Raw genomic sequence first — 57,671 nt, 5'->3', positions numbered from 1 at the left:
GGGTTATAGTGGCGTGGGTGATCGTCATTATGATATATTCTGGGGCCTTTGGTCGCTTGAGTATAATCTAAAAAGTGATAAATATGCAGATCGTTTTATTCAAGCTTACGGAGGACAAAATGTCGATCAAGAACGGCTTCGACTTTGCGGGTTGCTATCTGTTTTTAACGGTTATAGAGGGCAAGATTTTTATGAATAAATTTGTTCCTCCCAAACAACAATTGTGAATTGTTAAGTAATTGTTTTACCTGCAATGCATATGCTAAAATGGCATTAGAAAGACCGAGTGCTGCAAACACTCGGCCTATACAATTGGCTTGGATGGGATGCCCCTTCAAGTTAAGCGACAAAAACCCACCTTCGGCGGCTAACCTTGGGGTGGGTTTTTACTTTCTCTTGTTGTTATTTCCGATGTAAGTAAGAAGAGCAACGATAAATGAGCTGAAAAGAATCATGATTGTAATCGCGTCCTCAACTTTCATGGCTTGGAGGATAATCTAAGCAACTGACGAATGACTAATTAAGGAATGTCATTTTGGTGATGGAGCGATAAAACGGATGCTGAAAATTCTGCAAGCTAAAAGTATTTTAATCCTGCCGTTGGTTATATCAATAATGTTAATGTCTTTGACTTCGGTATCCGCTGCGACAAAGCCGATCGTGAAGCCGATACGCGTTTACGTTCAGGACAAAGAAATCCGGCCGGCCGCCGCTCCTGTCATTCAAGGTGGAAGAGTGTACGTCGAGTTTCGCAGCGTCGTCCAGGCATTGGGTTATAAGTTCAAGTACGACACCGTCAAAAAGGTCATCACAGCCGATTCGGAAGACGCCTCATTTAAGATTGATCTGAAGACGGGTGCGACGTACGTAAACGGAATGAGATTTTTGTACGATCCGAAAGCGCCGATGATCATTGCTTCGGGAGCCAATACATTAGTCTTAAACCATTTGTTTCATGCAACTAGTTATTTAAATGCGGATTATTATTCGGATAAGAAGATACTTAAAGTATATGAGGATCCGTGGGGAAAGCCGAAGAAAGCGGATCTAAGGGCCATCCGTGCTGTTATTGACACGCACTATCAAACGGCCGGCGGCGTTTCGTCGATAACGGGCTTCGAATTGCGATCGTGGGGAACGTACGCAACAGTGTCGGCGGACGTGACAATTCGGAAAAGCGGGGACGAGCTGCTGGATCGCATCGAACATGCGACGATTGAAATGGAACGCGGAAATGGCAATCGCTGGACAATCCACGACATTCAATCCGAAACAGAATATCTCGATTTCAAATCCCTTTTGCAAAAGGAAGCGGTTGTGCCTGAGACCGATAAGTCAGCCATCGTTGCCCTGATGGAGGCTAGTGTAAAGGCGCTGAACGAAGAAAATGCCAAAGAGCTAGTCGCGATCCTAAATCCCGATGCGCCGCTTGGTGTCGGCATTTCGAGCAGGGGCGAGTTGGAGCTCGTTTATCAATACAAATTTCTCAATCAAGATTTCGAATACGCAACGGAAAAAGCGGCAGTTGTTTCTTATGAGCCGAATAAAGCGACCATTTATGTAGTACGTACGATTAGAGACAAGAAGAACAGCGAGCAGCCCCATTTTCGGAGCTATATGCTCTTGTCGTTAGTCAAAGCTTCCGACGGCAAGTGGTATTTGAACCCCGATAGTGACGTCATGCTCGATTATGAGACCCTTTAAAAAGGCAAAGCGATCTTTCAGCTCTCAACTTTCAACAAAACAATGAGGAGTATGTCCTTAAGCAATTGTTTTACCTGCAACGCATATGCTAAAATAACATTAGAAAGACCGAGTGCTGGTAACACTCGGCCTATACAATTGGCTTGGATGGGATGCCCCTTCAAGTTAAGCGACAAAAACCCACCTTCGGCAGTCAACCTTGGGGTGGGTTTTTACTTTCTCCTGTTGTTATTCCCGATGTAAGTAAGAAGAGCAACGATAAATGAGCTGAAAAGAATCATGATTGTAATCGCGTCCTCAACTTTCATGGCCTCACCTCCTTTCGAAGGGAAACCATGCCCACCCAAAGTATTCAATTGTACTTTTTTATCTTACCTTTATCCGGAATACGATTAAGCGTTCGTGAAAGAGCCGCTTAGGATGCAGGTTTAAGGGCTGTGATAGGTTGCCGGGAGGCAGGCTGTTGCGGTCCTTTTTGGTTTTCCGATCAACAGGTTGCAATTTTATTTAATTTGACAGTTACTATCATTTTATATAGACTCTCATTATGCGAAATAACGCAGCGGGAGGTTTCGACTTTGAAACGAACGAACAACAAAGCTCTTATTGTAATTGGACTGATTATCGGAATTATTTTCTCTGAGCTCGATGAAACGGTCGTCAGTACCGCCATGCCCACTATTATTCGCGATTTGAACGGATTGTCGCTGTATGGTTGGGTTGCCGGGATTTACATGCTGACGATGACGTCATTCATGCCGATTCTGGGTAAGTTGGCGGATCTGTATGGACGCAAGCGAATTTATATCCTCAGCATGAGCTTGTTCATTGCGGGATCGATTATTAGCGGATTCGCGACCTCGATGCCTGTGCTGCTCTTGGGACGCGGCATTCAGGGAATCGGTGCGGGAGGCCTCTTGCCGCTTGCCATGGTTATTTTTGGTGATACTTTTACCGTTGAGGAGCGAGCCAAGACACAAGGGATTTTTGGCGCCGTCATGTTTATTCCGCAACTGCTCGGCCCACTAATCGGAGGGTACTTGACGCAGCATATTTCGTGGCACTGGATTTTCTGGGTCAATATCCCGGTCGGAATCGTTGCGGCCATCGTACTTTCGGCCGGTTTAACCGAGTCCAAAGGCAACAAGGAGGCTAGTATCGACTGGGCAGGCGCTTTCCTGCTCGTCGGATCGATCGTGTCCCTGCTGATTACTCCGGTTCTTCACGAAACCGAAGGTTATGCATGGGGTTCGCCAACGATCGCGGGCTTGTGGGCGCTCGGTGCGGTGCTGCTCGGAATATTCGTGTTCGTCGAGTTCAAGGCGAAAGAGCCGATTTTGCCTCTGCACCTCTTTAAGAATCGCACGTTCGTTGTATTGTCGTTAATCGTATTTACGCTGGTGATAGGTATCATGGGATCCTTCGCCTCATTCCCGTTCTTCGCCCAAAATGTGCTCGGCCTGACGCCCATCGCATCCGGCTACCTCACCTTGCCGCTTATGGTCGGAGCGATTCTCTCCAGCGTAGTGTCCGGACGGTTGATGACCAAGGTGCCTTACCGGACCATCTTCCTCGTGTCGATGGCGTTACCGGCCATTGGATTCCTTTTGATGACCGGCCTCGGTATGAATACCCGAATAATCGAAATCTGCGGTTATTTCGTCATTCTGGGCCTCGGCTTTGGCGTCCTGTTTAACAACAACCTGATCGTTCAAGAATCGGTGGCCAAGGAAAACAGCGGCGTCGCCCTCACGTCGGTCACTTTGTTCCAGTCGTTCGGATTGACGATCGGAGTCAGCGTCTTCGGCAGCTTGCTCGCGGCCCATATTACTTCCGGAATCGGCAAACTGACCAGCACATTGCCTGCGGGCAGCGTCGACAGCATCAGCACTGCCGCTCAGGGCGGAATTCCCAAAGGTCTCGATGCGAAGCTGGTCGAACAGATTAAAGCCGTCTTCTCGGACGCTTTCCAGCATCTCTACTGGGTTTCATTCGTCTTCGCTCTTGTCGTCATCCTTATTTGCTTGTTCTTGAAAAGAGAAGTACTGTCCGTCTCATCTACCAAGGAGACAGAGGAAGCGAGCCTGGAAGGCTGAGTATCGAATAGAAATAAATCGCAGATGAGGTGATGCAGCCATGCCCCCAGACGAACCGGAATCGCCGAAGATCGGACTTCGCGAGAAGAAGAAACGGAAGACCCGCATGACGCTGCAGCAGCAGGCGCTGAGGTTGTTTCGCGAACAGGGCTATCATGCGACTACGATTGAGCAGATCGCGGAGGCGAGCGAAATTTCCCCAAGCACGTTTTTCCGCTATTTCTCGACTAAGGAAGCGTTGGTGCTCGAGGACGAGTATGATCCAGTCCTAATTCGTGCGTTTCAGGGGCAGCCTCCCGACCTGAATCCGATCCAAGCGCTGCGGGCGGCAGTGAGTTCGGGCTTTGCTATGTTTTCCCAGGAGGAGAAGGACGCCCTACGCGAACGCACGGATTTAATGTTATCCGTTCCGGAGCTGCGCGCCGCCTCTTTGATTCAGATGAACGACTCGCTGCTGCTGATCGCCGAGATTGTGGCGGATCGTCTCGAACGCCCCAGGGACGACTTCGAAGTACTCACATTCGCCGGTGCCGTGTTAGGTGTGATGATGTCCGTGCAGCTTTATTGCTCGAGCAATCCGGAGGCCGACTTCGTCGCGACGATCGATGAGGCTCTGGCCCAATTGGAAGCGGGATTTCCATTTGTGCGGCACGGTTCGGTTCTCTGAAGAAATACGTTCATTCGTTCATATTCAGTTCATAATGGTGCTATATATTGTTCTCTATCTCAGATCCATGTTTAGTCCATTATGGAAAGAAGGTTATTACTTATGTCAGCACAAACAGTCCAGTCATCATCGACGAACCAACCTTTCTCGATGAAGACCATTATTGCCCCTTTATTGGCCGTTATCGTCGGTATGATTATGGTCATTCTGGATAGCACCGTTGTTAACGTGGCGTTATCCAAATTTCAAGAAGAGTTCGGCAGCACCCTGAACACTATCCAATGGACGTTCACGGGTTACACGCTTGCCTTATCCGCAGTTATCCCGCTAGCGGGATGGATGACCGATAAATTCGGCTCCAAACGGATATTCATGATCACGATCGCTCTATTTACGCTGGGATCCGCCCTATGCGCAACGGCCCAGACGATCGATCAGCTCATTATTTACCGTGTCATCCAAGGTCTGGGCGGGGGTATGGTCATGCCGATCGGGATGGCTATGATCTTCCGCCTTGCTCCGCCGGAGCGCCGGGGTTCCATAATGGGAATGCTGGGCATTCCGATGCTGATGGCGCCTGCGCTTGGTCCCGTGCTTTCGGGCTGGCTGATCGAGAACGCGACCTGGCATTGGATCTTCCTGATCAACGTTCCGATCGGGATCGCTGCTCTTCTCGTAGGTGCGAAATACTTGCCGATCATTGCTCAAGGCAAGGCTCCCGCTCTTGATATTCTCGGAATGATCCTTGCTCCGATCGCATTCTCCAGCATCGCCTACGGCGTAAGCGAAGGAGGCAGGAACAGTTGGTCAGCCGATCAGACGATCATTGCGCTTGCCGTCGGCGGATTGGCACTGCTTATATTCATCATCGTGGAGCTTCGCCATCGCCAGCCGCTCCTGGAGCTGCGCGTTTTCCGTTCCTCCGATTTCACGCGGGGAATACTGCTTACCTGGATCGTGCAAATCGCCTTGTTCGGCGCTATGATTCTCGTACCTGTTTACTTACAGAATGTCATGCAGTACTCGGCATTCGAGACGGGGATGATCATGCTGCCCCAAGCGATTGGTTCGATGATATTCATGCCGATAGGCGGGAAATTGTTCGACAAAATCGGAGCTCGCCCGTTGGCTATCGTAGGAATGCTGTCCGTCTCGGGCGCATTGTACCTATTGTCCGGGGCACAGCTCGATACGCCGCTGAGCCAAATTCTTATTCCTCTATTCATGGTCGGCTCGGGAATGGGGCTTTCCATGATGTCGCTGAATACGCACGTTCTGAATGCCGCGCCTCGTCATCTCGTGAGCCGCGTTACTCCGCTGACGACGGCTGCGCAGCAAGTCGTGACCTCGTTCGCGGTAGCTGGCTTGACGGGGTATCTTACAACACGCACCGGAGATCATATGGCTCAACTTGGGGCAAACGGGAATCCGCTCGAAGCTATGGTATCCGCCTTCGACGATACTTTCCTCTTGTCCATGGGATTGGCGTTTGCCGGCTTCGCGCTCGCTTTCTTGCTTCGCAAGCCTAAGGTTGAGTCCTCAAGCGGATTAAGCTCCGTTGCTGACAAACCGGATCCGTCCGCGATGATGGGCCACTGATAGTATCACTTTTAATCTTTTAATAACAACAATATCAACGGACAAGAACCCACCTTAAACGACTGAAGGTGGGTTTTGCTTTCTCAAAATGTTATTCCCGATGTATGTTAGAAGAGCAACGATAAATGTGTCGATAGTAAAAAGGAAATGAATTACTCTAGTCGAATTTTTAGGGAATGACACTATATGTCAGGGTAGCCCCGTTACACTCGTTAAAGATCAATTTCTTTTAGTGAAGGGGATATGGACATGGCGGTAAAACGATTAGATGGCATTACATACAAACATAAAAATTGGATCACACAGCTTGACTGCCTTTACGAATGCAGCGCCTATTTGGGTGTTCCGATGAGCCGGGAGTGGCTCTACGGAGGAACAGGGTTCGCTTTTCTGATCAATATGGAAGACCAGGGTCAGCCGGGAGGCTTCCAATCATTTAATACAGAGATGATTCGAAATCTCGCCAACAATCTCGGTATTACCGTAGAAGGCGTTATCTCCTTGCAGACGGACAGCGATTTTGCTGAGAAGCAGCTTGCCGCGTGGGAGACTGCAAAACGCGCAATCGACAACGGTTATCCGTGTTACGGGTATTCTCTAGGTATCCCCGAATATTATATCGTGGACGGTTACGACGATGAAGGATATCTCTTTCAAGGAATCGGAACGGACGAATGGGAATGGCAGGTCAGTCCGGCGGCTACCAGATTGCTCGAGAGTGGCATCGCGAATGAAGAGGTCCGGCAGCTGGCCAAAAAGCTCGGGGTCGAGTTATCGGCGAAAGTAACCGTCGGTACGAATGGTGGCCCCTTTGAGATTATGGATGATTATGGAAATTCAATTACGGTGGCGGGCAAAGCCCATCTGCGTTGGGATCGGCTGGCGACTACACATATTGGTCTGCTTGAGATGTTCTGGGTTGAGCCGGGGTTGGTATCAGACGACAGGGTAACCGTGAGAGAGGCGCTTCGCTTTGCCTTGGAATTCTCGCATAGTCCCCGCAAGTGGGTATTCGACCGGTATAAGGCGGGTCTCGAAGGGTATGACAATTTTATTCACACATTCCTTCATACTGAGACGGACGGATTCGGACTGTCCATCAATGCGGAGGCATGGGCGGAATGCCGGTCGATGGCCGGACCGTTCCTGCGAGAGGCGGCGGACAGGATTGGAGGCGCTGAAGCTGGGTTCTTGCGGCAGAGCGCGGAGTTGTATGATGGTATATTCGAACAGTTGCGGAGTGTCAGGGAGCTGTACCCGTTCCATGGACGGAAGCCGGAATACATGAAGAATCGCTCGCGCATCGCGCAGGCGGTCAGGCATCTGGAACAAGCGAAGGAGTTGGAACGCAAAGGATTGCAGTCTCTGGAGCGGATTGCCGATTCATTATCATAATATGTCATAAGTGGGGGAGGGAATTATAAGTGAGCAATACGCACCGCATTTCCTGGATCGACACGCAAATCCGTGGCGGCCGTTATCCGAATGCAGTCACCATTGCTGAGAGGTTCTCGATCTCACCGAGGCAGGCATCGCGCGATCTGGAATATTTGCGGGACACCATGTGCGCGCCGCTTGCGTATAGTCATGAACGCAAAGGTTACTTTTACGATGGTCGGTCGTTCGCGGTGGCGAACCTCTTCATGACTGAGGAGCAGCGGAAGACACTAGCCTACTTAGCAGAGCAATATAAACGGATGGAGTACGGGCACGCCACCCACCTGGCGAGGCTGTTCAGCCGCCTCGTTGGGGACGGCGTGGACGAGGAGCCTTCTGCAGCGATTCCGATTTTTCCGGTAGAACCGGCCATTCTCTCGCGGTTTGACGTGCTGAGTGATGCAATTAGAGAACACCGCAAAGTCCGGATCCGTTACGGCATCAGTCGTGACGATACGGTGGAGGTATTACTCTCTCCGTATAAAATCTATGTGTATCGAAAAGAAAACTATGTGGCGGGCTACTGCGAGCCGGAAAGAGAGATCCGGATATTCCGGCTTGCTGAGTTGTGGGATACGATACCTTCCGAACAGGTTTACGATCTGGCTCCACTGCTCGGGAGGGCGGAAATTGTCCCGTATTTAACGGACGAGGTAAACATAGCGATTATTCGCTTCAACGTATCACCCTACGGCAAAATGCTTGGTTTACGGACTGAGGAGACGATGCCAGGCACCTATCGTGTCGAATATCTTGATAAAGATCATCTAATCGCCAAGTTGTTCGCGTGCCCATCGGGTTTCGAGATTGTATCACCTCGGTGGTTGCACAATTTGGTGGTTAACAGGGTGAGACGGATGGTTGGCCAGTAATTGATGGGCGAGGGGGAAAGACGGATATTGGGGTTGTGTCAGGTTGCAAGTGACCTGTTGCAGCCCTTTTTTGTTTTTAATGAGCCCGATTGCAACTTTCATTAATCTAGATATGACTCAATCGACACTGTTGAGAATACCGCAAAAATAATTACTATATTCATTCCTGCAATCTTCCTATACAATCAAATCAGAATATTTCATGTTAAGATTCATAACATCCTTTTAATTCGCAAAGGGGTAAGTCATGGTTAATCTTTCAGACAGCAAGTCGAACACGCAGGGTACTCCGAAAGGAAAGCTCCTCGCCTATTACCAGCCGATCATCGCTCTGGAGACGCGCAGCATTGTCGGATACGAAGCGCTCGGCAGACAATTCGTTGATGGGAACGTTCGCAGCTTAGGACCCTTCTTCTCGGATTCCAGCATCTCTGTTGAAGAGCATGTTCGAATAGACCGCCTGCTGCGTGAGCAAGCGATTAATAAGATGAGCAAGCTGCCGGATCCTCCCACGCTCTTTATCAATTTGAAGCCTTCATGGATCTATCAACATTATAAGAGCACCGGCGAGCTCCATACGCTGCAGCTTCTGGATAAGCATGGTATGGATCCAAGCAAAATATGTATCGAAATTACGGAGGAAGAATTCAATGGCTCCATGTCGGAGCTTAACGAAATCATTAACCTCTACCGGGCTCAAGGCTGCCGAATCGCCATAGACGATATTGGGACAGGTTTCAGCAACTTCGACCGTATCGCCCAAATTCAGCCCAATCTATTGAAAATCGATATTCATTTGATGAAAAAAAGCGCTCACCATAGTGGTTACTTGGGGGTTCTTCGGTCGTTCTCCACTTTAGCGGAACAGATCGGCGCCTCGCTTCTGGTCGAGGGCGTAGAGACAAGTCAAGATCTGAAGCGCGCCATTCAAATCGGAGCAAGATACGTCCAGGGCTATTTATTCGCTCCGGCGGAGCCGGAACTCCGGCTTAAAGATGCTTTCACCCCTCTTATCGAAGCGGAGCTGGACGAGCACCGGAGGAATCTGCGGGCGACCAAGCAGCATTGGGAGGAACTGGGGAAACGCCTCGTGGATACGATACAAGCCTCGGAGATTGGAAACCTTTTGGAGGCAGCCCCGGATTCTGAGACCGAAGAAACGGTATTCGACGTTGACTCTGAGCAAGCCGACCATGCGATCGGGCAACTGTTGCCGACCTTGAATGAGTCATGCATGCGCGTATACTTATGTCGAAACGACGGTATTCAGTTATCGGCAAACCATATTAGGGATTCTGGGGATACTTGGCGGATGGAGCTGGAATATCGAAACGCGGATTGGAGTTGGAGGCCTTATTTTATCCCCCATCTCTCCCATGAGAATTCGCGCGTTGAAGCAAAGGTATCGACCTTATATGCTGACCTGGATACGCATGCGTGGATTAGAACTTTCTCTATTCCCATTGGCAAGGAACTGATTCTTCTGCTCGATGTTGCGGACAGCAATGAAAGCAATGAATAATTATTAGCTCGTATTGAACGCAAACACAAAACCTCCAACTCGCCATTAAAAGCGGAGTTAGAGGTTTTCTTGTGTGCCGGTTGCGCTATAATAAAAAAATTGAAAAGAAAAGTAGTCGTATCGGAGTTTGTATCGCTTGATGGTGTTATGGAGGACCCGCATTTGTGGACGTTCGAATTCGGAACCGATGCGCAAAATAATTTCAAATTCAACGAACTTAAAGCAGCCGACGCTCTTCTGCTCGGCCGTGTAACGTATGATGGTTTTGCGGCGGCTTGGCCGAATATGATTGAGCAAACAGGCGAATACGGCCATATGATGAACGACTACCCCAAGTACGTAGTTTCAACAACCCTGGAAGAAGTGGAATGGAACAATTCTTCATTGATCAAAGGCAATCTCGCGGATGAAATAACCAAGTTGAAACAATAGTCCGGTAAGGATATTGTGATTTTCGGCAGCTGTGCTCTTATTCAATCATTGATCCAGCTTGATCTTATCGACGAATATCGGCTTATGGTCTTTCCCGTTGTGCTTGGACGCGGCAAACGTCTCTTCGGCGAGGGGATCGATAAGAAAACGTTGAAACTGGCAGAAACAAAGACGTTCGATACCGGCGTGACTGTTCTTACTTATCAGAAGGTTGATTAATCGTGAACTTGAATAACGGCGGCAGTCCAGAACACAGTAGGTGTTCAGGGCTGCCGCCGATTCTATTTTGCTCAAAGAAGGATTCTTCACCCCTCGTTGATCCCCGAATGAGAGAGCAACATATCAAATGCCACATTGTGTTAAAAATAAAAAGGAAGAAGGTATAACAAACAGAGAGATGAGAATATGAGCAAGTTGAAAGGCAAGGTTGCATTAGTAACGGGCGCAAGCCGAGGGATTGGACGCGGCATTGCGCTGCGCTTGGCGCAAGAGGGCGCAGTCGTAGCCGTTCACTACGTAAAAAACCATGAAGCTGCCGATGAAGTGGTTCGTGAGATACAGTCTAATGGCGGGACGGCATTTAAGATCGGAGCGGATTTCAAATCGGTACAAGGTGTGCACGAGTTGTATGCGGCGTTGGACGTATCGCTTAAAGAACGCACCGGCGGCAATCATTTCGATATCCTTGTTAACAATGCAGGAATCGGCCAAGTTGCAACCATAGAGGAGACGACGGAACAATCCTTCGATGAAGTGTTCAATATTCACGTTAAAGCTCCGCTTTTTCTAATACAGCAAGCTTTGCCGCGTCTGAGAGACGAGGGCCGCATAATCAATATTTCATCGGTTGCTACGCGGATCGCTATGCCTAATCTCTTGGGTTACAGCGTAACGAAAGGCGCTATCAACACGCTGACATTTACCTTAGCCAAGCAACTCGGGGCATGGAATATTACGGTCAATGCTATCTTACCCGGAATCATTGATACGGATATGAATGCGGCAATACTGCAAGACCCGGAGGGGCAGAAATTCGCGGCTGGTCTGTCCGCTTTTGGCAGGTGGGGGCAGCCCGAAGATGTTGCGGATGTAGCCGCTTTTCTTGCCTCGCCTGATAGTCGTTGGGTAACCGGCCAATTGATAGATACAAGCGGAGGATCCCATTTATAAGTCCCACCAACAATAAAGAAGGAGCGGCATCGACGCCGCTCCTTCTTTATTTATCCGCACGGGCTTGCTCCATACGAGTATCATAGCTATCCTTGATTTGTCGGTAAACATCGGTCTCGATGACCGAATCCGGATTTTTCTTCAGCTGCGACATCTTGGTGTTATTCTCCTTCAACTCGTTCCAGTATTCGGACTTGCTCTGCATCAATTCCTGTTCCCGGCGCAGCAGGCTCTGGATACGGGGGTCGCCAGGGTCAAGTCCTTTCAGATCTTGGAGCTTACCGTTCAGCGTCGCGAGTAGAAAGGACAATCGCTTCAGCTTCTTGAGCGTCTCTTCGATTTTCGCATTGAACTGGTCGATCGCTTGCTTAAAGGCGCCGTTCTTCATCCTGAATGTCGCCGATGTGTCCAAGGCACGCTCGGCCGCCTTCCGAACGTCATCGGAAAGGTCGGCGGAGGCGAGAATCTGTTTGTTATACGTATGCCATTCCGCCAATTGACTGCCGAACTTCACTGGATCTGAGCCTGCCTCTGGCGGCTTATTAGCCGACAGCTTCTGCATGACATCTACCATTGAAACGATATCCCGGTAATTCATCGTTTCAAGCCCGCCTGACGACTCGCGAAGAGCGAGTCTATCTGCAACCTCACCAGGGTGCTCCACCGCGATTTGCTTAGCCGCTTTCGCCAAATCAACCAGATGGCTGCGGAATGCCTTTTCGTCGAACAAGTCATCGCCGGAAGAATCGAAGAAATAGTTGAATTGACTGGACAACTGTTCTGCGCTTCCTGCTGTTAATTCGTCGTATACTTGGTCGAGTTGGGTCAGCGACTGCTGTTGATCATCCTTGCCTTCGCTGATGATTTCATTTCGGATTTCGCCGTACTTATCGGCGATAGACACTATGAGCGAAGCCCGATTACCGGAACCGTCAATAGGTGTACGAAACCGCTGCAGAAGATCGTGTTTGGCATTCCCGAGTTGGGAGATGGTCACCGTAGATTGTATATTAGCTGATTGTCCCCCGTCTGGGCTCTGTGCATGTGCTGGTTTCGGGGAAAAAGCCGATAATGCCGGGGAGAGTGTCTGTCCTTGGATTCTCATCGTACAACCGTACCTCCTTGGATAATTATGTAAGGTCTGTGAGGTCTACTACATTTATCGGCAGCTCTGGATAGAAAATTAAGGATTTTACCAAATAGACAGAGGAGAAAACCGGCTGTGAGGATATTATCGTTATACTATTTCTTAGCAGCCCGTGAATGGCATTATCAACGACCGTATGAGCAATCCCCGCAAATTATTGATGGTTGCGGTGCTCGTAGCCCCGGTAATCGGCGTCGGGTTTTACTTTACCGAGAATATCGCCGCAATTACTGCTCTATCCCTCTTATTCGCATGGTTTCAATCTTCCCCCGTACCGCTTGCCGACTCCATCGCGGTTGAAATGGGCAGCCGCGACGGCTTCTCTTTCGGCAGTGTCCGCCTATGGGGTGCGCTCAGCTATTCGCTCGGGGCGTTTGCTACCGGATTTCTCTATGGAAAATACGGATATGAGAATATTTTTCTGTATTACTTGGCGATCAGCTTACTCGTCTTCGTTCTGCTGTTCTGGTTTCCCAAAACGAAACCGATCCACCACAAGATTACGATATTCGAACAAACCAAAGAGGTCTTTGAAAATAAGCCTTTCATGCTGTTCCTCGGAATCAGCCTAGTGATGGTCATGTCGGTCTCCACCAATTTCACCTTTCTTCCGATTTATTATAAGGAAATGGATTTCGACAAAGGTTTGCTTGGCAGCGCCTTTGCGATAGCTGCGATTATCGAAGTCCCGATGTTCTGGGTCGCCGCGAAGCTGAGCCGTACAATCGGAAGGTTCAACCTGCTTTGCCTGTCCGCGGCGATTTACGGCACCAGATGTTTGGTTCTTTTTCTCGTTCATGATGTGTACTTGACGCTTGGCTTGCAGCTGTTGGACGGAATATCGTTCGCCTTTGCGGCAGGCACTTTCGTAGGAGTGGTCCAGAGTTATGCCAGCGAGAAAACGAAGGCCACTTTCCAAACGATCTTCGCGGCCGTCACCTGGGGTTTAGGCGGAATTATCGGGAATGCCGCCGGCGGAGTAATCGTCGATCATATGGGGACACCTTTTCTCTATTTCGTGTTGTTTGGCTTATCCGTAACGGCATCCGCTCTTTTCGCCCTGATGCAGCGTTTCCAAGCTCAAAGAGATGTAGGTTTCTGGTAAGATTTGTCGAATAAAAAGGAAAGGAGAGTGGGGGTCCAAACGATGAACCAAACCAGATACAAAATACTTACGGAGTATGTTCCGAGCGAATGGATTCAAGGCTCGCCGATTGAGATCCTTAAAGGGACTATTCTATTGGATCAATTCGAGGATACAACGGCTCTTCAATTGAAACTATGCAATAATTCCAAGAAGACCATAAACTCAGTACATATCCAGATCGGATGTTACGATGAAACCGGAGAAGCCATCCGCGGCGACAATATCGTCTATTTCGCTTATCAGGATTTGCATATTCCTCCCGGCACTTTTTTCGGTGATCAGCAGTTGGTTATATTGCCGGACAGAAGCGTTCGAAAAGTAGTCGTTATCTTTGTTAAAACAATGTTTGTAGACGGCGTTGTTTTCCCATTTAAAGGTTTGCAAACGCGGAAGTTACCTGTATTAAAAGCTTTGCCGGAATTGGGAAGCGACTTGTTCCGTGAATTGGAACGAATCTTGCCGGAAAACAATCCTTTTGCGAGAACTTTTATCCCCGAGATGTACTCCGATGATACCTGGGCGTGCACTTGCGGCAAAATAAACGAAATAGGCGATTTGCAATGCGTGCGTTGCGGAAGGCAAAGGCTCAAGCAGTTGGAGGTCATGAACGCTTCCTACTTGCAGAAATCTCTGAATATTCTTAAAGAGCAGGCCAGAAAACAGGAAGAAATGGATGCTCTTAATCGGATGAAAAGCGACATAGAGCGCATGAAAGAGAGCAAGAAAGAGCGACGAATCGTGATTTGGATTATGTCGTTCACTGTTCTGATATGCGCAGGGCTCTATGAGTGGTATCAAATCGCAGAGCCGAGATTGCATTATACCAAAGCGCTGCGACAGTTCGAGGCAGGCCAATTTCTGGAAGCCAAGGAGGCTTTCCTGAAGCTTGGCGATTATAAAGATGCAGCGGATCGGGTTAATCAGGCTGAGGATCGGATGAAGCAGGCCGCGGCCCAGATGAAGCAAACCGAATACGAACAGGCGATTGAAGCCCGCAGCAATGGATATTACGTGAGTTCAATCAATGCGTTCGCTTCATTAGGCGAGTATAAAGACAGCAAAGAACAGTGGAAAGAAAGCGTCTTTCAATTTGCAATACATCTGTTACACGATAAGAAATATACGGAAGCGCTAGCTCAATTGGAGATGATTCCCTCTTACAGGGATCATGACGAGGGGCGGCTGGAAATCTTGTATCAGAATGCGGTGGCATCTTTGAAAGCCGGTAATCCTGTAAGCGCAATGACGGTGTTAAAGGGAATTGTAAACTATAAGAATAGCAAGACTCTTATTCTCGAATGCCAATACCGTATTGCGCTGAACCATCATCGTGATCGCAAGGAAATTGCAGAGGCGCGCCAAATGTTTAAACAGCTCGGAAAATACAAAGACTCGGCCAAGCAGTATGAAATCGCGGGCAAAGCGCTGTTGTGGCAAGGAAAATGGTACAAGTTAAAGTATCAGGAATGGTTTCAGGAACGGTCAGGCAAACGCTTAGTATTTAACCGAACATATGGACCCTTTGGCAAGGAGCCGTTTAATGAGTATATGGAAATTGATTTTTATAGCCAAAAGTTGAAACCATACTCCTCAGATTCCAATCTTACTGAAGAGTTTGTGATTTCCGGAAAAAAACTGATCTCCGATTTTCATGGAAGCAAAGAAACTTATACGTTGTCCGGAAATAAGTTGATTTTAAAATCCAACCACTATATCGAAACCTATGTTAGAGAAGACAAAATGAATGAAGTAAAACCGTAGAATAACATATTACAAAATAGTGATATTGTCATTTTAATTATGTTTTGATATGATGAACTCACCGAAAGGAGAGTACTGCCCATATGACAAATGAACTTCCCTTGAATAAGGAAAATATATTAGATGCCGCAGAAATGGTGCTTAGGCGTTACGGACCGGAGAAGACTTCCGTTGTGGACGTAGCTAAAGTGCTTCAAGTGAGCCACGGTACGCTTTATCGGCATTTTGCGAGTAAAGCCTCTTTGCGAGAAGCGGTAACCGAACGATGGCTGCATCGAAGCATCGCCGATCCTTTAGAGGCGATTGTCCTTCAATCCGGGGGTAGTTCCTCCGAGCGTTTACGTAAGTGGTTGGAGGCTTTGATCAGCAGCAAGCGAACTTACGCTGCCGACGATTCTGAGATGTTTGCGATGTATGCCGCAGTCACTTTAGACGCGGTTGAGATGATCCAGTTGCATGTACACCGGCTAATCCTTCAGATCGCAAGGATTATCGATGAAGGAATTCAATCCGGTGAATTCAAGCCCGGACAATCTGAGGTCATTGCAAAAGCTATTTTCATCGCTACCTCGCGTTTCCATCATCCCGCGCATGCCAAAGAATGGGTAGCAGAGAAAACGGATGAGGAATTTGCTGCCGTATGGAACCTGATTCTCTCAGGAATCGCTGCGTCTAAGTGATGAATACTAAGCCAATCTTGTAAACCCTTCTGATCAATAAGATCAGAGGGGTTTAATATTTTAAGGGGAGTTTATAATATTTTAACCTGCAACCAAAAATAAATGACAAAATAATGATTCTGTTAGTTGACATTTGTTTTATGTTCGGAATATAATCAAATCATCAAAGAGAGGAGATGTTGTTGAAATGAAAGGAGGGTTTAAGCGCACTCACACCTCCGGAAGCTGACCCGCATGCCGTTGCCGTCACTGCAACCGACGTTTTCAGCTTAAGCTTATTATTTTCCAATAACCATTTACTTATAAAAGCTCATAGGAGGAATAAACAATGGGAAACAAATTAGCGGGTAAAGTGGCTTTAGTGACTGGTGCATCGAGAGGCATAGGGCGAGAAATTGCCGAGGATTTGGCACGTAGTGGAGCGAAGGTCATCGTTAATTACGCGAGCAGCCCGGACAAAGCAGAGGAAGTCGTGAAAGGAATCAAGCAGCAGGGCGGTGAGGCGCTGGCGATTCAAGCAGACATCAGCAAAGTGGAGGAAGTGGAGATGCTGTTCCAGAAGACGCTGGAGGCATTCGGACAAGTTGACATTCTCGTTAATAACGCTGGCATCATGATCACGAAGCCGATCGGGGCAATGACGGAAGAAGATTTCGACAAGCAGTTCGCTATTAATGTGAAGGGGACTTACTTTGCCATCCAACAAGCGGCAAAGCATATGAGCGAGAACGGTCGCATCATCAACTTCTCGACTTCGGTAAACGGTCAGATGTTCCCGACTTACAGCGCATATGCGGGAACGAAAGGAGCCGTGGAACAGATTACCCGTCAGCTAGCCAAAGAGCTCGGACCGAAAGGGATCACGATTAATGCCGTTGCACCGGGACCTGTTAACACGGAGCTCTTTACGGCCGGGAAGTCCGAGGAGCAAATAAAAGCCATCGGGAATAAGAATTCATTTGGACGCCTAGGTGAACCTGATGATATTTCGAACGTCGTACTGTTCCTAGCTGGTTCGGAATCGCAGTGGGTTACCGGTCAAACCATTCGCGTTAACGGGGGCTTTATTTGAGAATACGCATGACAAATATGCCAAGACAGGCCACTGATGATGTGGTCTTCTTGGCGTATTTTGGTGAAATCAATCTACGTCAGCTAATAATCGATAATCCTTGTCCGAAATTGGGCAGAACAGTAGAATTAGAAAGTACCCTACATATTTCGAATATCATCTACAGGAGGCTGCAAGTGGGAGACAATAGCGAAATGGCCGATCTTGTATGGCGAGTCAGGCAGGGAGACCCGGATGCATATGAAATTTTAGTTAACCGATATCGCTTGGCTGCCCTGTCTTGGGCGCGAGCCATCGTTCGCGATGCCTATTTAGCAGAGGATGTCGTTCAGGAAGCTTTCATTAGAATGAAGGAAAAGATACACGATCTGCAGGACGACCGGAAATTCGCCGCGTGGTTTCGGCTGATGGTGCGCAGACTATCCATCAATTCGATACGCGGTGCATCCCGCAGCAGCGAGTTCGTTACGGAAGAAATAACGGAGACGGAATGGCTGGGACAGGCTGGTACCGATAAGTCGGAAGCGGATGCTTGGGAGGAGCGGGAAGACGGCGAAGATCTTATTCGCAGTTCACTTTACCCGCTTTCGAGACAAGCTCGCGAGGTTTTAAGCGCAAGCGCGTATGACGAAGCGACTCCGGAGGAATTGGCCGTCCGCTTCGGCATAAATAAAAGCAATGTCTACAATATTCTCTCCCGGGCTCGGGTTAAAGCGAATGACGAGAGGTTTCGCAATGAAATCGAACGGTATTTGCAAGATCGGCGAAGGGGAGGGCAGACTGTTGCCCGGTTGCTGAAACCGCCGGTCTATTCCCATCCGTACGCCTTCATCTCCGTTCTGGTCGGTGAAGCGCTTCGCTCAGCCGGGGAGCAGAACTGCTCCTATACGGATTTGATGGGGATATCGGGAGAAGCTTTCCGGTTGAATGTGGCAACAGGCTGTCAATGGCAAGGGATTTCAACGTTCGACTGGAGCTACACGGCTTACCGGACTTTCGAGCGATTGGGAATCGGCGGCACCTGTTTCGGACGGCCCCAACGAAGCGCAATAACACCGGAACAGCAAGTACATATTTTATCCGTCATTCATGAATCCGTTGAACGAGGTATCCCGGCAATCATTCGGAATATGCAGATGAACGAATTCGGTTTCGTATACGGGTATGACGATGAGGCGCAGGAAATCAGGTACCTTGGGTATAATCGTGCGGAACGAACCTATCGGTATGACCAATTGGGTCGCACCGGAGAAAATCAGCCGACATTCATCTTGGGTATACGAGAACGGGTAGCTTCTCCCCAGTCCACTGACGAATCGCTTCGATCCATAGTAGATCACGCCAGGGGAAAGGAACCTCCGTTGGAGGGGTTCGCATTTGGTCTTGATGGCTATCGGCTTTGGCTGGAAGCGGTGGACAATGGCACGCTTGATTTGCATGGACATGCCTATCAAGTCGCTATTCTGGCCGAGGCGCGGCATCAAGCAGCGAACTATTTGCATGAGCTGTCTGATAAGAGCAGCGGCGCCGATCACAAGCGGCAGCTCATTGCGGCGGCGGAGTGTTACGGAAAAGTCGGTGAATCGTTCACTCGTCTTTACCCGAGTTTTCCTTTCGGTTACGGCGGCAGCCATGCGAATCGATTTGCCAAAATACGTGAAGGTTTGCAGGCGGCTTGGAATGCCGAGGCGGAGGGTATATCCATTATTGAATCGATTAACAAACGTCCTTGATAGAAATTTCGGTTACATTGTGTCTATAGATACGAATCTCATTATGAGGAGGAAAAGAAAAATGTCACACCCGATTTTGCCTTTCATACCGGCGGTTTTCGTTCCGGTAAAAGACTTGAAGCGCTCCACGGAATGGTATGCGGATTTGCTTGGACGACAGATTGCTCCTCAACCCGGTCAAGAGGATCACGGCATTTATATTTTCAACCTGGAGGGTACGCAGATTATTCTGGACAGTAATACATGGGGTTCTCCACCTATGATCATGTTCGGCTCAGATGATATTGATGCATCGCATGCTTTCTGTGAAGAACATCCGCATGAGACCGTGACGGACGTTTTCCGAGATGAATTTGTCTCTGTCTTCCATGTTAACTCCCACATGATCTGCCAGACCAATCGCGATCTGGATTTACCGAAAGCGAAGCCGGCACATTCGCTGCTTGGCGGGATGAGCCGAATCTTTATCCATGCCGATAACTTGCAGGATACGATTGGCTGGTATGAGGCATTCGTCGGGAGAAGCACGGAACCGGACGTGAAGTTCGGTGAGCTTCCGTACATTCGGATGGACAGAGGCGCGCACTTGCTTATAGACGACAACCGTCTCAGCCAGTCGCCAAGAAAGTTCTACGAGCAACTCCAGCTGGATATGCGAGTGAATCCGATTGCGATTATCGACACGCCCGATCTTACTGCCGCATTGGACCATGTCCGCTCCAAAGGTGCAGTTGCAGACAAAGGGATCGAGTCACGGCTTGGCGTCCGTTTCTTCTTGTTCCACGACCCGGATGGGAATGCACTGATGGTATGCGAGAAGGTTTCAAGATGATTTTCCAGGTTCCAATCCCTGCAGAATAGCCGACAGCAGACCAGGAAAACGCGTATTCAAATCATTATGCCGAAGAGATATAAACCGTTGAGTTCCCTCTATTCTTGTGTGAGTTACCCCGGATTCTCTAAGCACCTTGTAGTGATGGGAGAGGGTCGAATTGGGAACGTTGATTTCTAGAGCGCCGCACGATTGTTCTCCGATTTCGGCTAATGTCTTGATGATATCGAGCCTTATCTGATCGCTAAGCGCATAAAAAACGGTGGACAGATTGATTTCATTAACATCGGGTTGATAAAGCATTCTCAAGATCGTTCACCTGCCTAAAAAATAATATCGATAGATGAATTGTACCAAAGTGCGTGCTGTTTTTCAATTATTCGAATATATTCGAATTAAAGGTCTGATGCCGTTGGCAACTTGCTGTTTGGTTTTTTCAAATTATCGGACTGCTATTTCTCTTTAGGATTTATAAGTATTTGGTTCAGGTGGTAAGAGACGGTGCTCATGAGTTCGTCTTTGTTTAAGGTTTCTGGGAAAGTTGTGTAATGCACGACTAGACCGTCGACTAGTCCATGGAGCCTCCTAGTCTCATGCTCGGCGTCAATCCCGTCGATGGTCAGTTTCTGGGAAATAAGAAGCTCGATCATGCTGCGAAACCCCGCATAAAGCTCCTCGTGAACCTCGCGGCTCAAAGCGCGGATCTTAGAATCGGAAATGGCCTTCCCCGCGAATGCCAACCAAACTTGGGCTTCCGCGAGCCGTTCCTCATCAAGCGGTGCAAGCTCCGCGATAACCATCTCTATATCGTGGCGGGCTTCCCCGGTAAAAGGAAGATTTTCTATACGTGTTTTTGCCCGTCGAGATATAAGCCTCATTGCATAAGCAAGAAGCTCGTCTTGCGATTGAAAGTAATGCCGCAGTGATCCGAGAGATATTCCCATCTCATCCGCAATACCGCGTACGGATACGCCATCCAGCCCATCCCGACGTATAATGCGCCAAGTAGCTTCGGCAATTTTCTCTTTTCGTTTATCGTGATCCACAATTTTAGGCATGGATTTATTATAGCACGGTTGTATTTTAATACAATCGCGCTATAATAAGGAGATGTCTTTTATAATACAGTTGTCTTAAAAAAGGAAGTGAAGATGATTCCTGCAATTATTATTGGTTGCGAGATCGCATTCTGGGTATTCGTACTGGCAGGATTAGCGTGCCGATACATCTTAAAGCTAAAAAAGACCGGGGCGTTTCTGCTTTACTGCACCCCTGTAGTCGACCTAATTCTCCTTATTGTGACTGTGATCGATTTAAAAGGCGGTACCGAAGCAAGCTTTACTCACGGTCTTGCGGCGGTCTATATCGGAGTGTCGATCGTATACGGTCATTCTATGATCAAGTGGGCAGACGTCCGATTTGCGCATCGGTTCGCCGATGGGCCTCCTCCGCAGAAAAAAGTTAAACAGGGCAAGGAGCATGCACGAAATGAACGAAGGGGTTGGTTTCAGCACCTTCTCGCGTGGGCAATCGGGTGTGCTATCCTGTACGGAATGATAATTATGGTGAACGTGGATAGCCGTACGGAGGGGCTGCAGCAGATGATTCGAAGTTGGTCGATTGTGCTGACCATAGATTTCCTATATAGCTTTAGTTACACTTTATGGCCCCGACAGCAGAAAGATAGGGCATAATCATTTATAAAGGCATGGAAACCTCTCACTAGAGGACTTCATGCTTTTTTTTTTCTTTACTAAGGGAATGATGTTTGATAAAAAATGGCACGATCGTCCATATGTTATTTGCTATGATAGAGCCAGAAACAATCCCAACAAGGGAAGATGGTGAATATGGAAACCATAAAAGCCGTTCAGAATGCGATTGATTATATGGAGGACCACCTCTGCGAACGTATGGAATTGGATCGGATTGCAGAAGCCGCTTATATGTCATTGCCGAATTTGTATCGAGTTTTCTACGCATTAACCGGGCATCCCCTAGTTGAATACATTCGCAAAAGGCGAATCAACCGAGCGGCAGTCGGCCTACGGCATCTTGATAGTCCAATACTGGATATCGCTTTGGAATGCGGGTTTGATTCGTATCGGACCTTTGCGGCCGTGTTTAAGAAAAATACCGGGATGACACCGGGTATGTATCGCAAGACCGATGTGTACTACAGCTTCGAACGAATTTGTTTGTTGGAAAGAGTCGGATATGCGGAAGATCGGGAGCTGTCCCTGCGGTTTTCGGATGTAAAGGTTATACGGGTTTCGCCTATGCGGGTTATTGCCTATCACCATGCCTCGCTTGTGCGCGAAGGCTTAGAGGAAGAAGCTTTCCGAGTATTTTACGAGATGCTTATGAATGCTGGGTTTCAGATGGAAAAGACTCGGATATGGGGATACGACGATCCTGAGCCAAGCGAGAATTCCAAGTTACATCACTATGTAATGATGGCTCCGCTGGAGAATCGCTCTGTTATCGACTATTCGAATGTTGCTGTCATCACGCTTCCTGGCGGGCTTTACGCGGTGAGTAAGGTGCCGGCAGGACCGACCGATTCCATCATCGCGGCATGGAACCGGTTATTGGCCGAATGGTTGCCGCGGAGCAACTTCAAGCTTGGAAACCATCCGTTTGTGGAAGAGTTCCAGCATCACCATGGCCAAGTCAACCGCCTCAAGCTATTGTTACCGGTAACACGAAAGCAAGAGCAGACAACGATCGGGATTTCTGAGCTTCCATCTAAGCGCGTCTTGTCCTTCCGATCAACTGGACTGCACTGTCAATCGGCTGCGGACGATCTAATGACAATATGGCTGATGGAGAACGGGTTGGCGGGAGACCTTAACCGAACTCTATTTATGTCCAATAGCTATGGAATAGCCGAGGGACACGATTCGTGGTATGAACTGGCGATATCGGTTGCGGACAATGACAATAGAATCGCCGATCAGGATATTGGGCGCATGAGTTGGTTGGATGAAGGCCTATATGCACACATGACGACTGACGCTTACGGGGTTATGACTGGCGTGCTCGACATGCTATATGAATGGCTTTCTCAGAATGATGAATATCAATCGGACGATCAGAGAAAGTGGTTTGCAAAATACTCGTCAGTCAATGGGGCGGACGTGGAAAGGTCGGCAAGCGTTACTTGTTATATCCCCGTTCTTAGAAAAATGAATTAGAGGAAGCGAGGAATCGAAATGGCAGAAAACGCAAAGAAGCGCCGGAAAGGGATTAGCCAGAAAACGATTCGCGGTATCGACGGGTATAAGCCGGTAATCATACCTACAGCAGTTAAAACTTTATTCGGAGGGATAAATATGAATAATCACGAAGAGGTAAAATCGGAATTAACCCGTAGTCCAATTAAAAACAAAGTCGGAAGCATTTTTGTTCCAGTGAGGGATATCGAGAAAGCTCGGGAATGGTACTGCCGATTGCTGGGGGTACCCTCTGATTGCCAGATCATGAACGGGCATCTCTGTCCGCTTCCGATGGAGGGAACCGGAATTATTTTGGATACGATGCCTATGTGGGGAGGCAAAGAACCCGGAGGTGCGCCGAATATCAAGACACCGGCGTTCTTGCTATTAACGAGCGACCTACAAGCCTCTTATGAATATGTTAAAGAAAACAACGTGACCTTGGTGACCGACATCGAGCACGATCACTGGTTCGTAATCAAAGATCCCGATGGAAACCTATTAATGGTTTGCCGGGAATGAGAGCACTATTTAATCACTAGGGGCAGTCCCCTCAAGTCGTGAATGACCTGAGGGGACTGCCCCTGTTTCAACTCGTTATTTTTTTGTTGACAACGGAAAATAATTGCTATATTTTATTATTGACTGATTAAGTCAATCAACAATCGATTGAGGTGCACCAATGATGAAACAAGGAAATAACAAGACGTTAGTGCTTGTCGGATTGCTGCTCGGACTCGTATTCTCGGAGCTCGACCAGACGGTCGTATCCACCGCCATGCCGACGATTATTCGCGATCTGCACGGATTGTCGCTATACGGATGGGTGATGGGCGTATACTTGCTTTCGATTACGATATTCATGCCGATTATCGGCAAGCTTGCCGACTTGTACGGTCGCAGACCGATCTACTTGGGCTGTATGGCCTTATTCATGGCCGGCTCCATTGTCAGCGGTCTGGCTGATTCGATGACCATGCTGTTAGTCGGTAGAGGTATTCAAGGAATTGGAGCCGGAGGGTTGATGCCGCTTGCGCTGATTATTATCGGGGACACTTATCCTTTGGAGCAACGTGCAAAGATTCAGAGCGTAATCGGGCCAATGATGATCTTGCCCCAGCTTCTTGGTCCCACTGTAGGCGGTTATCTGGTCGACCACATGACTTGGCATTGGATTTTCCTGATTAATATCCCCATTGGTTTAGTTGCCGCCGGCTTGGTCGCCTTTGGAATACGCGAATCCGTCGCCAAAGAAAAGCGCTCGATCGACTGGGCAGGCGCAACGACATTCGCGCTCTCCATGCTTTCGCTGCTGCTGGCGCCCGTATTAATCGACGTTAGCGGTTATTCCTGGTCTTCGCCTACCATTATCGGACTGCTGGCCTTATCATTCGCGCTAATCGCGCTTTTCATCTGGATAGAGTCCAAAGCCAAGGAGCCGATTATTCCGCTGCATCTGTTCAAGAACCGCACGATTGTCGTCATGTCCGCGCTCGTCTTCGTGATCATGTTAGGGGTAATGGGAGGAACGGCAGCGTTCCCGTTCTTCGCCCAGAACGTGATGGGGCTGACGCCTACCGCATCCGGATATATGCTGCTTTCCTTTATGGCAGGCGGCGTCCCGGCAAGCATCGTCAACGGTATTCTAATTACTAAAGTCGCTTACCGTAATCTGTTCATCTTCTCGTTTGTTTTTCCGATTATCGGATTCATCCTGTTGTCGCAAATCAACATCGATACGTCCGTCATGTACGTTATCGTCTGCTGCTTCCTGCTGGGGCTTGGTCTCGGCGCGCTATTCGGCGGTGACAATCTTATCGTGCAGGAGTCCGTCGAGAAGGAACACAGCGGGGTTGCGCTGTCGACCGTGCAGCTATTCCAATCGCTGGGGATGACGTTAGGTTTCAGCATCTTTGGAAGCTTGTTAGCCAAGCAGATCAGAACCGGCGTTACCGGATTTGCGGATCAGTTTCCTCCCGGTGCGGTTGACAACATCGAGACCGGAGGTATTCCGAAAGGGCTGGCACCGGACTTGATGGTGAACGTGAAGACGGTGTTCGCAGAGAGCTTCCAGAATATTTTCACCATTGCGATCGGATTTGCCATCGTTGCTTTCATTATTTGCTGGTTTATGAAAAAAGAAGTACTGTCCGAGAATAAAGAAACTTCGAGCGTCGCTTCGGGTACGGCACTTGATCTGTCAAAGTGATTGGATTATTGTTAGTAGAAATAATGCTGACAGGGACGGATGATCAATTGTGCCATTAAACGAGGAACAATTAACTCAGATTCGGGATGAGCGCAAAGAGCAAATTGTGGCTGCCGCCGTTAAGGTGTTCGCCCGGCGGGGTATCGTCGGTACCAAGATGAGCATGATCGCTGCCGAAGCCGGCATCAGCCATGGCCTTCTCTACCATTATTTCAAGTCGAAAGAAGAGTTATTTACTACGCTCATCGAGGAAGCCATGGCGGAATCGCTTCGGGAAACGACAAATGTTAATCATCTGGCAGGCTCTCCGCTCGATAAAATAAGAGCTTTCACCGAAGCGATTCTGGACAAGGAAAATATGGAATATTTCTTGCTGGTTCATCACGCGCGTACGTCGAATGACGTTCCGGAGAAGGTCAAAGAGATTTTCTCGAAAAATAATATGAATGTTTATGTCGATCTTCTGAAGAATATAATCGTGGAGGGTCAGGCAAAAGGCGAAATTGTCGCGGGAGATCCCGAGAAGTTGATTGTCTCCTATATCTCGGTTCTTTCCGGTATTATGGTCATAAACGCAAATGATATGGAAGTGGAAGGATACCGGATACCGGAGATCGACCTCTTGATGAGAATCGTGCAGAAGGTGCCGGAGTAGAGTGAGAGCCAGAATTTATTATGTGGTTGCTGCTATCATTGTCATTATTCTTGGGTTCAGTTCTAGAGTATTTTCAGATTCTTTGCCTTTATTTATATCGAAGCACTTTGGTGATGGGTTATGGGCTTGCATGATTTATTGCGGCGTTCGCGCGTTGTTGGTCAACAAGAGATTAATTTGGGCTTTTGGGATCAGCATCTTATTTTGCTATTGTATTGAGTTCAGCCAACTCTACCAAGCGGATTGGATAAACGGGATTAGGCGAACTTACGTAGGCTCATTGGTTCTGGGAAAAGGCTTCTTAGCAGTGGACTTAGTCAGGTACAGCGTTGGGATTCTGCTCGCTTTCTGGATAGATAGGTATTTCTATAAACCATCTGGAGGCGAAAACAATGGACGTATCTGACTCCATCCAAGAATACATGAAAGAATATATGAATCTCTGGCCTTTTTCCGGCACAATCCGCGTTGTCAACAAGGGTGAGACTATATTCGACCAGTCGTATGGCATGGCTTGCATAGAATTTGAAGTTCCAAATCGATCCCAAACTCGTTTTAGCTTAGCCTCTGTTTCTAAACAGTTTACGGCATTTGCAGTCATGCAACTGTACGACAAAGCCTTAATAGATATAGATAGGCCTGTGAATCATTATCTTCCTGATGAGCTGAAGGTAGATCATCGTATTACAGCACACCACTTAATGTCTCACACATCCGGCCTGACTACATTCCATGGACTTGATAATTCGTTTTTCGGGGACAAAGACAAATCGAACTATAACCGGAGAGATTTCTTGGGTTATTTCCGAGACCACCCCTTGCATTTTGAACCCGGTTCGAGGTTTGAATATTGTAATGCCGGATATCATATGCTTGCGTTTCTTGTCGAAACAGTGACCGGCGGATCGTTTAAGGATTATTTGGAGGAAAATATTTTTGCGCCTCTTGGTATGAACGATACTGTTTATGACGACGGGATGGAAATTTTACAAAACAAAGCCTACGGATATAGCATGAACAACGAAAGCGTTGTTCGAAGCGAGTACCACAATCCTGCTTATAGCATTGGTGCTGGTGGCGTAGTTTCTACTTGTGCCGATTTATATAAATGGTTCCTTAATCTAAAAAATCGAAAAGAGCTTGGAGAAAATACGTACCTGCGTTTCTTTAAAGAAAATGCGAATGATCACTGTTATGGCTTATTCCATGATATCAAATACGGGAAATCAAGGTTTTATCATGACGGTGCATATCTTGGAATAGGTGCGTATATGCAACACTTTTTCGATGATGATCTTTGTATTATTGTACTTTGCAATTATGATTTTGCTAATTATTCTCGGATAGGTAATGCGATAAGTGACTTAATATTTACGGGAAAGGCGCATTTACCCATTAAACCCGCGGAAGTCGTTCTTGACGAAGAGCTTGCCATGAAATACGAAGGCGTGTACATCAAAGACCGTGCGCAATTGAAAAGAATAGATAATCAATGGAAATTCGTACATTTAGGTAGAGTTCATAAACCTATTTACCCCATTGGAAATCATCAGTTCCATAGTACATGGCTGGATCATTCTTATACATTGCGAGAACGTGAGGACGGTGAATTTGAATTTTTGGGTTTCAGGAAGCAAGTATAAATTCCAGAGTGAACCTTGGGGTGGGTTTTTACTTTCTCCTGTGCATCCGGTACGCTATTGCCCGGGTAATGGTTGATCGTCTTCGCCGTTATCATTTTCTGTCGGATTCGGTCTCTATCTCAATCAAAGAAGTTGAACTAGTGTAGAGTGGGTAACTCCATGCCTTGCGATTATTCGACTGGATTCGATTTGCGTTGGAAACTGACCTTAGGGTTGATATCATTCCGATTAATTCATTTTAGCTAACTGGAGGCAGAGCCGGTTACAGATATCTGGCAAAGAGAAATAACCGAGAAGTCATGTCCGGCATGGGCGCGTGGGCTGCGACAGGTTGCGAGTAGGGGACCTATCGCAGCCTTTTTTGTCGTTGTGCCATCCTGATGATAGCCGAATGAAATTTATTTTTTTGTATGACAGTATCCAACAGATTATTTAAGTTCTTGTCCTTATACTGAAATTGTCGTCAACATTCATAGGACAAATCTATCATTGAGGGAAGGAAATAAGTTGTGATTATAGTTCCTATAGCCCAATGCCTTCCAGGGATGCGTCTCGGTAAAGCGGTTATTTCCGAAAGCGGTCATGTGATGCTCGGATATCATGTTAAGCTGTCGCAACTTATGATTACCAAATTGATTCGTATGGGAATCGATTACTTATATATAGAGGATGAGCAGACCGAAGACATCCCATTGGAGGATTCGATCCGGGAAGAGACGCGTGCACTGCTCCGCAGGACGTTGTTGAGCGTTTATGCGAAATTCAGCATAACCTCATCCATCCGCAGTACGAATCAGATGTCGCCTATTACCCGCATGCTGTTCGAGGGAATGTCCAGAGTCATAGAAGATTTAAGCTATAATAAGCGGAATCTCGTTTCGCTAATGACACAGAACGTGGCTCCTGCAACAAGATTGGAACAGCATTTCTGCCAGAATGCCATAAACGTGTGTGTTTATTCTACAAAATTAGCAATGTTGCAGGGCTATTCCAAGAATGAATTGTTCGAGTTGGGCCTTGGTGCTCTTCTTCACGATATAGGCAACATTCAAATCCCGCCTAAATTGTTGCTAAGCAGCTCTAATCTTACAACGGGTGAATATGCGGAGGTAAAAAAACATACGGAAATCGGCTTCAACATGCTTAAGGAAAATACGGGTATTCCTCTGCTGGCGGCAACTTGCGCGTTGCAGCATCACGAACGGATCGATGGCAGCGGATATCCGTTTAAACTTAGAGATACGCAAATTCATGATTACGCTCGCTGGATCGGCCTTCTCGATTCCTACGATGCGATGACCCATCCGCGAGCATATCGCAACTCGATCGCGCCGCACCACGCCTTGGAAATCCTTTATGCGAATGCCGGCAGTCTTTACGATATCAAAAAAGTAACCCTATTCCGGAATAAAGTAGCTATTTTTCCGGTAGGCCTAAGCGTTAAATTGAGTACGGGAGAAAGAGGAGTGATTTGCCGACAAAATCAGTCCATTCCGTCGAGACCCGTCGTAAGAATTCTGCAGAACGAACGGGAAGAGAAACTGAAAACTCCCTATGAAATAAACTTATCTACTGCGCTCCATGTTATGATCGATAACATTTGCAGATCCACGGTTACGAACAAATAATGGAAGTGATCTTAGAAGCAACATATACCCCCATTCCTGCGTCTAATAACCATGACCCGTGAGCTGTGGAAGATTGAAATGGGTAAAAAATGGGGGGGGAAAAGCCTTGTGAAAAAGCTGATATCCACACTAGTTGCATTCGTAGTGATATTTTCAGTTATCGTTCAACCGGAAGCGCAGGCCGCTTCCGCAATAAAGATTATAATAGATGGAGAAGTACTTAAGACCGATCAAGCACCCGTTGCGATTGATGGTCGTACCATGGTGCCATTGCGGGGGATTTTCGAAGCTTTGAATGCGATCGTGCTATGGAATCAGAAGACTCAAACGGTAACGGCAAAGAAGAAGGATACCACCATCGTACTTAAGCTCGGCTCCAAGACGGCAACCATCAACAATCAAACCGTCACTTTGGATGCACCGGCTCGCGCCATCCATGGTAGAACGATGGTGCCTGTCCGTTTCGTCAGTGAATCGCTAGGAGACGAAGTCGTTTGGAACTCGAAATCCAGAAGCGTAATTATCACGACGTCCACCGTCGAAGAAGTAGGTGCGGCCTCTTCGGTAAATGCGGCGCTAATTAGTCAGTACGGCGACGGACGGGATATGCAAGTGGGCTTTACTCCTCCATCAGACCAATCCAACGTGGACAGTTATCGTATCTTGGTCGTGAAAGCGGAGAATGCCTCGTCCTTTAATCTAGCCAAGGCCCAGATTGTTGGGCCCTCGAATTATACGTTGGTACCCAGCTATTACGCCAATCAGAAGACGACTCTATCTGCCCAGGCTAGAGATGTAGACGGAGACTTGATCCATACTAAACAAGCCTACAAAGTATTTGTATTGACAGTCGGCAACGATATCTACGCGATCTCTAATTCATCCGCATCGGTAACTTTGACAGGCAGTCCGTCGGTGGATGCGGCTACGAATGTAAAGATTACCGATGTGAGCGACTATGGCGACGGACGGGATCTATCTGTCAGCTTTACTAAAGCGTCAAATGATAGCTACATTACCGGTTACCGGGTCATGATCGTGAAGAGCACGGATGCCGCCAAGTTTGGTCTTACTACAGCCAATGGAGTGTCAAGCTCCTACTATACTACTGTATCCAAGTCAAACAGCAGCACGTTAAGCTTTACGTACAACTCCTCTTCCAGAGATATTTCAGGTGAACTTATCAAGAACGGCGTAGCCTATACCGCCTTCGTTCTTTCGCTGAGCAATAACACCGGGGTTTCATTGAACGGCCTGTCTGCGCCTTCCGTTTCCGTTACGCTAGGGACTTCGGCGCTGTCTCCTATTATTACGAACGTAGCTGACGTGAATGACAATGGCGATGGACGTGATTTGCAGGTCAGCTTCTACAAAGCGGCGGATGAGTCGCGAATTAGCTTTTACAGGATTTTCGTCGTGAGAGCGGCCGATTATGGCAGCTTTAATGTGACGGAAGCTAACAAGGTTTCTTCGGGAAGATATTATGACGTCTCGAAGACGGGAAATAGCTTTAGCCAGATCTTATCGTCGAGTTCGAGAGACGTAAAAGGAAGTTATATTACGAACGGTGTCGCCTACCGGGTCTTCGTCATGGGGGTCTCGAACAATAGTTCTTACCCGAACGTACTGTCTGCGGCATCTTCCAGCATAACCCTATCCAATACGAGGGTTAGCGCCGTAACGAATCTCTACGTCAGTGACGTAAGCGATAACGGCAACGGCCAAGATTTACGAGTGGCGTTCACCAAGGCCGCCGACGAGAGCAGCATTAACCATTATCGTATTTTCGTGGTCAGGGATGTCAATGCAAGCGGCTTTAACTTGGCATCGGCCAATGCGATAACCGATGGCAATTATTATACGACAGCATATAAAACTGGCGGGAATATTAGCCAAGTGCTGTCTTCCAGCGCCCGGGACGTAAATGGGGCTTACATCCAGAACGGTGTCAGCTATCGGATATTCGTCTTGTCGGTTGGGGGCGGAAATTCAGCGGGTACCAATGCATTGTCTCAGGCTTCGTCAGCGATCACGTTGACCGCTAGCAACGTATCTGCGGTAACGAATGTCTACATCAGCGACGTAGGCGATAATAATAACGGCGCGGATCTCCGGGTTGCCTTCACGAAAGCCGCCGATGAAAGCAATATAAGCAACTACCGTATTTTCGTGGTTAAGGAAACTAATGCAAGCGGCTTTAACTTGGCATCGGCCAATGCGACCAGCTATTACTCAACCTTTGTTAAAACCGGGGGGAATATCAGTCAAGAGTTGCCTTCCGGCGCTCGTGACGTGAATGGGGCTTACATCCAGAATGGCGTCAGCTATCGGGTATTTGTCTTGTCGGTTGGGGGCGGAAACTCTGCAGGCACCAATGCATTGTCTCTGGCTTCGTCAGCGATCACGCTGTCTATCAGCACCGTAACCGCAGCGACGAATCTTAGCGTAAGCGACGTGGGCGAATTCAACAACGGCCAAGATTTACGCGTGACTTTCACGAAGCCTGCTAACGAGAGCAATATCGACTATTACCGTATTTTCGCGGTCAAGAATAGCAATGCTGGCGCTTTTAACTTAGCGGCGGCGAATGCGATTACCAATAACAATTACTATACGACATTTTCTAAAACAGGGGGTAATACCCTAACGTTGTCTTCAGATGCACGGGATGTGAACGGAGAATTTATTAAGAACGGTGTCAGCTATAGAGTATTCGTCCTGTCCGTCGGGGGAGGAACCTCTTTAGGCGTCAATGCGTTGTCTCTCGCTTCTCCCGCCATCACGTTGTCCAATAGCAGCGTGTCTGTGGCAACGAATCTTATCGCGAGTGACGTGGGTGATTCCAACAACGGCCAAGATTTGCGAGTGACATTCGCCAAAGCTGCCGATGAGAGCAATATTAGCCAATACCGTATCTTCGTGGTCAAGGATGTTAATGCGAGCGCTTTTGATCCGAACAAGGCGATCGCTATAGCGAATCCCGGTCTTTACACGGCTGTGCCCATAACCGGAGCGGGAAACCATGCGCTGTCTTCTACGGCAACGGATGTAGATGGAGCGGCTATCAAGAATGGAGTTAATTATCGAGTATTCGTGCTTTCGGTAGCAAACGGCGGTATGTCAAGCTCGCTGTCCGCTCCTTCCAACCTGATCGTGCTAGCCCCGACGCCTGTCGTACCAGCCCCTAAGGTACAGAGCGTGACGGCGCAGCAGAACGGGACCAATAACGAACTTGCCGTCAGCTTCACCCTCCCCGCTAGCGAGAACGGCATAGCTCATTACGCTGTACTTCTCGTGCCTGATACGGGTGGTTCATTATCTGAAAATGCGGCTCTCGGCTACTATAATGCGACGACAAAGTATTATACAAAGGTCGAAAAGTCGATAGGGTCCGTGACATTAACAAGCTTAAGCAAGGATGTAAACGGAGCGATGTTGGCATACGATATTCTCTATAAAATATACGTTCTTTCCATAGCGGACGGTACGAATGCAACGGCAAGCAAGTTGTCCGACTCCAGTGCCAGCGTGAAATTGATCGCGCCGCCACCTCCGTCATGATCTACGTAAGCAACTAAGGCCGGAAGCCCATAGACGGGCTCCGGCCTTTCTATCGTGATTGACAGTTTCTAACCGGATCTGCGCGCTGGCCAGACTGAGCCTTATCCCTTAGCCTCGATTTTCAGGATGACAGGACAATGGTCGCTGCCCATCACGTGGCAATCGATCTCTGCGTCAATTATCGAGGGCGCCAGCCTTGCAGAGGCGAGAAAATAGTCGATTCTCCATCCGACGTTACGCTCCCTTACACCCGGCATATTCGACCACCAAGAATAGGCATCCGTCCGATCGGGATATAAATGCCTGAAGGTATCGATAAATCCGGCGTCCAGCAACCGGGTCATCTTATCTCGTTCTTCTACGGTGAAGCCGGAGGCGCCGCGATTGGCTTTCGCGTTCTTAATATCGATTTCTTGATGGGCAACGTTCAGGTCGCCGCATACAATGACTGGTTTATGCTTGTCCAATTCCTGCAGGTATCCCCGAAACCGATCTTCCCATTCCATCCTATAATCCAAACGGGATAGATCGCGCTTGGCGTTCGGTGTATATACATTTACGAGGTAGAAGGCATCGAACTCGAGCGTGAGCACCCGACCCTCTGGCTCATTGTCCTCCTCCAAACCGTAACGAACGGATAATGGCTTGATCCTTGTAATAACTGCTGTACCGGAATAACCTTTCTTAATCGCATAATTCCAAAATTGCGCATATTCTTCGCCATGATCCAGGCTAATCTGCCCTTCCTGCAGCTTCGTCTCTTGGACGCAGAAAATATCAGCATCCGTTTCTTTGAAGTAATCGTTAAACCCTTTGTTTACGCATGCACGCAAACCGTTGACGTTCCAGGATACCAGTTTCATTGTTTTTATGCCTCCATTAGTTGTTTTAGCTTTAATTCCGTTGTTGAATCCGGGGCCGGAGTGTAGATGCTGCAACGCAGATCCGCGCTGCCCTGCACCTGCAAAGAGGTGAGATGGAACAGCATTTTTCCCGCCTTGGCATGCCGGAATTCCAGCAATACCTCGGGGGCCGAGCTGACCTGGCTTTGCTCCCACAGGGAATTAAATTCAGGGTGGACCTCTTTCATCTCCGCGATGAACCGGTCGTACCAATCATCCTCGACGTATTGTCCATAGTAAGCACGGAAAATAGACAAATAACCTTTGACGAATTGCTCCCAATTGACGGCTAATCTTTGAAATTCCTTCCTGACGAACAATAACCGAATCATGTTTCGTTGTTCTGCCGGAATTTCGTTGAAGTTCAGGAACACATGGGATGCTGCCTGATTCCAACCCACAATCCGGCATCGGCGATCGGAGATCAGGGTCGGACAGAATTTGAGCTCCTGCAGGATTCTTCTTAAAGACGGACTAATCTGAGGGAGCTCCAACTCCTTGTCGAGCAGGTTAATTCCGGAGCCCGTCTCCAATGCTAATGCAAACAGATATTTTCGTTCGTCTACCGTTAGTTGCAGCGCTGTCGCTACACAATCTAACACCGAAGCCGACACTTTAATGTCCCGGCCCTGTTCGAGCCAGGTATACCACGTAGTGCTGACTCCCGCTAGTTGAGCGACTTCTTCTCTTCTTAGCCCGGGAGTTCTTCTGCGAATTCCCGTCGATAAACCTACGGATTGAGGAAGTACTTTAGCTCGCTGCGATTTTAAGAATGCCGACAACGCTTGAAGCCTCGTTTGATTAGTCATGCGATGAGATCCACCTTAGCTGGGCATTATAGTGTTTATTATACTATGATAACTAACAACTTGTAATAGGATAAATAAAAGATCATGATGTACATAAGCAGTAGCTATGGATTGAGGAGGGATACAATGGAGCGAGTAATGATTACGGGCATGGGCGCGATCTCGCCAATCGGAAATGATGTCGAGACTTATTGGAGCCGATTAGTTCAGGGAGAGTCGGGCGTTACATCGATACCTACATTCGATGCTTCCAGATATAAGACGAGAATCGGCGGTTTTGTGCAGGACTTTGACCCGGAAGCCCGGTTCGGTCGCAAGGAAGCAAGACGCATGGACCGGTTTAGCCAATTCGCCATGGCAGCTGCCGAAGAAGCTTGGGAGGATTCCGGCCTTATTCTTGAGCAGGTCGATCGGGAACGATTGGGGGTATATGTCGGTTCGGGTATAGGGGGTATTCAAACGCTTCTTGAACAAGAGGCCGTGCTTAGAAATCGGGGTCCCGAGAGAGTTAGTCCGACATTAATCCCGATGATCATCTCGAACATGGCCGCAGCCATGATCAGCATCAAGCTCGGTGCGTTAGGTCCAAGCTTATCCCCGGTCACGGCTTGTTCAATAGGGAATACGGCTATCGGCGAGGCTTTCCGGCTCATCCGATACGGAATTGCGGATGTCGTCATTGCCGGGGGAGCGGAAGCGGCCGTCACGGAACTATCATTGGCAAGCTTCGGGAATGCTACCGCTTTATCCACACGGAATCATGAACCGACGAAGGCAAGTCGCCCATTCGATGCGGGACGGGATGGATTCGTAATGGGGGAAGGCTCAGGAATCGTCATTCTGGAATCTCTGTCGCATGCATTGCGCCGCGATGCCCGAATTTATGCCGAGGTGATCGGGTATGGAGCGAGTTCTGATGCTTATCATATGGTAGCTACTCATCCGGAAGGAAACGGTGCTCATCAAGCCATGAAGTCGGCACTGCTGGAAGCGGGAATAACACCGGGCGAGGTGGATGTCATCAGCGCGCATGCTACAAGCACGGAAGTCGGCGACAGATCGGAAACACTTGCCATCAAAAGGTTATTCGGGGAACATGCATACCGGATTCCCGTTACCGCGAACAAATCCATGATCGGCCATACACTCGGAGCGGCGGGCGGTCTGGAAGCTATCGCATTGGTCCAAAGCCTGAGGGAGGGCATCATTCCACCAACCATTAATCAAGAGCAGGCGGATCCGATTTGCGATTTAGACTATGTGCCGAACTTAGCTCGTAAAGCGGATCTAGAAGTTGGGATGTCCAATTCTTTCGGCTTCGGGGGCCATAATGCGGTCATTGTGATAAGAAAATATAAGGAATGACTACCAGCTTTAATCGCAGCTTGGGTGAACAGGACTCTTTAAGACCTTGCTCCGGGGCTGTTATCGCGATATGCTAGGGATATCTTTTAATACGTGAATTAGGAATAGATAACTTATGACAATCGGCTTTTTTGACTCGGGGATCGGCGGGCTTACGGTGTTGGCGGAATCGCTCCGGCGGCTTCCTGCCGAGGATTATGTTTATATGGCGGATACCCTCCATGTCCCTTATGGGACTAAAACCAAGGAAGATGTAAGATCGTTTATTCTAGAGACCGTTGGGACGATGATGCTTGAGGGCATCGATGCTTTGGTCGTGGCTTGCAATACGGCGACCAGTATTGCTGTGACCGAGTTGAGAGAGCTTTATCCCCTTCCTATCGTGGGCATGGAGCCGGCGGTCAAACCTGCGGTGGAAATGAACCGTGCGACGGGGAAAAGAGTGCTCGTATTCGCGACTCCTCTAACCCTGCAGCAACCTAAGTATTATGCTCTCGTGTCCCGCGTGGACGAAGGGGGGATCGTGGATTCGTTGCCCCTCCCGGAGCTCGTCGACTATTGTGAATCGCTGCAGTTCGACAAACGGATCATGGGCGAATATTTCCGGGAGAAGCTTGCCCGGTACGATCTCAACGATTACGGAATCGTAGTGCTAGGCTGTACGCATTATCCTTTCTACACGAATATTCTTCGCGAAATCCTGCCGGGGCATATTCAGATCGTTAACGGAAACGCCGGAACGGTAAAACGGTTGTCCGCGCTGCTAAACCGATATGGGATCGCGGAAGGCCGCGGGAGCGGGAAAATAAGGTTTATGTGTTCGAGTGGGGACCCCGCTTATATCGACAAAATGCATACGGCGCTTGATTACATCCGGGAGACATCTCAGGCTGAAGAAACGGTGTGAATCATGGTCAACAAGGTCGGGAACCTCCCTAGTGGGCTGCCCGACCTTTGCTATTGTCATTTTCCTATTATAATTACTGCTAGATTAGGATAGGCTATTAAGGTTATTAAGAGAGCAGATGAATACTCCCCCACTTACAGCTAAAGCTGTTGAAGTGGGAGTTTCTAACGTATCGTCGAGTACGGACGCTTAACGTCAGTGGAGTTGACAGAAGCGACCGAGCATAGGTTGAGTAACTTCGCAGGTGAAAACCCTGCTTGGAAAGGCGAAAACCACGCCACCAATAGCGAGTCTTGGAACTGCAATGGTAACAGTGCCGTTTAAGCGTAGACAGTTAGGATGCAGGCCTGAAATGTGATTGAGTCCCGAAATCCACAGAACGGGAAGGTCGACGGGATTGTCAACCCGGAAGACAACACGACTCCAAACGACAAGGTGAGGATGGAGAAGCTTCCCCGGGGTCGAAGAGCCAGGCATGTATACCAATGGTTACTCAGCAACTCGGGAGACCCTGACGCTCTTCTGCAAGTAAAGTACTCTTTTAGGAACAACTACAGAAGTATGTCAAACAAGCCGTAAAACGTGAGGATGGCAAACGGCAGTCAGGGAGTCGGATCGCCGCGTAGTACCTGTGAAGCCAATGTAATGTTGGTGGAGGAAAGGCAGGCGACACAACATCGATCTTGGTAAGGACACATTTACCACACACCGAGGTGGAGAAGAAATGGAAACGAAATTAACAAGAATAGCAGAGATGGCAAAAGCCGACCCGAAGGTAAGATTCACCTCTATCGGTCATTTCATCGATGCCAAGGCATTAATGGAAAGCCACGAAGAGATGGAACCAGGGAAGGCAACGGGAGTCGACGGAGTCACCAAAGAAAAGTATGAGGTGAACTTAGAGGCGAATGTAGAGAACTTAGTGGGACGGCTGAAACAGAAAAGCTACAGACCGCAGCCCGCGAGAAGAACCTACATCCCCAAGGATGAGAAAAGCATGCGCCCGCTCGGAATACCTGCCTACGAGGACAAGCTAGTACAGCATGCGCTGAAGAACGTGTTAGAAGCCATTTATGAACAAGACTTCATGGACTTTTCCTATGGATTTCGCCCGAAAAGAAGCATGCACGATGCACTGAAGAAACTGACCAAGATCATTCAAAACGGGAAGATCAGTTATGTGGTAGACGCGGATATTAAGGGATTCTTCAACCACGTCGACCATGAATGGCTAATGAAATTTCTCGAAATGCGGATCGCAGACCCCAATATTCTCCGTCTTGTTAGACGGATGTTGAAAGCAGGCATACAAGAAGAAGGGGAATTCGAACCAACCGAAGAAGGGACTCCACAGGGTTCTGTGGTTTCACCCATACTTGCGAATGTCTATCTGCACTATGTATTGGACATCTGGTTCGCGGTCACGGTCAAGAAACAATGCAGAGGGCAAGCAGAAATCGTGCGCTTCGCTGATGACTTCGTATGTTGCTTCCAATACAAAGAGGATGCGGAGAGATTCTATGCCGCACTTCTATTAAGGCTCGATAAGTTCAAGCTGAATGTAGCAGAAGAGAAAACGAAGATCATCGAATTTGGACGTTTTGCGGAAGAAAACAGGAGAAAGCGGGAGAAAGGTAAGCCGAAAACATTCGACTTCCTGGGATTCACCCACTTCTGCTCAAAGAGCCAAAAAGGTACCTTCCGAGTGAAGCGACAGACAAGCGGAAAGAAATTCAAACAGAAGGTTAAGGCAATGAAGATTTGGATCAGGTTTAATCGGCATATGGAACAGCAGGAGTTTCTCAAAACGATCCGAGCCAAACTAACAGGGCATTACCGGTACTATGGAATCACGGACAATTATGAGAAGATGGATTCCTATTATAACCACACCATAAACCTGATGTACAAATGGATGAACCGAAGAAGTCAGCGCAATAGTTTTACTTGGGAGAGGTTTCGCGAAGTACTAAAGGTATTCAGACTGCCAAAGCCTCGAATCTAAGTCAATATCTATGACTAACCCAATCTGTGAATGGTGATGTGAGGAGCCGTATGCGGGAATTCCGCACGTACGGATCTGTGAGGGGTATGGGGTACAATCCGCGAAGGAGAGACCCCGCCTACTCGACCGGTGGTGTGTTTTGACACCCAACCCCTCTATCCCATTGGTCGAGCCTTTGGGAGTACTTTTGAGCCAACTGCAGGATTCCTTAGAATCATGAGCGCTTCTTCGGCTCTATTGGTGGCTTGAACATTTTACGTAGCAGAGCCAATGTGTACCTGCTACAACCTCATATGTTCAATTGTCAAGGAACGTATGTTCCCATCAATTATATACCTTATTTGCCCACAACATCAACACCTGATTTTCGGGCAGATTCAAGAAGAGCCGATTCACCTCACCACTTAAGGAAGTGGGAGTCCTCTAGGCTGACAATGATAGATTAAAGAAGCAAGGAATGAGGCATAGAAATGAGCGTAGTCATTCCCAAAGCCCAAACCCGAGTCATAGGGAAGAAACGCGGTAAATGGCTGTTGTTGTCCGTGCTGGCGACGATGGTAGTTTACCTGCTAGGTGCAGAAACCCAGCTATTAGGGCGTTGGATGCCGATTGGGTGGTTTCGTGAAGTTCCCGCGATAACGCAGCTGCATCCCGTGGTGGCCGCCAACAAAGAAAAGCTGATCGCAATGAGTAAGAACATAGGAATACAAGTTCTGATAACGAGCGATTTCCGCAGCTCAGAGGAACAGGATGCATTGTACCGTAAAGGACGTAGCGACGAAGGCTCCATCGTAACCCAGGTTAAAGGCGGGCAATCGTACCATAACTATGGTCTCGCGATCGATTTCGCGCTGCTTACCCCTAAGGGCAAAGCGATCTGGGATATGAAGTACGACGGGAACGGAAACGGTAAATCGGACTGGATGGAAGTCGTGGCGATAGCGAAGCGGCTGGGTTTTACCTGGGGCGGGGATTGGGAAAGCTTTCCCGATTATCCCCACCTGCAGATGGAATTCGGATATTCCATTCAGGAGCTTCAGCGGGGATGGAGGCCGCCAGAGCAAGGCACGAAGTCAGGGTAGATTTCTATTTATATAATCAGCAACCGCATCTTCATCGTTGCTTCCTATCCTGCTTGATGTCATATCTAACAGTTTAGGATGGGCGTTCGCGACCGCGATGCTTGTCCCGGCTAATTCGAACATCCCCAGATCGTTCAGGTTATCGCCGAATACGGTGACTTCTTCAGGGGCGCAGTTCATAAGCTGAGACCATATCCTTAGCCCTTCTTTTTTATTGGCATTCTTGTGGCTAAATTCAAGGAAATAGTGATTCTCGATATAGGGGTCTTTCATGAAGTGAGTATGGATCTCGGCAGGGAATCTCCGTTCTACGTTAGCCTTCAAGGGTTCGAGCTCTTCCAGCAATCCGATGTAGGTAATAATGAGAGTTCTAAACGATTCGGGGCATTCCAAAGAAATGGATTCCAAGAACCTAGGATCATTTGGACGGCTTTCGTAAAATTGCAAATCACCCGCTCGAATCAATTTTTCATGCAATACCCGTTCCTTGTCTTCTTCATCCAGAGCAAATAAGAATGGAAGAAGGTTTATTTCTCTCCCCAGTCCGATAATTTCATTCGCGATATCCCTATCGAGCCAATATCCGCCCATTACGTTCTTTGTAATCGGATCGAAAATTACGGCTCCGTTATAGAGGACGATAGGATATCTCCAAGGTACGACAGAAACGATGTTATGGGAACTTATGTAGCTTCTAGCCGTTGCATAGCTCACGACAACGTTATTATTCAAAGCTTCACATAGGACCTCGATGGTATACATGGATAAGGATGCATCCGATCGGAGTAAGGTGCCATCAAGATCGGTGAGAAAGTATTTTCGCATGAAATTAGAGACCTCCTAGACCCCCGATGTATGATGAATAGCGTTGTCTAATCCTGCCTGCCTAAATAAATATATCTTGTTAATCCAATTTGAGTATAATGGTCATAAATATCAATTAGGAGGATTTCTATGGACCCTTATAACAACGATCCGAAGTCCCATCATTTTTCACCGGTTCCACAGCAGTACGTTCCTCCTAAAACGAATGGCAAATCCATTGCCGCGATGGTGCTAGGCATACTTGCGATTGTCGTTCCTTATCTAGGCTTCATCATTGGAATTATCGCGATTATATTTGCTTCAATATCTCTGAAGGAAATCAGAAATAACCAAGAACAAGGCCGCGGAATGGCAATAGCCGGACTAGTATGCGGCATTGTCGGCACAGCCATCTATGCTCTCATTCTCATTTTCTTCGTCTTTGCTTTTGCTGCCTTCCAGGGATCGTCAGTCAACTTCTAATTGAATAAAAAACAGGCCGGAACCCTCTTCTTGGAGGTAACCCGGCCATTTTTTATGAATCAGATCGCCTGTGAAGCTAATTCCGCAATCCGTTCGTTAGCGCGATTGTTGTAGGTGCCGCCATGGTAACAAATGACCGTATCGATGTCGTACGCGGCTAATTTCCCGAGCGACCGATGCGCAAGTTTGAGATCGGGAGTAAATCCGGGATTAGGCCCTTGCAGCTGACCATCCTTTACGATCATGGCATCTCCGGCGATCAAGGTTTTGCTTGGTTGATGGTAGAGGCTAACGTGTCCCGGAGTATGGCCTGGTGTGTAGATCACAGTCGTGCCTCCTCCGAAGAGCAGCGTTTCCCCATCCGATAACGTTCGGTTGACGTTCGCCGGAGAGGATGCTGAGAAGACGGCTCGATACTGACGTGCTTCTTCTTCCGGAAGCTGCCCTAGAATCATGTTTAACCGCTCTTCAGGCACTTTTATTAGCGGTTTGTCGCCGTCGATATAAGGTTTGTCGGCCTCGTGGGCATAGATGTCGGGTTTCTTCCCATTACCGCGAGCGGCAATGAACTGCGGCAGGCTCCCAATGTGGTCGATATCCTGATGCGTGAGCACGATAGCGCTTAGATTGTCTGTTGGCACTCCCGATTTACGTATAAGTTCCATAACCCTCGCGTAATTGCCGGGAAGACCCGTATCTACCAAAACTAAGGAAGCATCATCGTATAAGACCGTCGGGTGATACGACGCTCCGCCGGTGTTCGATGTTAACTCGAACATTTCGATTCCTTGTGCGATCCTCATTAAGTTGAACCTCCAGTCTCGTTGATTCGATTAACAACCTTGTGTTTTACGATACTCTTGTAGCGATACGCGAGTCAAATTCGTGGAGAAGTTTGGCTAGTTTATCATCTAGTCGAGAAGACTCCCTCTTCTACGAAGTAAGAGGGGGATGAATCGGTGGTGTTAAGCTTTGCTATTTGCACTTGAATGGGAACGTTTGTGCTACAATAGAGAGGTGAACCATCTACGTAGGAGGAGGTGAACAAAGTTCTTATGCCGCACCCAAAAGCGTTTCGCTTTCGCCTCTATCCAACACCCGAGCAAATGACCCTCATTCACAAGATGTTTGGGTGTTCCCGCTTTGTGTTCAATCACTTTCTCGCCAAATGGAATGAATCGTACAACGAGACGGGAACAGGTTTGTCTTATCACCAATGCGCGAAAGGCATTCCTGCGCTCAAACAATCCTTTGACTGGCTCAAGGAAGTAGACAGTATTGCGCTTCAATCTTCCGTCCGCTATCTGGCGGATTCGTTCGACCGCTTCTTCCGTAAACAAAACGAGGCTCCCCGTTTCAAAAGCCGCAAAAATCCGGTTCAATCCTACACCACGAGATTCACGAACGATAATATTGCGATCCGGGATACAGAGTTGAAGCTGCCGAAACTCGGATGGGTCCGTTTTGCGAAATCGCGCGAAGCGGAAGGACGTATCTTGTCGGCTACCGTAAGACGGAGCGCAACGGGCAAGTACTTCGTCTCCATCGTCTGCGAGGTGGACATCGTACCTTTGCCCAAGCGGGACACCGCCATTGGAATCGACTTCGGGCTGAAGAAATTTGCCGTTTGCAGCCGCGGGGAAGATGAGATTAACCCCAAGCATCTGCGAAAGCGGGAGAGAAGGCTGGCGCACTGGCAGCTCCTCCTGTCGCGCCGCAAGCCAGAAGGAGCCAACTGGCACCGCGCCAAGCGGAAGGTAGCCATGATCCATGAGAAAATCGCGAACAGCCGAAATGATTTCCTGCACCAAATCACCACCCGATGGATACGTGAAAACCAAACGATCTGTCTGGAGGATTTGCAGGTATCGGACATGCTGCAAAACGGAAGATTAGCCAAGGCAATATCCGAAGTGTCGTGGTCAATGTGCAGGACGATGCTGGAGTACAAAGCAAAATGGTACGGACGTACGATAAGTGTGGTGGCGAAAGATTATCCATCCAGCCAACTGTGTTCAAGCTGCGGGCATCGTAACCCGGAAGTGAAGGACTTGTCGCTGCGGGAGTGGGATTGCCCGGTATGCGGAAGCCGCCACGATCGGGACAAGAACGCCAGCCAGAACATTGAGAAAGAAGGATTGCGTTTGGCAGCGAAGACTGCCTGAACTGTCGGAACGGCAGGGATCGCTTGGTCAAGTTCGGACCGATAGGTGCGATTACCCAAGAATCCCCACCTTAGCGTTCAACGCAGGTGGCGGGAGTGTTCAATATTAGGCGGTATACTGAATAAATAAGGGAAAAGTAGGGGGGACTTGGATTGACCTACGATAAAAAACCGGAAAAGCCGCATTTGATCAAAGAATCGGGATGGAACGTAGAGGATTATTTGGAATTGCCGGAAGATGGCAACCAATATGAGATTATAGCCGGAATATTGGAATTAAAACCTTCTCCAACCACGACTCACCAGCGCATAAGCCATCAGATCGAGAGAATACTTACAGATTCATGCGAGAACGAGTACATCATTATGTATGCGCCCGTAGACGTGATTTTATCAGACCAGGAAACAAGGCAGCCGGATATCCTAATGATCCATCGTTCCCGTGCCGCTATTATTCAAGAGCACGCTGTTGTCGGTCCTCCCGACCTTGTGGTGGAAATTCTCTCTCCATCGACAATTAAGCGCGACCGGGTTATGAAGTTTCGGAGTTATGCGCAATTTAACGTGCCTGAGTATTGGATTGTCGACCCGTTGAATGTCACCATTGAACAGTACGTGTTGATTAGCGAGGGAGCCCCTTATGAACTGCAGGATGTATTCGGCGCGGAAGAGACGGTTACATCGACTCGGTTGCCTTGTGTCGGTTTCAAAGTCAGTCAGGGGATTATTTTGAGATAAAAAGTGGCCGGTCCCTTAAGGGGGCCCGGCCATTTGTTTCGTAGAATGGATGAGTAGTCTTAGCTCAAATTCGGAATGCTTACTTCCGGATCGATGTCTGCGTCGTAATCGATACCGTCGGTTTCGAAGCCGAATAGTTGAAAAAACTCGCGCCGATAGCCCGCAAGATCCGTCAATTGTCCAATGTTATCCGTTGACAGCTCGTCCCAGATCTTTGCGACCTCTTTTTGCACATCCTCACGCAGTTCCCAATCGTCGATCCGGATACGGCCTTCTTCGTCAACCGGCGTCGTTTCCTGAGAATACAGACGCGCGGCAAACAAGCGGTACGTTTGCTCGATGCAGCCTTCATGCAGTCCTTTTTCCTTCATGACCTTGTACAGGGCGGAAATGTAGAGCGGCACGACCGGAATGGCGGAGCTGGATTGCGTAACGAGCGCTTTGCAGACCGTTACGAATGCCCGGCCGCCGGTTGCTCCCAACTGCTCATTTAATGTTTTTGCGGTAGTCTCAAGATGGTCCTTCGCCCGGCCGATCGTTCCTTCCCGGTAGATCGCTTGCGTAATTTTCGATCCGATATAAGAATAAGCGATCGTTGTCGCGCCATCCGCTAGCACTCCGGCTTTATGCAGCGCGTCAATCCACATTTGCCAATCTTCGCCGCCCATGACATCAATAGTTTCCTGTACTTCTTGTTCCGTCGCCGGATCTATCGTAATCATGCTGACTTCTCCGGTATGAAAGTTAACGGTTTTGTTAGTGTAAGTTTGACCGAGTGGTTTAAGTACCGAATTAGACACTTCGCCGGTTTTGGGATCCGTGCGCCGTGCCGAAGCAACGCTATATACGACTAGATCTACCTGCCCTAGCTCGCTGCGGATGACGTCGATCGCTTTGGCCTTCGTCTCGTCGGAGAATGCATCTCCGGTAACGCTGAAAGATTTGAGTCCGGCTTCTTGCGCCGCCAACTCGAATGCAGCCGAATTGTACCAGCCGGCAGATGCCGTCCGTCCGCCGCCTTTCTCTCCTTGTCGGTAAATACCGACAGTATTGGCGTTTGCTCCGAAAGCCGCGACGATGCGCGATGCAAGTCCAAATCCGGCAGATGCGCCGATAACAAGCACATTGCGGGGACCATTAATAGCCGGTTGCTCTTGAACGTAGTTCACTTGTTGCTGCACTTGGGCGGCACAGCCTTGAGGGTGCGCGGTCGTGCAAATAAAACCGCGTGTTCTTGGTTTGATGATCATTTGCTTAAATTCCTTTCGTAGCTCGAAGCTGTTCTCTGTCACGTCATTTTGCAGACACTGTTTCTATTTTAACGATAAATTGCCTAAACGGAAACCTGCGCTAATAGCATTGCAATTCCATAGGCTTAAATTCTGTCGTGTTGCAGGAAACGGTTCTCCTATATAATAAAAATGCAATAGAAATTAAGGAGGGATTCTATGGTTGTCCACAAACTCCAACGATCGACTTTCTGGTTTTTCGCTATTACGCTTCTTATCTTGATGACGGATATAATTAGCGTTCGCGCCTTCTCGCTGGTCGAGGAAGACCCGGTTTTCGTTTATGCCGTCATGTTCGATTTCATGCTCGTCATTCCCTTTCTATATTGGCTGTTTATCCTGCGGAAAAAAGGCAAATCCATTGCTAAAATTCTGCCGTTTCCGATTGTAGGAGCGTTGGCTGTATGGCTCGTACTTCCGGCGCCGATGCGAAGCACGGTATGGAATGCGGTATGGCCGGTTGAACTGCTTATTATTGTCGCGGAAATCGCCGTTATCGGATATGAAATTCGGACTGTATATCGCGTAATTAAGAGTTTCCGAAGCGTATCACGCCAAGAGCCAGATACGGCGGAAGCGCTGCGTAAGGCGGTGCGCGATGGGGTCGGACAAGGAAAGCTGGCTTCCCTGGTGCTTCATGATGCGAGTCTCGTATATTACCTTTTGTTCTCATGGAGAAAAGGGAAGCGGGTTTCCGACGGCACGAACTTGTTTTCATACCATCGGAAGACCAATCAAGTGCTGTATTCCGCAATCATTACGAAAATTATTATCATAGAAGGCATTGTCGTTCACTTGCTGCTTCAACAGTGGTCTCATTGGACAGCATGGATACTCACGATTGCCGATCTTTGGTTGTTGGCCTTGATTTGGGGAGATTGCCGCGCATCCGTTCTGCAGCCGATCAGGATTATAGGGGATTCTGTCCGGTTGAGATACGGGCTGAGGATTCAAGCGGATATTCGGTTGGAGGATATTGCCGATATTTCAAGCGTGCGCGAATTCCATCCTGATGCTAAGGAATTGAAGGATGCTGCTTCTTCCCTTGTTACGCCGAACATTCGAATAGAGCTGAAGCGGCCCGCTAAGGTGAACGGTTTGCTTTTTCTGCCTCGTGAGGTGACTAGGATTTATATGGCGTTAGATGAACCTGAGGCGTTCGTTCAGGAGCTTAGAAAGCGGTCGGTATCGCAACAGTAAGATAGACGAAGAGCCGGAATCCGATACGAAAGGGATCCCGGCTTTCCGTTTGTCGAGCGATTAGTGAAGATCCGCTTCTGTGACCGTTAATAATTCGGAGATTCGTTCGTTGGTGTTGCCCTTGAATAAGCCGCCGTGGTAGCATACGACAGTTCCGATATCGAATTCCGATAATTTTCGAAGCGATAGCATGGCGGTTGTCATATCGAGCGTCGTTTGAGGATCGGGGCCATATAATTGACCATCGCGAACGACAAGAGCGTCTCCGGCGATCAAGGTCCGAGATGGCTCATGGTAAAGGCTAATGTGGCCCGGCGTGTGACCGGGAGTGTCTAATACGGTAATGCGCTCGAACCCGGGGAGGCTTTCGCCGCCAGTGATGGTGCGGTCGACGGGCGCGCAAGGAGGGTTAAGCATCAACGCCTTTAGCCCTTTCTTGAATGATTCCGGTATCTGGGCGGGCATCTTGTCGATTCTTGCGATTGCTTCGTCCGTAAAGCGAAGGATCCTTTGCTCTCCTTGAATGTAAGGTTTCTCAAACTCGTGGGCCATCACTTCAATTTTGATCGCTGATCCTTGAATGACGTCTGGCAAGTTTCCGATATGATCGATATCTTGATGGGTCAGAATGATTCGGTTAAGCTTGGCGAAAGAGATGTCGTAACTTTCAATTGCTTCTCTCAACTGCTCCAACTGCTTGGGGAATCCCGTATCTATGAGCGTAACGGATTGCTCGTCCCATAGTAGAATGGGATGGACTGTGTCGATACGGCCCATTACGGAAGCGGATATGTCTAGCATGGCGATGCCTTTGGCAATAAGCAAACGATATCACTCTCCTAAGGGATGGCGGATACCCGGCCGGGATATCTTTCACAACCATCATAGAAGAGTGATTTATATTTGTAAATACATAAATATTATATTATATCATAAAAATAATTATTTGTCAATAACAAATTTAGGTTTGGTTTCGTGTTCGAGAAACGTTATATAAGTGACGCACATCACATTGATTGGGAGGAATGCAAGCCATGGGCAAAACGGCATTTTACGGAGTAGGCATCTTTGTTCCGGTTAGTGATTTGAAGCGATCCACCGAGTGGTACACGGAGATGTTAGGGTTCGAGATTACCCATAACGACGAGCCGGACGCAACGGTTATGATGATGAACGACGAGAAGATTATTTTCTGTCTCGTCCTGTCCGTCGATATTCATCAGCCAACTTTTCCTAAGAACGACTACCAGGTGGAGCAATATTTCAACTTCCACACCGCGGACGTGGAGGGCGTACATCGTTCGCTGCACGAAAAAGGGGCCAACGTCGGCGAGATCGTCCAATTCGACGGCGGTATGCGGGGCTTTGCGTTGTACGATCCTGATGGTAATAAGTACGGCGTGGTTTAACCGTACCGTCTTGTGTGGACCTAGGCCTACTCTATTTTTCCTAATATAGCCGGCCGTGATTTCGCGATTTCCGATAAAAAATACTCTCGCAGCTCTTTAAGCTTTCTTACATCGGTAAGATCGACTTTGGCCGCCAAAAAACTTTCGACGAAAGATTCCCACTCTAGAACTTTTTTCTGAGTTATCATAGCCCGAACGGCATTCTTTATTAGCCTTCGTTCCTTAGAATTGGAGAATTGGTCTTTGTATTGCTGCTTAAGCTCGAAATCCAACTCGATATATACTTTGCGGAACACCTCGGCCGTCATGCGGGCATCGTCCAATGCCCGGTGCGCCGACCCCTCTGCGGCAATGCCTAGATCAAGAAGAGCGGCTTCGACGCTGACGTCGTTCGTCACTTTCTTGTAGCGTAGAAACCCCTTGAGTAAATCGAAATAGCCGGCACTTATCCAATAGGTATCATCCAGCTTATGCATCCGCGTATCGAACACGATCCGCTTTAGATCCTCGCCGCCCCATGTGACAAGCAACCAAGACTCGCTTCGATTCAACCATTCCATAAATTCCGCAATGACTTTCGGAAAGCCGTCGGCGAGATCAATCTCTTCCTGGGGAATTCCGGTTTTTTTCTTAATAAACGTATTTAACTTCGCAAAATAAACCGGTTTGATCAACGACGAGAACTCATCCGTTTGCTGTAGCGACGAATTCAGCCTCACGGCTCCGATCTCAATGACCTCCATCGGCAAATCGCTAGCAAACTTACGGCCGTTGAATTCGATATCGAGAATAATGTAATCCAATCTTGTAACCCCCGCTCTATAACTCATGCATTACATTTTATCAAAAAGTAGGTTAATATGCTCGGTAAGAGGTGGGGATATCGCATGTCATTTGTTTTCCTGGGTATTGACCACGTTCAACTGGCTGCTAATGAAGGCTGCGAGCCGGATGCGCGTAAGTTTTATGGCGAGTTGCTGGGCTGGACGGAAATTCCGAAACCGGAAAGCTTGAGACAACGTGGCGGCGTATGGTTTCAATGCGGTACTCATCAAGTACATATCGGTGTTCAGAAGAACTTCTTGCCGGCCACGAAAGCCCATCCTGCATTCGGAGTCCAGAATATTAACTTGTTGCGGCAACATTTAATCCAGCATAATATCCAGATTATTAACGATGATGCAAGAGAGAGTGAAGATTGCCTACGCTTCTATTTGAATGATCCCTTCGGCAACCGGTTAGAATTTATAGAATGGGGAGTGGTTCGCGATGAATAGTAAAGAAAGGTTTTCGAGCAGAGTGGATACGTATATTAAATACCGCCCGAGCTACCCGAAAGAAGCGATCGATTACTTATTCGAAGTCGTTGGCATTAGCTCGCAATCCGAGGTTCTGGACATTGGATCGGGAACAGGGATCTTCTCGGAGTTGCTTCTGGATCGAGGGACTCGCGTGACCGCTGTCGAGCCGAATGATGCGATGCGGGAAGCCGCTCTGTTAGCTCTAGGGAATAACCCGAAATACAAAGTGGTATCCGGATCCGCAGAGGTTACGGGATTGCCGGACCATTCCTACGACTATATCGTCTGCGCGCAAGCTTTTCATTGGTTTGATCAAGGAGCGGCGAAGGCTGAATTTCAACGAATTCTGAGGCCGGGCGGCAAGGCGGCGCTAATCTGGAATTCGCGTTTAACGGGGGGGAGTCCTTTTCTAGAGGGGTACGAGCAATTGCTGCGCACGTTAGGTACGGATTATGAGAAAGTTAACCACAGAAATATTTCGCGCGAGATGCTGGTTTCCTTTTTCAAGGCCGATGGCCTGCATGAAGCGCGATTCTCTAACCAACAAGTGTTTGATTTCGATGGGCTTAGCGGCCGGTTGCGGTCGTCCTCTTACAGCCCCGAACCCGGGCACCCGAACTTCGAGCCCATGATGACGGCACTAAGAGAGCTATTCGATCGGCATGAGAAAGAGGGGAAAGTGAACTTCGACTATGAAACCGAGGTGTACTGGGGAGAGGTGTAATTGAAACTAAACATGCTTTGAATGCGTTAGTATGTTTAGGAGATGGGTTATTTTATGAGAATATCAATTATCATTACCGTATTTATTATTCTTACTTTGCAGCTTACGGCGTGCAATAAGAATAAAAACATTCCGACAAGCGATATTGTCAAAAAGTCCATTGTGGACACGGATGAGATTAAGATTGTTTACGGTGATGGGAACGAGTTAACCATGAATGACGGAGTTACCGTTGGAAGAGTAAAAAGCTTACTTAAAGCGATGAACTATGAAGAGGTCGATCTTCCCGATACTGTAGGCCAGAATTTCACCTTGAAGCTATCGAGAGAGAGGGAACTGTACTACATCAGCTCGGGCTATTTAAAAATTAATGAAACTTTATATAAAGCATCGAACGCGGATATCGTTACCGAGCTAGACGACTTTGTCGTCAATTACGGACTACAAGAAATCCCTGATTTACTAGGTAAAAAATAAAACCAGGCTAGTAACCTCTTTCGAGGATCTTAGCCTGGTTTGCTTTCCATTACACGACTTCAAGGAAGTCTTTGTCCGGCAACTTATCGTAAGGAACGTGGGGTTCAGCTTGATACCAGAACGCCGTCGAGGAGATGTCGTCCTGCAAGGGCAAATATCTGCCCCCCGAACGCCAACCTAGCGCTTGGATCGTAACCTTCAAGTCTTCATCGAACCGGATGGGATCCATAACGTGCCATCTGTACATGCCGAATCGTTGCTGGCTGCGATATAAGCCATCCGGTTTAGTCACCTGATGAAAGCCGAGGAACGCCGTCGAGAAGGAACCGTACTGCCCAATCGGCTGCTCGAAATTCCATGCGCCCCCGAAGTAGTCTTCCGTCCCCGTACCGGCAATCGTAGGAAACTCTTTATCCCCGTCCATGTAGAACTTAATCTCGCCTTCTCCCCACCAGCCCGAATTGTTCACCTGCCAGGCTAAATAGGTTCCGACATAATGCCCTTTGCCCTTCACGCCATCCAGAATCGTGTGTACTTCCTTATACGGAAGCGGGTTGCTGCGTCGCCATTGCGCATGGAAATACGCCGTATCCTCGGGTACTTCAGTCAAAGTATAATCCACTTGATAATAGAGAACGACGTTCTCCGAGCCGAGATTCTCGACCGTGATCTTGGCATGGCCCCGGAAGGGCATGAGCCAATAACTGTTCATTCCCCCTGCAGGATTTACGGCGACCGGCATGGAATTAACGTTGCTGCGTTCGCACCAGCCGTTGCAGAAGAAATCGCCGATAGGCGTTTCGACTGAGGGAGAGGTTTCGCCATCCCAGTAGATTCGAATAATCATATTGCGCCAATGGGCATTGAAGCAGGTCAGCCAAATGTGCTGAATGGCACCCGGACCGTCAATTTCCGCCATCGTATAGGTGCTCTTGGCTGGGATATTCACCGACGGAGACACTTTCCACCCTTGTCCTAAATCCCGCGCGCATTCGGCTCCCGTACCTTCCGTGGCCATGCCCGCTTTTCCTTTTTCCCCGGTAAAGTTCTCGGCGCTGATCGACCTGGTTTTCGCTGCGGACAATCGCGGTAAATTACCTAGCCCCATATCCAATCCGTTAAAAGAATACATAGAAATCCCCTTTCATCGTGTAAGCGCTATATTGTCTGAACTCGTCTCGTTGATAACTGAATTGTATTCGATTCTTGCTCGAAAATATTTAACCGCATTGGATAAGTATTTAACTTAAATTGGTTTAATTATAACTTGTGGTTGAAGGAGGCAGAGTTATACTTAGTGAGGGAGGGGTTATTATGAATCTAAACAACCTATCGCCGTATATCCGAGTTGCTTGGGATAATTTTATCGAGCCTCCGTTTCATATCTCGGAGCGGGTCATATTCGACTATGAATTACTCTACGTCAAGGACGGGGAGATTAAGGTTACCGTAGAAGACAAGGTGTATTACGGCATTCCCGGAGATATCTTTCTGTTCAAGCCGCTGCAGCCGCACGCTATCTATCTGCTCAATAATAAGCGATTGCATCAGCCTCATATTCATTTCGATTTGTATTACCAGTCCGACAGTCCTCAGGTGAAAATCTCGTTTAAGCCGCTGAAGGCGATAATGGAGGAGGAGAAGCAGTGGTTCCGCGAGGATGTTACCCCGTTGATGGAGGATCCGCTGCCTAATCATATTCGCCTGAATAAACCGGTCGTTATCGAGAAATTGATCTACGATATTATTTTCGAGATGGAAAGAAAATTCCCTTATTATGAAACATCCGCCAAAGGGTTGTTCGTCCAACTATGGGTTCAATTGCTGCGGGAAAATCATTGGAAGAACAACGCCCACTTGTTGTCGAAATGGGAGCTGCTGGACCGCATTAAAAATTACATGAGCCACCAGACGGAACATGAAATTACGCTCGATGAGCTATCGAAATTCGCCAATCTTAACAAATATTACTTGTGCAAGCTATTCAAAAAGGCATTCAACATCACGCCCATCCAATACCATGTCGCCGTCCGTCTGGAAAAGGCGAAGCAAATGATCCAGTTCACGAACCTTTCTCTATCCGTCATCGCGGAGAAAACGGGTTTTCAGAGCATCCATGCCTTCAGCCGCGCCTTTCGCAAGCTTGAGGGCGTATCGCCTTCCTTCTACAGGAAGAGAGTGACGTGATCCCAGTTATGCGATTTATTTTAAAGCCAAATATCGGGTTCATTACGTCTAATTCGTATAAGTCAAACGGCGAGTAGGTGACGGAAATCTTAAGCTTGGTTAGGCAAGCCCAGCAAGGTGATAAAAAAGCTTTTATAGAGTTGTTCCAGCAGTACGAAGAAGACATTTACCGCACCGCTTATGTGTACTTGCGCAATCAGGAGGATGCTCTGGACGTCGTCCAAGAAACAGCATATCGGTCTTTCAAGTCCATTGCCAATCTAACCGATCCTCAGTATTTTAAAACCTGGCTCATTAAGATCTCCATCAGCTGCTCCTTGGATTTGCTTCGTAAACGAAAGAATGTGGTCCAGTTTAAGCCTGAATACCATGAATTGATAGCAGGCGGAGAAGACGAAGATATCCCGCTTTCTTTATCCCTGAAGGATTTGATCGATTCATTGGACGAGGAAGAGAAGAACGTCATTATTCTCAGGTTCTATCGTGATTACACGATAAGAGAGACAACTGAAATTCTGGATATCCCTCTTGGGACTGGAAAAACAATTCTGTACCGGGCGTTGGGGAAACTACGGAAACGGGCTAAGGAGGAAGACGCGAATGAGCAATAAGATCAAACAAGAAATCGATAAAATACCGATTCCTCCGGATCTCCATCTAAGAAGCTTACTGGGCATCGAACAGGCAAAGTTGGAAAATGAACAAAACAGACTTCCGTCGGATAAGCGATATACGAATATCAAGGTAATCGCAGCGGCGCTATTGGGACTTATTTTGTTAACGGTGGTTATCTCCAATACTCAAGTGTTGGCTGCTATACAGAAAGCTCTTCAGTTCGTGCCGGGCATAGGCATAGTGAAGGAAGAGGACTCTCCTACAGCTCGATATGTACTTAAGAATCCCATTACCAAGCAAATAGGAGAAGGATCGATTGTCATCACCGGCATAATGGTGGATCAGCAGATGACCCTGATTACAATCACTGGGACAAATACGACAAGGTTTGAAAAAGTTAAATTAGTTAACGAGCAGGGTGCTGAATTTACTGTAAAACGCTCGATGTCTACTTGGGGCTCTCATGAATGGTCAGCTTCTTTCTGGTATGATGGTCAATTGGATCTTAAGGGCTCAGTGAAATTGTTCCTGGAAGAGAAACCGGAAGTCGTTATTCCGCTTACCCTAGTCCAAGCCGATACGTTCACAAGTTATGCGGATATGGGGGAAACCGCAACTGCAAACGGTATAACGATTACAGCAATAGCCAATCGAGTGGATGACAAAGCACGATTTTCCCTAGTCGCTCAGCATTCCAAGGATATAAAAATCAATGACTATGGATTTTTTGGACTCTACGCACACGAGAATCAAAAAATGAATGTAATGGATAGTAACGGAAAGAAGCTTCCGATTGAAAATATTCACGGCATATTTGCACCGGCAAGCGAGTTTTATTTCAAGCTGTCGGAAGGGAACGGGAATAGCTATGAGTTAACGATTCCGGAAATTTACACCGAAGCTCAAGATAAGGTCAAAATAGAAATCCCAACGGAAACGACCGAGAATTTAAATCAAACCTTTGAGATTGCGGGTTTCCCAGTAACTATCACAAGGATTGATCGATTAGACGATAAGAGTCTCCGAATGTATGTAGACCTGCATTATAGCGAGAATACCCCCGCATCCCTGCATATGTTCAGCTTGGATAGCATGAGTAATGTCGCCAGAATGAATGATCAAACAGGAGAATTAGTATATCTTGAATTCGACGTTGAGCCGAATCACGAGAAGCAAAAAATAACGTTTGCAAGGCCTGAAGTATTAATCAGGGGGCCGTGGAAATTCGAACTTCCGGCGGATAAGTATTTTGACAACTAATTGACCGCCAATGACTCTGCGAGGAGGTTCAGGCTGAAAGCCTCTCCGGCAACCGGATGCGGGATTACCCCTTTGCAGCCGTAACGTTGAACCCGGTGACTGCAATAGTCGCGGCATTAGACGGTACCGTCTTATCCGTTAACGGATACCGATTAAAGACCTTGCCATACATGCTCCGGCGCATAGCCGAATCATGACCATCAGTCGGGGTACAAGAACATGCATTCTTTGCCGCGTTCGAACGAAAACCATTAAATCCACATACGGTTCTCAACGAGCGACGTGCGCTGCAAGGAGACACAGTAGCCCGTACGGGCTTGGCGTTAAAGTATGGCGGTGAGAGCTTATGGTGATGAGGGGGGCCGCGGCCGGCGAAATCAAAGTAGCGATCGGGCATAAATGATGTTTGAGATGAGCCGTATTAAGTTGGCTCAAAAAGGGCCAGCATGCCCTTATAACGATAAACGTCATCGACTTAATATTTATTTATTGAAGTGGATAGTTCATAAGGTGTATGACACGTTAATTAATACAAATGTCTAACGACACAAAAGAGGGGAATTAACTGAACGCGCGAAAGCTTGAGAAATCAAGCTTTTTTGTGTTTATGTCCCTACATTTGTGTCGTGACGGAACGCACAAATGTAGGGACATTGTCATCAAATGACACAAACGTGGGGACATTGTAGCAAGCTGAGCGAGCGAGATCCGAGTAATTTATCCGACTTACTCATAAAAGCTGCAACTATAGCGGTGGTGGACAACAGAGAGTCATTATCCCTGAGTCATATTTGATTCCAGTTTTCGTCCCATATCCCTCTGCGATTGTAAAATAGCCATAAAAGGTTTCGGTTTTGCTTGCAAGGTTCGAATAGTTTTTGACGGCGCGTAGCCAACTGATTATACTTTTTGGCATACGTGAGCCGGGGAGGCGCATCAGGTGGTACTGGGAAAAGGGTTAAAAAATACGATATTCAGCCGTATCGTCGCAGTGTTTCTGATCGCAATTATTCCGTTGTATTTGCTGGGAATGAGCTTATACAACTGGGGATTAAACGCCATTCAGCGGGAAATCCAGAATACGCTCAATTCGCAGGTGACGTTCTATCTCAACGATTTTGAATCCGACATTCGCCGCACGCAGGATTTGCTCTACGACACGCTCAACGACGAAGATTTGAACCAATTGGCCATTCTGCCCGATTCGATGGACAATTATCAGATGTCGAAGGCGATTCTGCGCGTACAAAATCGTCTGGATGCGCTGAAGAACAGCAGCAGTCTGATCGATGACGTCAAAGCCTATATCCCCGCGCTCGATCGCATCGTTTCGGCCAACGAGGCCCTGCTTCCCCTGAACGGAACGGCGTACAAAACGACCACGGAGCGGGTGCTGAACTACGACGAAGCGAACCGGCAACTCGTCATGCGGCAATCTTATCCGCTGAAGGACACCATCGAACAGCTTGATCCCCAGTTTGTCATTGACATTTCCTTCTCCATGAGCCGGATCGAACAGAATCTTGCCCAGTTGAACTACTACGAGGATAGCGGTCTTGTACTGTACGACCGTGCGCAAACCTATACGATCGCAAGCGGAGCGGAAAGTGGACCGATGGCGGAACGGTTGTCCGGCACGGAATGGAAGCCGGCGGCGGGCGACGCGAATCCGGGCAATGTAACGATGAACGACCGCCGCTACATTACGGTGTCCGCCGGCTCCGAATTTCTTGACGTCGCGCTGGTGAAGTATGTTTCTTTTCGCACGATTTTTGCGAATTTGACCGTATACAGCTGGATGTTCTGGCTGTTTTCCGGCATCTCGCTTGCGGCCATTCTGCTGATCGGCGCGTTCACCTACCGAAAAATCCACCGGCCGATGCTGAAGCTCATCAACTCCTTCCGCAAGCTGGAGCAAGGGTATTTCCATGTGGAAATCCAGCATCGAGCCAACGACGAGTTCAAGTATTTGTATCTAAAATTCAACTCGATGACGGAAAATATCCGGCTGCTGATCGATCAGGTGTACAACCAGAAAATATTGGCGCAGCGCTCCGAGCTCAGGCAGCTGCAAGCGCAGATCAATCCGCACTTTCTGTACAACAGCTTTTTTATACTGAAAACGATGGCCCGCAACGAGGAATTCGAGAGAATCGAGTCGTTCACCGATCATTTGGGCGAATACTTTCGCTTCATTACCCGCAATGACGCCGACGAGGTGCCGCTGACCGACGAGGTCGAGCACGCCCGAGCGTACGCCAACATTCAGCTCATGCGGTTCTATCATCGGGTCGAATTGTCTTTCGGAGACTTGCCGCGGCGGTATGCGGGCACGATCGTGCCGAGGCTGATTGTCCAACCGCTCATTGAGAACGCTTTCGAGCACGGCATGAAGCGTAAGAAGCAGGGGGGCCTGATCGCCGTGCGATTCGAGCAAACGCAACCCGGCCGGCTGACGATCGTCGTCGAGGACAACGGGGACGATGCGGAGCCGGAGAAGCTCGCCCGGCTGCTGTCGATGAACGAGGGCCAAACGGAAACGACCGCCTTGGTTAATATCAAGCGCCGGCTGGAAATCAAATATGAGAGTGCCCCTTTGCTGACGGCGGACAGAAGCGAGCTCGGCGGCCTGCGCATCTCCTTGCATATTCCCATACTTGACGAGGTGGACCATGTATAGAATTCTGATCGTCGACGACGAACCGATTATCGCGAACGGCATTTACGACCTGCTGAACCAGATGACATCCTCGGAGCTCGACCTGTACAAGTGCTACTCGGGCGATGAGGCGCTGGACATTTTAAACCGGATTCGCGTGGATATTGTCATTACCGACATCAACATGCCGGGAATGGACGGGCTGCAGCTGATGGAGGAAATCAACCGGATCTGGCCGGGTTGCAAGGTCGTATTTCTGACGGGTTACAGCAGCTTCGATTACGTGTATACGGCCATCCGGTATCCGAATGTCAGCTACATCCTGAAGACGGAAAGCTATAAACGCATTGTGGAAACGGTCGAGGCGAAGATGGCGGAAATCGCCGAAGAGCTGAAGCTGCTGGATCTGGCGGCGAAGGTCGAACGGCAGATGGACACGATCCGGCATTTCCAGCAGATGAGCTATCTCGGCGATCTGCTGCTCGGCGAAACCGATCCGTCCGACC

At 48.3% G+C, this 57,671-nt stretch carries 54 protein-coding genes and 1 pseudogene (2 of these 55 only partly in view); 42 read left to right on the top strand and 13 right to left on the bottom strand.

The genetic code is table 11. The annotated features are described in order from the left end of the window. A protein-coding gene (locus K7P76_RS12290) for an aminoglycoside 3'-phosphotransferase (protein WP_232185584.1) crosses the window boundary here: on the top strand, positions 1-199 show its 3' end. Its footprint begins 512 nt before the window's first position; the window shows 199 of its 711 coding nt (coding positions 513-711); its start codon lies beyond the left edge, outside the window; it ends in the stop codon at positions 197-199. 187 nt (positions 200-386) lie between these two features. Here K7P76_RS12290 and K7P76_RS12285 read toward each other — a convergent pair whose 3' ends face one another. After that, entirely contained in the window at positions 387-455 is a 69-nt protein-coding gene (locus K7P76_RS12285) for a putative holin-like toxin (protein ID WP_232185689.1), read from the bottom strand. A gap of 160 nt (positions 456-615) precedes the next feature. Between K7P76_RS12285 and K7P76_RS12280 the strand changes: the two genes are divergently transcribed. Next, positions 616-1,704 (top strand): stalk domain-containing protein, encoded by a 1,089-nt coding sequence (locus K7P76_RS12280; RefSeq protein WP_232185583.1) that lies wholly within the window; start codon positions 616-618, stop codon positions 1,702-1,704. A 212-nt stretch (positions 1,705-1,916) separates the two neighbouring features. Here K7P76_RS12280 and K7P76_RS12275 read toward each other — a convergent pair whose 3' ends face one another. Beyond that, entirely contained in the window at positions 1,917-2,012 is a 96-nt protein-coding gene (locus K7P76_RS12275; protein ID WP_232185582.1) for a putative holin-like toxin, read from the bottom strand. Between the two features lie 270 nt (positions 2,013-2,282). On the opposite strand from K7P76_RS12275, the gene K7P76_RS12270 reads away from it, so the two are divergent. From K7P76_RS12270 to K7P76_RS12235, 8 genes and pseudogenes are all read left to right on the top strand, one after another. Continuing rightward, positions 2,283-3,800, top strand: coding sequence for an MDR family MFS transporter (locus K7P76_RS12270; RefSeq protein ID WP_232185581.1), 1,518 nt, complete (start codon positions 2,283-2,285; stop codon positions 3,798-3,800). 40 nt (positions 3,801-3,840) lie between these two features. Further along, positions 3,841-4,467: an acyl-CoA-like ligand-binding transcription factor gene (locus K7P76_RS12265; RefSeq protein ID WP_232185580.1), complete on the top strand. Its 627-nt coding sequence runs from the start codon at positions 3,841-3,843 to the stop codon at positions 4,465-4,467. A gap of 102 nt (positions 4,468-4,569) precedes the next feature. Then, the gene (locus tag K7P76_RS12260) at positions 4,570-6,066 is read left to right on the top strand and encodes a DHA2 family efflux MFS transporter permease subunit (RefSeq protein WP_232185579.1); all 1,497 of its coding nucleotides are present in this window, start codon (positions 4,570-4,572) and stop codon (positions 6,064-6,066) included. Positions 6,067-6,315: 249 nt separating this feature from the next. Continuing rightward, a complete protein-coding gene (locus tag K7P76_RS12255) occupies positions 6,316-7,461 on the top strand; it encodes a cysteine peptidase family C39 domain-containing protein (RefSeq protein ID WP_232185578.1) in 1,146 nt (381 codons plus the stop codon). 29 nt (positions 7,462-7,490) lie between these two features. Further along, a complete protein-coding gene (locus tag K7P76_RS12250; protein WP_232185577.1) occupies positions 7,491-8,375 on the top strand; it encodes a helix-turn-helix transcriptional regulator in 885 nt (294 codons plus the stop codon). Positions 8,376-8,622: 247 nt separating this feature from the next. Next, entirely contained in the window at positions 8,623-9,897 is a 1,275-nt protein-coding gene (locus tag K7P76_RS12245) for an EAL domain-containing protein (RefSeq protein WP_232185576.1), read from the top strand. A 69-nt stretch (positions 9,898-9,966) separates the two neighbouring features. Next, positions 9,967-10,548, top strand: a pseudogene (locus K7P76_RS12240) (dihydrofolate reductase family protein). 186 nt (positions 10,549-10,734) lie between these two features. After that, the gene (locus K7P76_RS12235) at positions 10,735-11,499 is read left to right on the top strand and encodes an SDR family oxidoreductase (protein ID WP_232185575.1); all 765 of its coding nucleotides are present in this window, start codon (positions 10,735-10,737) and stop codon (positions 11,497-11,499) included. Positions 11,500-11,545: 46 nt separating this feature from the next. On the opposite strand, the gene K7P76_RS12230 is transcribed toward K7P76_RS12235, so the two are convergent. Further along, entirely contained in the window at positions 11,546-12,604 is a 1,059-nt protein-coding gene (locus K7P76_RS12230; protein WP_232185574.1) for a hypothetical protein, read from the bottom strand. Positions 12,605-12,758: 154 nt separating this feature from the next. Here K7P76_RS12230 and K7P76_RS12225 point away from each other — a divergent pair, with 154 nt between their 5' ends. From K7P76_RS12225 to K7P76_RS12200, 6 genes are all read left to right on the top strand, one after another. After that, positions 12,759-13,751: an MFS transporter gene (locus K7P76_RS12225; protein ID WP_232185573.1), complete on the top strand. Its 993-nt coding sequence runs from the start codon at positions 12,759-12,761 to the stop codon at positions 13,749-13,751. 42 nt (positions 13,752-13,793) lie between these two features. After that, entirely contained in the window at positions 13,794-15,554 is a 1,761-nt protein-coding gene (locus K7P76_RS12220) for a hypothetical protein (RefSeq protein WP_232185572.1), read from the top strand. A gap of 83 nt (positions 15,555-15,637) precedes the next feature. After that, a complete protein-coding gene (locus K7P76_RS12215; RefSeq protein WP_232185571.1) occupies positions 15,638-16,234 on the top strand; it encodes a TetR/AcrR family transcriptional regulator in 597 nt (198 codons plus the stop codon). Between the two features lie 328 nt (positions 16,235-16,562). After that, on the top strand, positions 16,563-17,306 hold the full coding sequence (locus K7P76_RS12210) for an SDR family oxidoreductase (RefSeq protein WP_232185570.1): 744 nt from the start codon (positions 16,563-16,565) through the stop codon (positions 17,304-17,306). Between the two features lie 176 nt (positions 17,307-17,482). After that, positions 17,483-19,039, top strand: coding sequence for an RNA polymerase sigma factor (locus tag K7P76_RS12205; protein WP_232185569.1), 1,557 nt, complete (start codon positions 17,483-17,485; stop codon positions 19,037-19,039). A 61-nt stretch (positions 19,040-19,100) separates the two neighbouring features. Beyond that, positions 19,101-19,871 (top strand): VOC family protein, encoded by a 771-nt coding sequence (locus K7P76_RS12200; protein WP_232185568.1) that lies wholly within the window; start codon positions 19,101-19,103, stop codon positions 19,869-19,871. Here K7P76_RS12200 and K7P76_RS12195 read toward each other — a convergent pair. After that, entirely contained in the window at positions 19,863-20,180 is a 318-nt protein-coding gene (locus K7P76_RS12195; protein WP_232185567.1) for an ArsR/SmtB family transcription factor, read from the bottom strand. The two genes, K7P76_RS12200 and K7P76_RS12195, sit on opposite strands and share 9 nt — an antisense overlap. A 143-nt stretch (positions 20,181-20,323) precedes the next feature. Beyond that, positions 20,324-20,929 (bottom strand): TetR/AcrR family transcriptional regulator, encoded by a 606-nt coding sequence (locus K7P76_RS12190; protein ID WP_232185566.1) that lies wholly within the window; start codon positions 20,927-20,929, stop codon positions 20,324-20,326. 93 nt (positions 20,930-21,022) lie between these two features. Between K7P76_RS12190 and K7P76_RS12185 the strand changes: the two genes are divergently transcribed. The 9 genes from K7P76_RS12185 to K7P76_RS12145 all read left to right on the top strand — a co-directional run bounded on the left by K7P76_RS12185 (position 21,023) and on the right by K7P76_RS12145 (position 32,785). Then, complete coding sequence (locus tag K7P76_RS12185) at positions 21,023-21,565, top strand: hypothetical protein (RefSeq protein WP_232185565.1); 543 nt, start codon at positions 21,023-21,025, stop codon at positions 21,563-21,565. Positions 21,566-21,721: 156 nt separating this feature from the next. Further along, a complete protein-coding gene (locus K7P76_RS12180) occupies positions 21,722-23,068 on the top strand; it encodes an AraC family transcriptional regulator (RefSeq protein WP_232185564.1) in 1,347 nt (448 codons plus the stop codon). A gap of 18 nt (positions 23,069-23,086) precedes the next feature. After that, positions 23,087-23,611, top strand: a complete 525-nt coding sequence (locus K7P76_RS12175; RefSeq protein WP_373692382.1) for a VOC family protein — start codon at positions 23,087-23,089, stop codon at positions 23,609-23,611. Between the two features lie 160 nt (positions 23,612-23,771). Next, on the top strand, positions 23,772-25,298 hold the full coding sequence (locus K7P76_RS12170) for an MDR family MFS transporter (protein ID WP_232185563.1): 1,527 nt from the start codon (positions 23,772-23,774) through the stop codon (positions 25,296-25,298). Between the two features lie 49 nt (positions 25,299-25,347). Beyond that, a complete protein-coding gene (locus K7P76_RS12165) occupies positions 25,348-25,953 on the top strand; it encodes a TetR/AcrR family transcriptional regulator (protein WP_309244756.1) in 606 nt (201 codons plus the stop codon). Between the two features lies 1 nt (position 25,954). Further along, positions 25,955-26,359, top strand: coding sequence for a ribosomal maturation YjgA family protein (locus K7P76_RS12160; RefSeq protein WP_373692381.1), 405 nt, complete (start codon positions 25,955-25,957; stop codon positions 26,357-26,359). Continuing rightward, on the top strand, positions 26,346-27,596 hold the full coding sequence (locus tag K7P76_RS12155) for a serine hydrolase domain-containing protein (RefSeq protein WP_232185562.1): 1,251 nt from the start codon (positions 26,346-26,348) through the stop codon (positions 27,594-27,596). Before K7P76_RS12160 ends, K7P76_RS12155 begins: the two co-directional genes overlap by 14 nt. Before the next feature lie 509 nt (positions 27,597-28,105). Further along, entirely contained in the window at positions 28,106-29,224 is a 1,119-nt protein-coding gene (locus K7P76_RS33440; RefSeq protein ID WP_232185561.1) for an HD-GYP domain-containing protein, read from the top strand. 108 nt (positions 29,225-29,332) lie between these two features. Beyond that, positions 29,333-32,785 carry a copper amine oxidase N-terminal domain-containing protein gene (locus K7P76_RS12145; RefSeq protein ID WP_232185560.1) on the top strand — a complete coding sequence of 1,151 codons (3,453 nt, stop codon included), beginning with the start codon at positions 29,333-29,335 and terminating at the stop codon, positions 32,783-32,785. A gap of 101 nt (positions 32,786-32,886) precedes the next feature. Here K7P76_RS12145 and K7P76_RS12140 read toward each other — a convergent pair whose 3' ends face one another. Both K7P76_RS12140 and K7P76_RS12135 read right to left on the bottom strand, forming a co-directional pair. Continuing rightward, on the bottom strand, positions 32,887-33,648 hold the full coding sequence (locus K7P76_RS12140; RefSeq protein ID WP_232185559.1) for an exodeoxyribonuclease III: 762 nt from the start codon (positions 33,646-33,648) through the stop codon (positions 32,887-32,889). A 5-nt stretch (positions 33,649-33,653) separates the two neighbouring features. Further along, entirely contained in the window at positions 33,654-34,496 is an 843-nt protein-coding gene (locus tag K7P76_RS12135) for a helix-turn-helix transcriptional regulator (protein ID WP_232185558.1), read from the bottom strand. A gap of 126 nt (positions 34,497-34,622) precedes the next feature. Between K7P76_RS12135 and fabF the strand changes: the two genes are divergently transcribed. The 4 genes from fabF (at position 34,623) to K7P76_RS12115 (ending at position 39,855) form a co-directional block, all read left to right on the top strand. Continuing rightward, positions 34,623-35,861, top strand: a complete 1,239-nt coding sequence (gene fabF, locus K7P76_RS12130) for a beta-ketoacyl-ACP synthase II (protein ID WP_232185557.1) — start codon at positions 34,623-34,625, stop codon at positions 35,859-35,861. Between the two features lie 115 nt (positions 35,862-35,976). Next, positions 35,977-36,768 carry a glutamate racemase gene (gene murI / locus K7P76_RS12125; RefSeq protein WP_232185556.1) on the top strand — a complete coding sequence of 264 codons (792 nt, stop codon included), beginning with the start codon at positions 35,977-35,979 and terminating at the stop codon, positions 36,766-36,768. A 724-nt stretch (positions 36,769-37,492) separates the two neighbouring features. Next, complete coding sequence (ltrA, locus tag K7P76_RS12120; RefSeq protein WP_232185555.1) at positions 37,493-38,773, top strand: group II intron reverse transcriptase/maturase; 1,281 nt, start codon at positions 37,493-37,495, stop codon at positions 38,771-38,773. A 470-nt stretch (positions 38,774-39,243) separates the two neighbouring features. Beyond that, entirely contained in the window at positions 39,244-39,855 is a 612-nt protein-coding gene (locus K7P76_RS12115; protein ID WP_232185554.1) for a M15 family metallopeptidase, read from the top strand. Here the strand turns inward: K7P76_RS12115 and K7P76_RS12110 are convergent. Further along, positions 39,847-40,680 carry an HAD-IIB family hydrolase gene (locus K7P76_RS12110; RefSeq protein ID WP_232185553.1) on the bottom strand — a complete coding sequence of 278 codons (834 nt, stop codon included), beginning with the start codon at positions 40,678-40,680 and terminating at the stop codon, positions 39,847-39,849. The two genes, K7P76_RS12115 and K7P76_RS12110, sit on opposite strands and share 9 nt — an antisense overlap. 129 nt (positions 40,681-40,809) lie before the next feature. On the opposite strand from K7P76_RS12110, the gene K7P76_RS12105 reads away from it, so the two are divergent. Then, positions 40,810-41,142, top strand: coding sequence for a DUF4190 domain-containing protein (locus tag K7P76_RS12105; protein WP_232185552.1), 333 nt, complete (start codon positions 40,810-40,812; stop codon positions 41,140-41,142). A 59-nt stretch (positions 41,143-41,201) separates the two neighbouring features. Here K7P76_RS12105 and K7P76_RS12100 read toward each other — a convergent pair whose 3' ends face one another. Continuing rightward, on the bottom strand, positions 41,202-41,945 hold the full coding sequence (locus K7P76_RS12100; RefSeq protein WP_232185551.1) for an MBL fold metallo-hydrolase: 744 nt from the start codon (positions 41,943-41,945) through the stop codon (positions 41,202-41,204). A 252-nt stretch (positions 41,946-42,197) separates the two neighbouring features. On the opposite strand from K7P76_RS12100, the gene tnpB reads away from it, so the two are divergent. Both tnpB and K7P76_RS12090 read left to right on the top strand, forming a co-directional pair. Then, positions 42,198-43,307: an IS200/IS605 family element RNA-guided endonuclease TnpB gene (tnpB, locus tag K7P76_RS12095; RefSeq protein WP_232185685.1), complete on the top strand. Its 1,110-nt coding sequence runs from the start codon at positions 42,198-42,200 to the stop codon at positions 43,305-43,307. Between the two features lie 152 nt (positions 43,308-43,459). Next, complete coding sequence (locus K7P76_RS12090; protein ID WP_232185550.1) at positions 43,460-44,044, top strand: Uma2 family endonuclease; 585 nt, start codon at positions 43,460-43,462, stop codon at positions 44,042-44,044. A 59-nt stretch (positions 44,045-44,103) separates the two neighbouring features. Here K7P76_RS12090 and fabV read toward each other — a convergent pair whose 3' ends face one another. Then, positions 44,104-45,294, bottom strand: a complete 1,191-nt coding sequence (fabV, locus tag K7P76_RS12085) for an enoyl-ACP reductase FabV (protein WP_232185549.1) — start codon at positions 45,292-45,294, stop codon at positions 44,104-44,106. A gap of 198 nt (positions 45,295-45,492) precedes the next feature. Here fabV and K7P76_RS12080 point away from each other — a divergent pair, with 198 nt between their 5' ends. Beyond that, positions 45,493-46,533, top strand: a complete 1,041-nt coding sequence (locus tag K7P76_RS12080) for a hypothetical protein (RefSeq protein WP_232185548.1) — start codon at positions 45,493-45,495, stop codon at positions 46,531-46,533. A 60-nt stretch (positions 46,534-46,593) separates the two neighbouring features. On the opposite strand, the gene K7P76_RS12075 is transcribed toward K7P76_RS12080, so the two are convergent. Next, entirely contained in the window at positions 46,594-47,358 is a 765-nt protein-coding gene (locus tag K7P76_RS12075) for an MBL fold metallo-hydrolase (protein ID WP_232185547.1), read from the bottom strand. Positions 47,359-47,567: 209 nt separating this feature from the next. Here K7P76_RS12075 and K7P76_RS12070 point away from each other — a divergent pair, with 209 nt between their 5' ends. Then, positions 47,568-47,942, top strand: coding sequence for a VOC family protein (locus K7P76_RS12070; protein ID WP_232185546.1), 375 nt, complete (start codon positions 47,568-47,570; stop codon positions 47,940-47,942). Between the two features lie 26 nt (positions 47,943-47,968). On the opposite strand, the gene K7P76_RS12065 is transcribed toward K7P76_RS12070, so the two are convergent. Continuing rightward, positions 47,969-48,745, bottom strand: a complete 777-nt coding sequence (locus tag K7P76_RS12065; RefSeq protein ID WP_232185545.1) for a 3'-5' exonuclease — start codon at positions 48,743-48,745, stop codon at positions 47,969-47,971. Between the two features lie 84 nt (positions 48,746-48,829). Here K7P76_RS12065 and K7P76_RS12060 point away from each other — a divergent pair, with 84 nt between their 5' ends. The 3 genes from K7P76_RS12060 to K7P76_RS12050 are packed head-to-tail and all read left to right on the top strand — an operon-like array spanning position 48,830 to position 50,444. Continuing rightward, a complete protein-coding gene (locus tag K7P76_RS12060) occupies positions 48,830-49,219 on the top strand; it encodes a VOC family protein (RefSeq protein ID WP_232185544.1) in 390 nt (129 codons plus the stop codon). Beyond that, a complete protein-coding gene (locus K7P76_RS12055; protein WP_232185543.1) occupies positions 49,212-49,967 on the top strand; it encodes a class I SAM-dependent methyltransferase in 756 nt (251 codons plus the stop codon). Before K7P76_RS12060 ends, K7P76_RS12055 begins: the two co-directional genes overlap by 8 nt. A 54-nt stretch (positions 49,968-50,021) precedes the next feature. Next, complete coding sequence (locus tag K7P76_RS12050) at positions 50,022-50,444, top strand: hypothetical protein (protein WP_232185542.1); 423 nt, start codon at positions 50,022-50,024, stop codon at positions 50,442-50,444. Positions 50,445-50,493: 49 nt separating this feature from the next. Here K7P76_RS12050 and K7P76_RS12045 read toward each other — a convergent pair whose 3' ends face one another. Further along, entirely contained in the window at positions 50,494-51,576 is a 1,083-nt protein-coding gene (locus tag K7P76_RS12045; RefSeq protein ID WP_232185541.1) for a glycoside hydrolase family 172 protein, read from the bottom strand. Between the two features lie 182 nt (positions 51,577-51,758). Between K7P76_RS12045 and K7P76_RS12040 the strand changes: the two genes are divergently transcribed. The 5 genes from K7P76_RS12040 to K7P76_RS12020 all read left to right on the top strand — a co-directional run. Next, positions 51,759-52,631: an AraC family transcriptional regulator gene (locus K7P76_RS12040; RefSeq protein WP_232185540.1), complete on the top strand. Its 873-nt coding sequence runs from the start codon at positions 51,759-51,761 to the stop codon at positions 52,629-52,631. 77 nt (positions 52,632-52,708) lie between these two features. After that, a complete protein-coding gene (locus K7P76_RS12035; RefSeq protein WP_232185539.1) occupies positions 52,709-53,242 on the top strand; it encodes a sigma-70 family RNA polymerase sigma factor in 534 nt (177 codons plus the stop codon). Continuing rightward, complete coding sequence (locus K7P76_RS12030; RefSeq protein WP_232185538.1) at positions 53,232-54,506, top strand: hypothetical protein; 1,275 nt, start codon at positions 53,232-53,234, stop codon at positions 54,504-54,506. The genes K7P76_RS12035 and K7P76_RS12030 overlap by 11 nt, the downstream gene beginning before the upstream one ends. Positions 54,507-55,446: 940 nt before the next feature. Continuing rightward, positions 55,447-57,186, top strand: coding sequence for a sensor histidine kinase (locus tag K7P76_RS12025; RefSeq protein WP_232185537.1), 1,740 nt, complete (start codon positions 55,447-55,449; stop codon positions 57,184-57,186). Next, positions 57,179-57,671, top strand: partial view of a response regulator transcription factor gene (locus tag K7P76_RS12020; RefSeq protein WP_232185536.1) — the beginning only. The gene runs 1,205 nt beyond the window's last position; only the first 493 of its 1,698 coding nucleotides appear in the window; it begins with the start codon at positions 57,179-57,181; its stop codon lies beyond the right edge, outside the window. Before K7P76_RS12025 ends, K7P76_RS12020 begins: the two co-directional genes overlap by 8 nt.

The organism is Cohnella silvisoli (assembly GCF_021190915.1).
Classification (GTDB): domain Bacteria; phylum Bacillota; class Bacilli; order Paenibacillales; family Paenibacillaceae; genus Cohnella; species Cohnella silvisoli.
Note: the sequence above shows the minus strand (reverse complement) of the source record. Positions and strands in the feature narration are given on the sequence as shown.

Bases quoted from the DNA above. Each gene is read 5' to 3' on its own strand.
- K7P76_RS12040 (WP_232185540.1), top strand. From the start codon at position 51,759: ATGAATCTAAACAACCTATCGCCGTATATCCGAGTTGCTTGGGATAAT.
- tnpB (WP_232185685.1), top strand. From the start codon at position 42,198: ATGCCGCACCCAAAAGCGTTTCGCTTTCGCCTCTATCCAACACCCGAG.
- K7P76_RS12055 (WP_232185543.1), top strand. From the start codon at position 49,212: ATGAATAGTAAAGAAAGGTTTTCGAGCAGAGTGGATACGTATATTAAA.
- K7P76_RS12170 (WP_232185563.1), top strand. From the start codon at position 23,772: ATGATGAAACAAGGAAATAACAAGACGTTAGTGCTTGTCGGATTGCTG.
- murI (WP_232185556.1), top strand. From the start codon at position 35,977: ATGACAATCGGCTTTTTTGACTCGGGGATCGGCGGGCTTACGGTGTTG.
- K7P76_RS12185 (WP_232185565.1), top strand. From the start codon at position 21,023: ATGATTCCTGCAATTATTATTGGTTGCGAGATCGCATTCTGGGTATTC.
- K7P76_RS12080 (WP_232185548.1), top strand. From the start codon at position 45,493: ATGGTTGTCCACAAACTCCAACGATCGACTTTCTGGTTTTTCGCTATT.
- K7P76_RS12180 (WP_232185564.1), top strand. From the start codon at position 21,722: ATGGAAACCATAAAAGCCGTTCAGAATGCGATTGATTATATGGAGGAC.
- fabV (WP_232185549.1), bottom strand. From the start codon at position 45,294: ATGATCATCAAACCAAGAACACGCGGTTTTATTTGCACGACCGCGCAC.
- K7P76_RS12255 (WP_232185578.1), top strand. From the start codon at position 6,316: ATGGCGGTAAAACGATTAGATGGCATTACATACAAACATAAAAATTGG.
- K7P76_RS12275 (WP_232185582.1), bottom strand. From the start codon at position 2,012: ATGAAAGTTGAGGACGCGATTACAATCATGATTCTTTTCAGCTCATTT.
- K7P76_RS12140 (WP_232185559.1), bottom strand. From the start codon at position 33,648: ATGAAACTGGTATCCTGGAACGTCAACGGTTTGCGTGCATGCGTAAAC.
- K7P76_RS12190 (WP_232185566.1), bottom strand. From the start codon at position 20,929: ATGCCTAAAATTGTGGATCACGATAAACGAAAAGAGAAAATTGCCGAA.
- K7P76_RS12060 (WP_232185544.1), top strand. From the start codon at position 48,830: ATGTCATTTGTTTTCCTGGGTATTGACCACGTTCAACTGGCTGCTAAT.
- K7P76_RS12100 (WP_232185551.1), bottom strand. From the start codon at position 41,945: ATGAGGATCGCACAAGGAATCGAAATGTTCGAGTTAACATCGAACACC.
- fabF (WP_232185557.1), top strand. From the start codon at position 34,623: ATGGAGCGAGTAATGATTACGGGCATGGGCGCGATCTCGCCAATCGGA.
- K7P76_RS12030 (WP_232185538.1), top strand. From the start codon at position 53,232: ATGAGCAATAAGATCAAACAAGAAATCGATAAAATACCGATTCCTCCG.
- K7P76_RS12235 (WP_232185575.1), top strand. From the start codon at position 10,735: ATGAGCAAGTTGAAAGGCAAGGTTGCATTAGTAACGGGCGCAAGCCGA.
- K7P76_RS12070 (WP_232185546.1), top strand. From the start codon at position 47,568: ATGGGCAAAACGGCATTTTACGGAGTAGGCATCTTTGTTCCGGTTAGT.
- K7P76_RS12175 (WP_373692382.1), top strand. From the start codon at position 23,087: ATGGCAGAAAACGCAAAGAAGCGCCGGAAAGGGATTAGCCAGAAAACG.
- K7P76_RS12135 (WP_232185558.1), bottom strand. From the start codon at position 34,496: ATGACTAATCAAACGAGGCTTCAAGCGTTGTCGGCATTCTTAAAATCG.
- K7P76_RS12215 (WP_232185571.1), top strand. From the start codon at position 15,638: ATGACAAATGAACTTCCCTTGAATAAGGAAAATATATTAGATGCCGCA.
- K7P76_RS12105 (WP_232185552.1), top strand. From the start codon at position 40,810: ATGGACCCTTATAACAACGATCCGAAGTCCCATCATTTTTCACCGGTT.
- K7P76_RS12110 (WP_232185553.1), bottom strand. From the start codon at position 40,680: ATGCGAAAATACTTTCTCACCGATCTTGATGGCACCTTACTCCGATCG.
- K7P76_RS12245 (WP_232185576.1), top strand. From the start codon at position 8,623: ATGGTTAATCTTTCAGACAGCAAGTCGAACACGCAGGGTACTCCGAAA.
- K7P76_RS12045 (WP_232185541.1), bottom strand. From the start codon at position 51,576: ATGTATTCTTTTAACGGATTGGATATGGGGCTAGGTAATTTACCGCGA.
- K7P76_RS12220 (WP_232185572.1), top strand. From the start codon at position 13,794: ATGAACCAAACCAGATACAAAATACTTACGGAGTATGTTCCGAGCGAA.
- K7P76_RS12280 (WP_232185583.1), top strand. From the start codon at position 616: ATGTTAATGTCTTTGACTTCGGTATCCGCTGCGACAAAGCCGATCGTG.
- K7P76_RS12115 (WP_232185554.1), top strand. From the start codon at position 39,244: ATGAGCGTAGTCATTCCCAAAGCCCAAACCCGAGTCATAGGGAAGAAA.
- ltrA (WP_232185555.1), top strand. From the start codon at position 37,493: ATGGAAACGAAATTAACAAGAATAGCAGAGATGGCAAAAGCCGACCCG.
- K7P76_RS12210 (WP_232185570.1), top strand. From the start codon at position 16,563: ATGGGAAACAAATTAGCGGGTAAAGTGGCTTTAGTGACTGGTGCATCG.
- K7P76_RS12155 (WP_232185562.1), top strand. From the start codon at position 26,346: ATGGACGTATCTGACTCCATCCAAGAATACATGAAAGAATATATGAAT.
- K7P76_RS12260 (WP_232185579.1), top strand. From the start codon at position 4,570: ATGTCAGCACAAACAGTCCAGTCATCATCGACGAACCAACCTTTCTCG.
- K7P76_RS12200 (WP_232185568.1), top strand. From the start codon at position 19,101: ATGTCACACCCGATTTTGCCTTTCATACCGGCGGTTTTCGTTCCGGTA.
- K7P76_RS12230 (WP_232185574.1), bottom strand. From the start codon at position 12,604: ATGAGAATCCAAGGACAGACACTCTCCCCGGCATTATCGGCTTTTTCC.
- K7P76_RS12265 (WP_232185580.1), top strand. From the start codon at position 3,841: ATGCCCCCAGACGAACCGGAATCGCCGAAGATCGGACTTCGCGAGAAG.
- K7P76_RS12050 (WP_232185542.1), top strand. From the start codon at position 50,022: ATGAGAATATCAATTATCATTACCGTATTTATTATTCTTACTTTGCAG.